Here is a 55,389-nt window from a genome sequence, read left to right as displayed (position 1 = left end):
CGCCGCCGCGAGACGGCGAGCGCGGGAGCATGGTTCTCGGGCGACCGGACGCTGCTGCGGCTCGACGGCTTGTACCGCCATTGCTATGACGAGGCGCAGCGCGACCAGCGCGAACGCCTCGAAGAGACCTACGCGCGCAGCCTGTTCGTCGATGGTTCGGACCGCGCGCGCCACGGCTTCTATCTATGGCTGGCGATGACGGTCGCGCTGGTCGGCCTGGGGATCGTGCGGGTCGGCACCTTGCGTTCGTGGGAGGCCTGGAGCCTGCTGTTGCCGCTGCCGGCCGTGCCCGCGCTGTTTGCCCTGTATGCGCAATGGCGCGCAGGCGCGACGAGCCTGGCCAGCCGCGCCGTCCTGGGCGTGCTGGCGCTGGCCTGCCTGGCGGGAGGGGTGTGGGGCGTGGTCACGCATGTGGCGCCGCTGCCGCTGCTGGCGGCGAGCCTGGCGCCGCTGGCCTTGCTGGCGATGGTCTGCGCCGCCTTCCTGTTCCTGCGGGGCTATACGCGGCAAGGGGCGGCGCTGCGGGCCCAGGTCGATGCCTTTCGCCGCTTCCTGGCGCGTCCCGAGCCCGCCGCGGGCCCCGAAGCCGGCCTGGCGCGCTACGAGCGCTACCTGCCTTATGCGCTCGCGCTCGGGACGGAGCGCAAGTGGTCGGCCGCGCATGCGGGCTGGCGCGCCGGCGCGGCCGGCGCCCTGGCGGACATGCGCGCGCGCTATGGCGGCGTCTACGATCCGCTGGCCCAGGCGCGTGCCGTCATGCGCAGCCTGGACCGATGGTCCGCGACGGCAGCCCGGGCACGTCCCGCGCGAAGCGGCGAAGAGACAGGCGTGGGCCCGGGTTAGAATCGGATCAACACGGAGTTTCCCGAATGGCAATCACCATCAAGTCCCCGCAAGAAGTCGAAGCGATGCGCATTGCGGGCGGCATGGCGGCCGAGGTCCTGGAAATGATCGGCGAGTACGTCCAGCCGGGCGTTTCGACCGAAGAACTGGACCGCCGCTGCTACGAATACATCACCAAGGTCCAGAAGGCCATTCCCGCCAACGTGGGCTACCACGGCTTTCCCAAGACGCTGTGCACCTCCATCAACGGCGTGGTCTGCCACGGCATTCCCAAGCCCGAAGACGTGCTGGCCGAAGGCGACATCGTCAATATCGACGTCACGGTCATCAAGGACGGCTGGCACGGCGACACCAGCCGCATGTACTACGCCGGCACGCCGTCGGCACAGGCCCGGCGCCTGGCGGAAGCGACGCTGGAAAGCATGCTGCGCGGCATCGCCGCGGTACGTCCCGGCGCCACCCTGGGCGACGTGGGCGCGGCCATCCAGGCCTATGCCGAAGGGCAGGGCTACGCGGTGGTGCGCGATTATTGCGGCCACGGCATCGGCCGCAAGTACCATGAGGCCCCGCAGGTGCTGCACTACGGCAAGCCCGGCACCGGCCTGCGCCTGAAGACCGGCATGGTGTTCACGATCGAACCCATGCTCAACGCCGGCCATCACGAGGTGCGCGTGCTGGACGACGACTGGACGGTGGTGACTGCCGACGGCTCGCTGTCCGCCCAATGGGAGCACATGGTGGCGGTGACCGAGGATGGCTACGACATCCTCACCGCCTGGCCCAAGGGCTGATCCCCCGGCTTTCTCTTTTTCTTTTCCTGTCGCGTTTTTCCACGGCCCGTCCATGTCGTCTTCCGTCCCCGTTTTCCGACCCGATCCGCATAGCCCGCTGGCGCAGTGGCTGGCCTACCTGGAGTCCATCCACAGCCGTCCCATCGACCTGGGCCTGGAGCGGGTGCGCGAGGTGGCGCGGCGGCTGGCGCTGGACCTGGATGCGGTCACCATCGTCGTCGGCGGCACCAACGGCAAGGGCTCGACCTGCGCCATGCTCGAATCCATCCTGCTGTGCGCGGGCTACCGGGTCGGCCTGTATACCTCGCCGCACCTGCTGGATTTCAACGAGCGCGCCCGCGTCAACGGCGAGCCGGCCAGCGATGCGGCGCTGACCGAGCAGTTCGCCGCGGTGGATGCGGCGCGCGGCGACGTCTCGCTGACCTATTTCGAGCTGACCACGCTCGCCATCCTGCGGCTGTTCGCGCAGTCCGGGCTGGACGTGGCGATACTCGAGGTGGGGCTGGGCGGGCGGCTGGACGCGGTCAATATCGTGGACGCCGACTGCGCCGTCATCACCAGCGTGGACCTGGACCACGTGGAATGGCTGGGCGACGACCGCGAAAAGATCGGCTGGGAGAAGGCCCACATCTACCGCGGCGGCAAGCCGGCGATCTGCGCCGATCCGGTGCCGCCGCAGTCGCTGGTGGAGTATGCGCAAAGCATAGGCGCCGACCTCTGGCGCTTCGGCCACGACTACAACTATTCCGGCGACAAGCAGCAGTGGAACTACGGCGGCCGCGGCATGCGCCGCAACGCCATGGCCTATCCGGCGCTGCGCGGCGCCAATCAACTGCTCAATGCCTCGGCCGCGCTGGCCGCGCTGGAGTCGCTGCGCGACCGCCTGCACGTGCCGCAGCAGGCCGTGCGGCTCGGACTGCTGCAGGTGCAGTTGCCGGGGCGCTTCCAGATACTGCCCGGCCGGCCGGCGGTGATTCTCGACGTGGCGCACAATCCCCACGCCGCTGCGGTGCTCGCGGACAACCTCGACAACATGGGCTTTTATCCCTACACCTATGCGGTGTTCGGCATGTTGAACGACAAAGACGTGGACGGCGTGATCGCCAGGCTGGGCGAGCGCGTGGATCACTGGTACTGCGTCGGCCTGGAGGGACCGCGCGGGCTGAGCGGCGAGGCGCTTGTCGAGCGGCTCGAGGCGCTCGGGGCCGGGCGCGGCAAAGACGCTTCGATCGAGGCCTTCGCCGATCCGGCCGCGGCATTTGCCGCAGCGCAGGAAAGAGCAGGCGAGGGTGATAGAATTGTGGTCTTCGGATCTTTCCTAACCGTGGCGGGCGTGTTGGCCTCCATGCGTGCGGCCAAGGCCGCCCGCGCGGGTTGAGCCGGGCCTGCGCCCGCCGACGACCGCCGCGTGCTTCAGCCGGACGTATCAATGGGATTGCTCGAGCGCAAGAAGAAGGCGGCCGCCACGACGGCCAAATCCAACCGCGCCGGCTATGCAGCCGGCAGCGACCCGCAGGATCCCGCACAGGAAGCGCGCCGCCGCGCGCGGCGCCGGCTGGTCGGCGCGATCGCCCTGGTACTGGCGGCGATTGTCGTGCTGCCCATGGTGCTCGATTCCGAGCCGCCGCTGCTGCCTGACGACATCCCCATCCAGATCCCCGACCGCAATACCGCAGAACCCCTGGCCAGGGCGCCTGAGGCCGAAGCGCCTACGCGTCCGGCCGAGCCCGGCGTGAGTGCGCCCGCCGCTGCGCCGGTGCCCGCGCGCCCGGAGCCTCCCAAGCCCGAGGCTGCACAGCCCCAACCGCCTGCCAGGTCCGCACCCGCTGCCGAGGCGCCTGCGCGTCCGGCGCCCGAGGACACGGCCCGGGCCGATGCCGCCCGTGCGGAAGCGGCCAAGGCGGAAGCCGCCCGGGCCCAGGCTGCGCGGACCGAGGCGGCGCGCGCTCGGGCCCTGCTGGAGGGCAATGCGGCGGCGGCTTCGCAGCCCAAGCCGGACAAGCCCGAAAGCAAAGGCAGTTTCGCGGTGCAGATCGCGGCGTTTTCCACCGAGGACCGCGCCAATGACATGCGCGACCGGCTGAGCGCGGCGGGCATCAAGAGCTTCACCGAGCGCGTCAAGACGGGCAAGGGCGACGTCTTCCGCGTCCGGGTCGGTCCGTTCGCTTCGCGCGAGGCGGCCGACGCGGCCCGCGCGCGCATCACCTCGGCAGGCTTTGGCAGCTCCATCGTTCCGCTGTGACCCATTTCGACTACGGCGTCTTGCTGATTCTGGGGGCGTCGGTGGTCATAGGCCTGTTCAGGGGGCTCGTCAAGGAAGTCCTGTCGCTGGTCGCCTACGTGGCTGCCTTCACGGGCGCCATACGGTACGGACCGCATGCGTACGACATGCTGGCGCCGTACATCGAGAATTCCGGCCTGCGCGCGGTGGTTGCGTACGCGGGTGTGTTCATCGCGGTGCTGATCGCAGTGGGTATCGTCAACCTTGCCCTGGGCATGGTGATGAAGGCCACCGGCCTGTCGCTGGCGGACCGTGGCCTGGGCGCGCTGTTCGGCCTGGCGCGCGGCGTGCTGATCGTGCTGGTTCTGGTGGTGGCGGCCGGGTTCACGCCGCTGCCCAAGGAACCGTGGTGGACCGAGGCGGTCTTGTCTCCCTATGCCGAAGCAGGCGTCCGGGCGGTCAGGCCGTACTTGCCGGAACAGTTTGCGGATTGGATCCGTTATTAGTATGACTACCCCCAGCGCGCCGATGCGCGCCCAGGTTCGAACGGCTGCGCCGTCCTGTATGGATGGCGGGCAGCGGTATGGATAACTGAAGAGAGGCTCTCATGTGTGGAATCGTCGGTGTCGTCTCGCACGCGCCGGTCAATCAGTTGCTCTACGACAGCCTGCTGCTGTTGCAGCATCGCGGTCAGGACGCGGCGGGCATCGCCACGTCGCAGGGCAACGCGTTCAATATGTTCAAGGCGCATGGCCTGGTGCGCGACGTCTTCCGGACGCGCAACATGCGGTCGCTGCCCGGGAACTCCGGCATCGGCCAGGTGCGCTATCCCACCGCCGGTTCCAGCTCGAGCGAAGAAGAGGCCCAGCCTTTCTACGTGAATGCGCCGTTTGGCATCACCTTCGCCCACAACGGCAACCTGACCAATTGGGAAGCACTGCGGGAAGAGATGTTCCGCATCGATCGCCGCCACATCAACACGAATTCCGATTCGGAAGTACTGCTCAATGTGCTGGCGCATGAGCTGCAGCGTTCGTCGAGCGGCGTGTCGCTGGACGAAGACGCGATCTTCCGCGCGGTGTCCTCGGTGCACCGGCGCGTACGCGGCGCCTATGCCGTGGTGGCCGAGATCGCCGGCTACGGCATGCTCGCCTTCCGCGATCCGCACGGCATCCGGCCGCTCTGTCTGGGCAAGGCCGAGTCCGACGCGGGCGTCGAATGGATGGTCGCTTCGGAGTCGGTCACGCTGGAAGGCATGGGCTTCAGGCTCGAGCGCGACGTCGCCCCGGGCGAAGCCATCTTCATCGACCTGGACGGCCGCATCAGCGCGCGCCAGTGCGCCGACAACCCGGTGCTCAGCCCCTGCATCTTCGAGTACGTCTACTTCGCCCGACCCGATTCGCTGATGGACGGCGTCTCGGTCTATGGCTCGCGCCTGCGCATGGGCGAGTACCTGGCCGACAAGGTGGCGCGCAACCTGCGCCTGGGCGACGTCGACGTTGTCATGCCGATTCCCGATTCGGCCCGGCCCGCGGCCATGCAGCTGGCGGCCAAGCTGAACCTGAATTATCGCGAAGGCTTCATCAAGAACCGCTACGTGGGCCGCACCTTCATCATGCCCGGCCAGGCGGTGCGCAAGAAGTCGGTGCGCCAGAAGCTCAACGCGATGAGCGAGGAGTTCAAAGGCAAGAACGTACTGATCGTGGACGATTCCATCGTGCGCGGCACCACCAGCGGCGAGATCGTCGACATGGCCCGGGCGGCGGGCGCGAACAAGGTGTATTTCGCCTCGGCCGCGCCTCCGGTGCGCTTCCCCAATGTCTACGGCATCGACATGCCTACGCGCAGCGAACTGATCGCCCACGGCCGCACGGACGAGGAAATCGCCCGCGTGATCGGCGCCGACGCGCTGGTCTACCAGGATCTCGACGCCATGCGCCAGGCGGTCAGCGACATGAACCCCAGCCTTACGCAGTTCGAGTCTTCGTGTTTCGACGGCCACTATGTGACCGGAGACGTGACGCCGGAATATCTGGACCACATCGAGCGCCGTCGCAACAACAGCAGCAACGAAGCCAACCCGGCGGGCGGCCTGAGGGTAAGCATGGGAGTGTAGGGAGGCCGGGCCCGCCCCGGGCGGGCCGGCGAAGCCGGATCCGCGGTGCCCTGGGACAGGCGGGCTTCATATAGCTTTCTTGTATATGCACATGACGAACCGGTCGTTTTATTCATATACCGGTCTTTGTAAGCTGCGGGTTTGGGCGAATTCCGCCATTTGCTTGCCCTATCCGCAGAGGCTTGTTGCATGTACCAGTACCAACCCGTCGATCAATTGCTGGTCGATCAACGCGTCGCGCAGTTCCGGGACCAGACCCGGCGCTTCCTGAACGGGCAGCTGACCGAGGACGATTTCCGCACGCTGCGCCTGCAGAACGGTCTGTATATCCAGCGTCACGCGCCCATGCTGCGCGTGGCCGTTCCCTACGGCATGCTGGCGTCGCGCCAGCTGCGCACGCTGGCGCATATCGCGCGCAAGTGGGATCGCGGCTACGGGCATTTCAGCACCCGGCAGAACATACAGTTCAACTGGCCGAACCTCGAGGACGTGCCCGACATTCTGGCCGAATTGGCCAAGGTGCAGATGCACGCGATCCAGACCAGCGGCAACGACATCCGCAACACGACCACCGACCAATTCGCCGGCATCGCGCCCGATGAAATCGTCAATCCGCTGGTCTGGTGCGAACTGATCCGGCAGTGGTCCACCTTCCACCCCGAATTCGCCTTCCTGCCGCGCAAGTTCAAGATCGCGGTCAGCGGCGCCGTGGCCGACCGCGCGGCGGTCGGCGTGCACGACATCGGCCTGCAGGCCGTCGAGCGGGACGGCGAGATCGGCTTCCGGGTGTGGGTCGGCGGCGGCCTCGGCCGCACGCCCCTGGTGGGCCAGTTGATCAATCCCTTCGTGCCCTGGCAGCACCTGCTGACCTATCTGCAGGCCGTCCTGCGGGTCTACAACCTGCACGGCCGGCGCGACAACAAGTACAAGGCCCGCATCAAGATCCTGGTCAAGGAATTGACCCCGCAGGTTTTCGCCGAGGAAGTCGAGCGGGAGTGGCAGCACAACAAGGGCGGCCGGGAGACCCTGACGGACGAACAGGTGCGCGCCATCGCCGACCGTTTCCCGGCCACGCCGTACGCGGCCGACCCGGGGGCCGATACGTCCGCCGGGCATGCGAGCGCCGATCCGCGCTTCGCCCGCTGGCTGCAGCGCAATACGCATCCCCACAAGGTGGCCGGCTACGCCGCCGTGACCTTGTCGCTCAAGCGCACCGGCGTGCCGCCGGGAGACATCACGGCCGACCAGATGGACGCCGTGGCCGACCTGGCCGACCGCTACAGCTTCGGCGAGATGCGCGTCACGCACGAACAGAACGTGGTGTTCGCCGACGTGCCGCGCAGCCAGCTCCACGCGCTGTGGAAGGCACTCGACGAACTGGGCCTGGCTACTCCCAACGTCGGCCTCCTGACCAACATCATCGCCTGCCCGGGCGGGGATTTCTGCGCGCTGGCCAATGCGGTGTCCATTCCCGTGGCCGAGGCCATCCAGCGCCGTTTCGACGACCTGGACTACCTGTACGAGATCGGAGAACTCGACTTGAACATCTCGGGCTGCATCAACTCCTGTGGCCATCATCACGTCGGTCACATCGGCATCCTGGGCGTGGACAAGGCGGGCGAGGAGTGGTACCAGGTTACGCTGGGCGGGCGCCAGAACGGCGGCGCCAAGCCGCTGCCCGACATCGCGTCCACGCGCGGGGGCGGGGCGGCGATCGGCCGCATCATCGGCCCGTCCTTCGCCCGGGGCGAGGTGGCCGACGTCGTCGCCAACCTGGTGGAGACCTACCTCGATCTGCGCGACAGCGACGCCGAACGCTTCATCGATGTCGTCGAACGCGTCGGCATCGAGCCATTCAAGACCCGGGTCTACGCAGAACGCAAGCAGGCCAAGGCCGCCGTCGCGGAGGCCGCCCATGTCTGAGTTGCAGCAAGCCGCCACGCTCGTACGGCCGCATGGACTGGAAGCGGACACCTGGCAGCGTTTCGAACCCACCGAGGCGCAAGCCCTGCCGCCCGACGACGGCGACTGGCTCGTGCCGCTGGCGGTCTGGCGCGCGGCGCATGCGGAGCTGCGCGGGCGCCGCAGGCCGGTGGGCGTCCTGTTGGCCCCGGCGGACGATCCCCTCGAACTGGCCGAAGCGGGCCGGATCGACGAGCAGGGCCTGGCGCTGATCGCCGTCGATTTCCCCGTTTATACGGATGGCCGCGGCTATTCCATCGCCTACATGCTGCGCACGCGGCTGGGTTGGCAAGGGGAGCTGCGGGCGGTGGGCGATGTCCTGATCGATACCATCCACTACCAGGCGCGCGCGGGCTTCGACAGCTTCGCGGTCAAGCCCGGCCACGATCCGGAGCAAGCGCTCAAGGCTTTCGGCACCTTCACCGCGGCCTACCAGCGCAGCTATTCGACGCCCGCGGCCCGGGCCGGCGAGTCGGCGCGCGAGGAAGAAGCGGCGGCGATGCCCGCCGTCCGGCCCACCCATCGGCCGCCGCAGGGCGCCGCCGGCTGGCAGGGCTGAATCATGGGCAAAGTGTATCTGGTCGGAGCGGGGCCCGGAACCGTGGATCTGCTGACGCTGCGGGCGGCGCGCCTGCTCGCGCGGGCCGACGTGGTGTTCCACGACGCGCTGGTCGACGACGAGGTGCTGGCCCTGGCGCCCCAGGCCAGGAAGGTGGCGGTGGGCAAGCGTTGCGGCCGGTTGTCCACCGCGCAGCAGTTCATCAACCGCCAACTGGTCGATGCGGCGCAGCGCCACGCCTGTGTCGTACGGCTGAAGGGCGGCGATCCGATGCTGTTCGGGCGGGCGCAGGAAGAGATCGCGGCGCTGTCCGGCGCAGGCATCGAGGTAGAGGTGGTGCCGGGCATCAGCGCGGCATTCGGCGCAAGCGCCGCGCTGGGGCAATCGCTGACGCGCCGGGGCGTCAGCCGCAGCGTCGCGTTCCTGACGCCGGCGGTCGGGCAGGGCGAGCAGCCGCACGCCTGGGCCGATGCCGCGCGCGGCGCCGATACCGTGGTGCTTTACATGGCCAGCCGCCAGGCCCAGGCCATTGCCGACGGGCTGGTGGCGGCGGGGCTGCCCGCGTCGCGCCCCGCTGTGCTGGTGGAGAACGCCAGCCGCCCCGACCAGCGCGTGCTGCCCACCACGGTGGCGGGCCTGCCCGCCGCCGCCGGGGAACTGGGCGACGGCCCGGCGCTGATCCTGGTGGGCGAGGTCTACGCCGAACTGGTTCAGGACGCCTGTCGCGTTGCGTTGCAAGATAGAGGGCTCCGGGCCGCTGCGGCTTGACGCCGTTTCTCTTACACTTCGGTCATGCTGATCGAAGTGTACGGGCTGGCGCTGGGCAAGAGCCTGCTGTTCTCCCTGGCCGCGCTGCTGCCGATTTTGAACCCTACGGCGACCGCGCCGATCTTCCTGTCCCTGACCGAAGGCGCTTCCAATAGCACTCGGGAAGTGCTGGCGGGCAAGATCGCGCGCAATGTGTTCCTGCTGCTGTTCGCCGCCATGCTGATCGGCTCGGTCGTGCTCGATTTTTTCGGCATTTCGCTGTCCATCGTCCGGGTGGGCGGGGGCTTGCTGGTGGTGTCCAGCGCCTGGCGCCTGCTCAACTCCAACGATGGCGGCGCCGAGCGCTCGGCGCGGCTGGCCGAGGGCTTCACCCCCGAGATGGTCAATCGCACGGCCTTTTATCCGCTGACTTTCCCGATCGCCTGCGGCCCGGGTTCGATCGCGGCTGCCATTACCGTGGGCGCGAGCCTGCACGACCAGACGTCGCTGGTCATCAGCATCACGCGGATTTCCGGCGCGGTGGCGGGTCTGGCCGTGGTGGCGGCTTCGGTGCTGCTGTGCTTTCGCTACGCGCAGCAATTGCTGCGATTGCTGGGCGATACGGGAACTGTGGTCTTCCTGCGCCTGTCTGCTTTCATCCTGCTGTGCCTGGGAGTCCAGATCGTCTGGGATGGGGCTTCCGAACTGCTGACGACCGTGCTGCGCGATGCGCAGTTGCCTCCCACTCACTGAATCCGCGTGTTTTCCATGAGAACCCTTCTTGCCGACCGTCTGCTCGCCCTCGTCGCCATCCTCAGCCTGGGCGCCATCGGCGTCGCCCTGGTCTCGCAGTACGCGTTCGACATGCAGCCTTGCGCATGGTGCGTCCTGCAGCGCCTGATCTATCTGGCGATCGCCGTCGCCGCCATCCTGGGCCTGTTGCTGCGCCGCGCTGCCGTGGCGCAGCGCGTCCTGTCCGCGTTGGCGGCGCTGCTGGCGGCGGGGGGCGTCGCCGCAGCCGCCTACCAGCACAATGTCGCCTCGCAAATGATGAGCTGCGCGCAGACCTTCGCCGACCGCTTCATGACCTCGAGCGGACTGGACGAGGTGGTGCCGCAGGTATTCGGCATCTACGCGACCTGCGCCGACGCGGCGGTGGATTTGCTGGGCGTGCGCTACGAGATCTGGAGCCTGCTGCTGTTCGTATTGCTCGGCGCGGCCGCGCTGGGCGCGCTGCTGGTGCGGCGCGAGCGCTCGCTGTTCGGCGGCGCGAACTGATCGATTTTTCCGGAGTTCCCGGCCATGACCACCGCTGCCGCGCCTGTCCTGTTCGATGAACTTGCCGCCGGCGGCGGTTTCCGCCTGGGCATGGCCAGCCTGAACGCGCCGGCCACGCTCAATGCCTTGTCGCTGGATATGGCCGAACTGCTGGCCGGGAGGCTGCAGGCCTGGGCCGCGGATCCGGCGATCGCCGCGGTGGTGCTGCAGGCCGAGGGAACGCGCGCGCTGTGCGCCGGCGGCGACCTGCAGGGCGTCTACCGCGCCATGGCCGGCCATGCGGGCCAGACCGGCCTGGCGCCGGGGATCCCGGCATTCTTCGAGCGCGAGTATGCGCTGGACTATCTGATCCACACCTATCCCAAGCCCTTGCTGTGCTGGGGCCATGGCATCGTCATGGGCGGGGGCATGGGCCTGCTGATCGGCGCCAGCCATCGCGTCGTGACCGAGGCGTCGCGGCTGGCCATGCCCGAAGTGTCCATCGGCCTGTTTCCCGATGTGGGGATGATCTGGACGATGAACCGCATGCCGGGCAAGTCGGGCCTGTTCCTGGCCTTGACCGGCGCGGCGATCGAGGCCGACGACGCGCTGTTCGTGGGCTGGGCCGACTATCGCCTGGCCGAGGCCGAGCGCGGCGCGGCGATCGATGCGCTGGCCGCGCAAAACTGGACGGGCGATAGGCGCGACGACGACTTGCTGATGCATGGCGTATTGGCGGCGCGCCGGCAGCCGAGCGGGCAGGGGCCGCTGCGGCGCCATCTCGACACGCTCGGCGCCTGGTGTGCGGCGCCGGGATACACGCCGGTGGTCGAGGCCATTCTTGCGGCCGAGCCGGAAGATCCCTGGCTGCAGGCGGCCCAGCGCGGCCTGCGCGCCGGTGCGCCCAGTACCGCGCGGCTGGGCTGGGAGTTGCTGCGCCGCATGCGCCACGCCAGCCTCGCCGACGTGCTGCGCCTGGATTACCAGGTGGCCTTGTGGTGCTGCGAGCACGGCGATTTCCGCGAAGGCATTCGCGCGCTGCTGATCGACAAGGACAAGCGTCCGGCCTGGCGGCACGGCCCGGACGAGGTCGCCGGTCCCGACTGGGCCGGCCGCACGTTCGGGCAGATCTCGGCGTACCGCCTGCCGCCCAGGCTGGCCGGCCTGTGACGGCGGCGGGCCCGGATCCCCTGCATCCACGCATCGAGCGATAGACACGCGGCGCCGCCGGGCGGCGGCCGCGCGGGCCATGCCTATGCCGCAGCCAAAAAATAAAGTTGTTTTATATAAAGTAAGTTTATATAGTATCGGCATCCATCCCAACAACGAGGAGACATGCCATGTCCGCCCATCCCGCCGAGCAGGCCGCCGAACAACCCCCCGTCCTGGTCCAGATCGAAGACGGCATCGCCTGGGTCACGCTGAACCGGCCCGCGAAACGCAACGCCATCAACCCCGGCATCGTCTACAACATGGTCCGCATCATGGAGGAACTGGAGGCGAACGACGATTGCAAGATCATGGTCCTGACCGGCGCGGGCGACGCGTTCTCGGCCGGCATGGACTTGCGCGAGTACTTCCGCGCCACCGATGACGATCCCAAGGAACGCACCCGCCTGTTCCGCGCCAACGGCCAGTGGCAATGGCGCTGGCTGCGCTATTACTCCAAGCCCACCATCGCGATGGTCAACGGCTGGTGCTTCGGCGGCGCCTTCACGCCGCTGGTGTGCTGCGACCTCGCCATCGCCGCCGAGGAGGCCACGTTCGGACTGTCGGAGATCAACTGGGGCATCATCCCCGCAGGCGTGGTCAGCCGCGCGCTGGCCAGCCTGGTGCGCGAGCGCGAGGCCATGTACTACGTGATGACCGGCGAGACCTTCAACGGCCGCCGCGCCGCCGAGATCGGCCTGGTCAACGAGGCCGTGCCGCGCGAACGCCTGCGCGAGCGCACCCGCGAGCTGGCCAAGGTGCTGATGGAAAAAAATCCGACCGTGCTGCGCCAGGCCAAGATCGCCCACCGCATGGCCGCCGAGATGAGCTGGGACCAGGCCGCCGACTACCTGATGGCCAAGGTCGACCAGGGCACCTTCCACGATCCGGAGCGGGGCCGCGATACCGCCATGAAGCAATTCCTCGACGACAAGGCTTTCAAGCCGGGCCTGGGCGCCTACCAGCGCTGAACCGGCGAGGACGACATCATGGCTTCCATCGTGCTGGACCGCCTGCTGCGGCCCAAGTCCATCGCCGTCGTCGGCGCCTCGCCCGAGCCGGGTTCGGTCAGCGGCCTGCTGCTGGCCAACCTGGCGCGTTTCGGCTACCCGGGGCAACTGCACCTGGTCAGCCGCAGCCGCGACGAGGTCAACGGCGTGCGCTGCCTGCGTTCCATCGACGAACTGCCCGACGGCGTGGACGTCGCCGTGCTGGTGGTGCCACAGGCGGCGGTCTGCGAGTCGGTCGAGGCCTGCGGCCGGCGCGGAGTCGGCGCCGCCGTGGTCTTTGCCTCCGGCTTTGCCGAACTGGGCGAGGCGGGGCGCTCGGCGCAGGAGCAGCTTGCCGCGATCGCCCGGCGCTACGGCATCGCGGTGCTGGGCCCCAACTGCCTGGGCTTCCTCAATTTTTCGGACGGCGTGCCGCTGACCTTCGAGCCGGTACAGCCGCCGGCGCCGCGCAGCGGTCCGCGCATCGGCATCGTTGCGCAGAGCGGGGCGATGAGCGGCAATCTGCGCCAGGCTTTCCTGGGTCGCGGCCTGGGCGTGTCGTTTTCCATCTCTACCGGAAACGAGGCCGTGCTGTCGACCGAGGATTTCCTCGGCGCGCTGGTCGAGGCGCCGGACGTGGATGCGTTCGCGGTATTCGTCGAAATGCTGCGCAAGCCTTCGGCCTTCCTGCGCGTGGCGGCCCGGGCGCGCGAACTGCGCAAGCCCATCGTACTGATGCACCCCGGCCGCGGCCAGCGGGCGCGCGAGGCGGCGCGCTCGCATACCGGCGCGCTGGCCGGCGACTACCAGGCCATGCGGACCATGGTGGAGCGCGAGGGCGTGGTGGTGGTCGGCTCCATGGACGAATTGTTCGACGTGACCGCCATCCTGGCGCGCTATCCGCAGCCGGTGGCGCAGGGCAGGGCGGCGGTGGCTTCCAATTCCGGGGCGCTGCGCGGCGTGGCGCTGGATTTCTGCGAAGACGCGGGGCTGGAGCTGGCGCGTTTCGCGCCGGCCACGATGCAGGTCTTGTCGGGCGTCCTGCCCGACTTCATGGCGCCGGACAATCCGCTGGACCTGACCGCGATCGGCATGCAGAAGCCGGAAATCTTCGGCCAGTCCGCGCAGGCGATGCTGGACGATGCGGACGTCGGCAGCCTGGTCATGGCGCTGATGGGCGGCTCGCCGTCTCAGCAGATGGCCAAGGCCACGTCGCTGCTGCCGGTCATGCAGGCTTCGAGCAAGCCGGTCTGCTTCGTCATCATGGGCGACAGCGGACCGCTCGGCCAGGAGTTCCTGGATACCGTGCATGCCAGCGGCATGCCGTTCCTGCGCTCGCCCGATCGCGCCATGCGGGCGATGGCGCACGTGCATCGCTACGGCCGGCTGCATGCCGCAGCGGCCGACCGCGCCGCGGGCGCGGGCATCGAACTGCATGGACCGACGCGGGGGCCGGTGGCCGAGTATCGCGGCAAGCAGTGGCTGCGCGAACTGGGCATCGCCACCCCCCGGGGCGGGCTGGCGCGGACGCTGGACGATGCGCGCCGGATCGCCGCGGACCTCGGCTATCCGGTGGTGCTCAAGGCCCAGGCGGACGCATTGATGCACAAGAGCGACGCCGGCGGGGTGGCCGTGGGGCTGGGCGACGAAGCCGCGCTGGCGGCCGCCTGGACCAGGGTGGAGGCTTCGGTGGCGCGCTACAGCCCGGGGCTGGCGCTGGACGGCATGCTGGTCGAGGCCATGGCGCGTCCGGGCCTGGAACTGGTCGTCGGCGCGCGCCGCGATCCCAACTGGGGCGTGGTGGCGCTGGTCGGCCTGGGCGGCATCTGGATCGAAGCGCTGCATGACGTGCGCTTGCTGGCACCCGACCTGACCGAAGCCCAGATCGCGGCCGAATTGCGCCAGCTCAAGGGGGCGCGGCTATTGTCGGGCCTGCGCGGCAAGCCCGCGGTGGACGTGGCCGCGGTCGCGGCGGCGGTGCGCAGGATCTCGGACCTGATGCTGGCCAATCCCGGCATCGCCGAGATCGACGTCAATCCGCTGATCGCGCTGCCCGAAGGCGAAGGCGTGGTGGCGCTGGATGCCTTGTTCATCGTGGAGTGAGGAGAGAGCATGTCGGCATTCGATCAGGAAACCTTCCCGCAATTGCTGGACGCGGTGGACCGCTTCATCCGCCAGCGCCTGATGCCGCTGGAGCGCCAGGTCGAGGAGCGCGAGGAGGTGCCGCCCGAGGTCATCGCGGAAATGCAGGAAATGGGTCTTTTCGGCCTGGGCATACCCGAAGCGTACGGCGGCTGCGAACTCGACCTGATGCAGGAACTCCAGGTGCAGATGGCCTTCAGCTATACCTCGCCGGCTTTCCGCCTGGTGTTCTGGCCCAACGTAGGCATAGGCAGCAAGGGCATCGTGCTGGCCGGCACCGAGGAGCAGAAGCGCAAGTACCTGCCCGGCCTGGCCACTGGCGAGCTGCGCGCCGCCTTCTGCCTGACCGAGCCCGACGCCGGCTCGGACGCCGCCAGCCTGAAGACGCGCGCCGAGCGCGACGGCGACATGCTGGTGATCAACGGCACCAAGCGCTTCATCACCAACGCCACGCGCGCGCACGTATTCACGGTCATGGCCCGCACCGACCCGGCGCGCAAGGGCGCCGACGGCATCAGCGCCATCGTCGTGGAGCGCGATACGCCGGGCCTGCACATCGGCAAGGCTGAGAAGAAGATGGGCCAGCGGGGCTCGCCCATCGGCGACGTGATCTTCGAGAACGTGCGCGTGCCGGTGAGCAACGTGATCGGCGGCGAAGCCGCGCTCGGCCAGGGCTTCCGGATCGCCATGCAGGTGCTGGACGGCGGACGCATCAGCGTGGCGGCCTCGGCGCTGGGCATGGCGCGGCGCCTGATCGACGAGGCGGCGCGCTATGCCGTGCAGCGCAGGCAGTTCGGCCAGCCCATCGCCCAGTTCCAGCTGATCCAGGCGATGCTGGCCGATTCCGAGACCGAGTACCTGGCCGGCCACGCCCTGGTGATGCAGGCCGCCCAGGCGCTGCAGCGCGGCGAGGACGTCCGCACCCAGGCCGCCGCGGCCAAGTATTTCTGCTCCGAGGCGCTGTCGCGCATCGCCGACCGCGCGCTGCAGATCCATGGCGGCTCCGGCTACGTGGCGGAGCACCACGTCGAGCGGCTCTACCGGGATGCCCGGGCGCTGCGCATCTACGAGGGCACGAGCCAGGTTTTGCAACTGGTGATCGCACGGGCTATGCTCAAGCGCTACGAGGATTGATCACCCGCGCGGGGGACTAATCGAAATCGTTTGTTAGTCCATCGCAAACCCGTGTTTCAGCAGCATCGGCGTTTCTTCTAAAGTAGATGTCTGTTACTGGGGAGGCTTGTCCTCCCCGGCTTTAGAAGACGGAGACATCGTGTATTCCTTGAGCTACGTGCGGCCGGCAACACTGCCGGAGGCGCTCGACTGGCTGGCGCGCGAACCCGAGTCCAGGCCGTTGTCCGGCGGGATGACGCTGATTCCCACGCTCAAGCAAAGGCTGGCCGCGCCCTCGCATCTGGTGGACCTGACCCGCTTGCAGGAGCTGCGGGGCATTGCGCTGGAGGGCGGCGTGCTGAAAGTGGGCGCCGCCACCCGGCATGCCGAGGTCGCATCCTCGGATATCGTGCGCCAGGCGATTCCCGGCCTGGCCGGCCTGGCCGGCCTGATCGCCGATCCCCAGGTGCGCAATCGCGGCACCATGGGCGGCTCGGTCGCCAACAACGATCCGGCCGCGGACTATCCCTCTGCCGTGCTGGGCCTCGGCGCGATCGTGGTCACCAGCCAGCGGCGCATCGCCGCCGACGATTTTTTCACCGGCATGTTCGAGACCGCCCTGGAGCCGGGCGAGATCATCACCGGTTTCGAGTTTCCCATCCCGCGCCGCAGCGCCTACGCCAAGTATCGCCACAAGGCGACCGGCTATGCCGTGGCCGGGGTGTTCATCGCCGTGACGGACGACGGCCCGCGCGTGGCGGTGACCGGAGCAGGCCCCTGTGTGTTCCGCTGGACCGAGGCCGAAGCGGCGCTGGCATCCGGCGATGCGGAGGCGCTGGCCCGGGTGGAGCTGGACGAAAGCGGCCTGAACGAAGATCGGGCCGGCGACCAGGCCTATCGGGCCAATCTGGTCAGGGTAATGGCGCGGCGCGCCTGGAATGGACTTGTTCCGGCCGCCTGAGCGCGGTTCGGAGATAGGCGCCGGCCGGCGCCGAAAGACACCGGAGACATTATGGAATTCAAAGGATCGCATCGGCTGAACGCCCCGCGCGAACTGGTCTGGGAATACTTGAACACCCCCGAGGTGCTGCAGGCTTGCGTGCCGGGCTGCGAATCGTTCAGCGAAACGGCTCCCGACACGTATGCGGCGGTGGTCGTGGCCGCCATCGGGCCGGTCAAGGCCAAGTTCAAGGGCAACCTCACGATCGGCGAACGGCGGGCCCCCGAGGGCTACCAGATCGTCGGCCAGGGCGACGGCGGGATAGCGGGCTTCGGCAAGATGGTCGCCGACGTGGACCTGGCCGAAGACGGCGAGGTCACGGTGCTGACCTACACCGCGCAGGCGCAGGTGGGCGGCAAGCTGGCCCAGATCGGCGCGCGCATGATAGGCGGCGTGGCCAACAAGATGGCCGAGGAATTCTTCAAGCGCTTCAGCGCCAAGGTCGGGGAGAGGGTGCAGATATGACCCGGGTGGAATTGCGCGTCAATGGCGTGGCCGTCAGCCGCGAAGTGGACGACCGCACCCTGCTGGTGGAGTTCCTGCGGCGCGAGCTGGACCTGACCGGCACCCACGTCGGCTGTGATACCAGCCAGTGCGGCGCGTGCACCGTCAAGCTGGACGGGCATGCGGTGAAGTCGTGCACGGTGCTGGCGGCGCAGGCCAGCGGCGGCGAGGTGACCACGGTGGAAGGGCTGGGAACGCCCGAGGCGCTGGGCGAAACGCAGCGGGCCTTCGTGGCCTGTCACGGCCTGCAATGCGGCTTCTGCACGCCGGGCATGATGATGGCGGTGGATTACTACCTGGATGCCAACGGTTCCTGCGACGACGCGCAGATCCACCATGCCCTGGAGGGCAACATCTGCCGCTGCACCGGCTACGTCAATATCATCCGGGCGGTCAAGCACGCGGCGCAGGCGCGCCTCGAGGCCGGCAAGCCCATCGGGACGGTGCGCCATGGATAAGCTGGTCGGCAAGCCGCTGCCTCGCGCGGAGGACATCCGCCTGGTCAGCGGGCGCGGGCGCTATACCGACGACATGAGCCTGCCGGGCCAGGCCTACAGCGCGTTCGTGCGGTCGCCCTATGCCCACGCCGAGATCCGCGGCATGGACCTGGAGGCGGCGCGGCAGGCGCCCGGCGTGATCGCGGTGCTGTGCGGGCAGGACTACCTGGACGACGGTTTCCAGGGCATGGACCACATTCCCAACCCGGCGGATGCCATTGCCTTCAAAGAGCGCGCTTTCCTCCATTCGCACACGGGCAGCGTGTTCAACCAGCGCCACCTGCCGCTGGTCGTGGACCGCGTGCGCCACGTCGGCGAGCCCATCGTGCTGGTGGTGGCGCACACCGTGCGCGAGGCGCGCGACGCCTGCGAACTGGTCGAGATCGACTACGAGCCGCTGCCGACGGTAGTGGACGCCGTTCAGGCCATGGAAGAGGGCGCGCCCCAGCTCTGGGACGGCGCGCCGCGCAACCTGTGCTTCCAGGCCCATGCCGGCAGCGACGAAGCCGCCGTGCTCGAAGCCTTCGCGCGCGCCCACCACGTGGTTCGGCGCGAGTTCCGCAACAGCCGCGTCGTCAATTGCCAGATGGAGCCGCGCTCCGTCATCGGCAGCTACGATGAACGCACCGGCGAATTCCTGCTGCTCGCGGGCAGCCAGGGCGTGACGCGCCAGCAGATGTGCATGGCCGACGCGCTCAGGATTTCTCCGTCGCAGCTGCGTGTCATCGCGCAGGACGTCGGCGGCGGCTTCGGACCGCGCAGCTGCGTGAATCCGGACCAGCTCGCGGTGCTGTGGGCGGCGCGCCGCGCCGGCTGTCCCGTGAAATGGACCAGCGACCGCAACGAGGCTTTCCTGTCCGATTACCAGGGGCGCGACCAGATCATCCGCGCCGCGATGGCCCTGGATGCCGACGGCCGCATCCTGGCCATCGACAACGAAGTCATCGGCAACATCGGCGCTCACACGGTTTCCTACGTGCCGCTGTCCAACGGCTCGCGCATCATGACTACGGTCTACCACGTGCCCGTGGCCATCGCGCGCCTGTCGGCGGTGCTGACCAACACTCCGCCGACCGGGCCGTATCGCGGCGCGGGGCGGCCCGAGGCCACGCACGTGATGGAGCGGATGCTGGACATCGCCGCGCACGAGCTGGGCCTGGACCGCATCGAACTGCGCCGCCGCAACATCATCCAGCCCGCGCAGATGCCTTACCGCAGCCCCATGGGGCTGAACTACGACAGCGGCGCCTTCGCCGCCAACATGGAACGCGCGCTGCAGGTCTCCGAATGGCAGGATGCCGCGTCGCGCAAGCAAGAGGCGCGCAGCCGCGGCAAGCTGCTCGGCATCGGCCTGTCCAACTACGTCGAATCGCCCGTCGGCGCGCCGCGCGAGCGCATCGAGCTGACCATAGGCACCGATGGGCGCGTCGACTTCGTGGCCGGCACGCAAAGCACCGGCCAGGGGCACGAGACGACCTTTCTGCAAGTGCTGGCCGACGAACTCGGCGTGCCTTTCGAGGCGATCACGCTGCGCACCGGCGACTCGGCCTTCGTCAAGGTAGGCGGCGGTTCGCATTCGGATCGTTCCATGCGGCTGGTAGGCCATCTGATTTTCGAAGCGACGGCGCGCCTGCGCGAGATCGGCTCGCAGGTCGCGGCCGCCATGCTGGGCTGCGATCCGGGCCAGGTCACCATCGGGCACGGCAGCTTCACCGATGGCAGCGAGCGTTCGGTCAGCCTGGCCGAGGTGGCTGCGCAGATCGAGCGAGCCGGCCTGCCCGGCCAGCCCGACGAGCGCCGCTTTTTCACCAGCGCAGAATTCAACGGCCGCATTCCCGCGCATCCGACCGGCACCGCGATCTGCGAACTCGAAATCGACCCGGAAACCGGCGACGTCGAGATCGTGCGCTACACCTCCATCGACGACGTGGGCCGGCCGATCAATCCGCAGATCATCGACGGGCAGGTGCATGGCGGCCTGGCACAGGGCATCGGCCAGGCTTTCTTCGAGGACTACTACATCGATCCGGAAAGCGGCCAGGTGTTCAGCGGCTCCTACATGGATTACGGCGTGGCGCGGGCCGGCGCCATTCCCGCCCACCTGAGCATCGAACTCACCGAAGACCGCACGCATGGCAACGCGCTGGGCGTCAAGGGCGGCGGCGAAAGCGGCATCACGCCGGCCACCGCGGCGATCTTCAATGCCCTGACCGATGCGATGGGCGGAGCCCTGGAAGAAGAGATCCCCATGCCGGCCACGCCGTCCGTCCTGTGGAAACTGTTGTCGAACCTACCCGAGTAAGCCCTCCATGACCACACCTGTAGAAGTAACGCGCCGCGATGGCCTGCTGGACATCGTGCTGGCGACGCCTGAGAACGGCAACCTGATGAGCGGCGAAATGGGACGGCTCATCATCGATGCGGTGAGCGCATTGGACGAGGATGTGCGCCTGGTGCGGATTTCGGGCCGGGGCGAAGATTTCTGCGCGGGCCGCGTGTCGCCCATGCCCGCGCCGGGTTCGACGCCGACCGGCGAGATGCTGCGCCGCAAGGTGGCTCTGCCGGCGCTGGAACTGTACGACGCGATCAAGGCGACGGCGGTGCCGGTCCTGGCCGTGGTGCAGGGCCGCGCCTATGGGGTCGGCTGCGCGCTGGCCGGCGTGTGCGACATTACCCTTGCCGCCGACGACGCGAGTTTCCAGATCCCGGAAATGGAACGGGACATTCCTCCCGCGCTGGTCATGTCGGCGCTGATCGGCCGCGTGCCGGTGAAGACGGTATCGCACATGGTGCTGACCCGCGACGTGCTCGACGCCGGCCAGGCCCTGCAAGCGGGGCTGGCGAGCCAGGTGGTCGCGCGCGGCGGATTGCAGGCGCGCGCGGACGAAATCGTTGCGACCATACTCGGCTGCGGTCCGGTCACGGTACGCGCCGTCAAGCAATTTCTGGAGCTGGCGCCGGGGCTCACGCCCTCGGCCTCCAGCAGCCTCGCCGGGCATCTGTCCGGCACCGCGCTGTCCGCCAAGTTCGGGCGCTGACCGCCCGCTGTTTTTCATACCCAAGATAGTCGCGGCCGGGACAGGCCGCGATGCAACCATGAGGAGATTTCATCCATGAAGAAGCGCCTTGCCTGGCTGGGAGCCGCGTTGACCCTGGCGGCCGCCGTACCGGCCGCCGCCGCCGACTATCCGACTCGTCCGGTGCGCATGCTGCTGGGCTATCCGGCCGGCAGCGGCATCGACAACGTGGCGCGCCAGGTTGCAGCCGGACTGGAAAAAGAACTGGGGCAGCCGGTGGTGCTCGAGAACAAGCCTGGCGTGCTGGGCAACCTGGCGGCGGATACCGTGGCCAAGGCCGCGCCGGACGGCTACACCATCTTGTTCACGCCCAACTCCACCCACGCGGCGAACGTGCACCTGTTCAAGAAGCTGCCGTTCGATCCGGTCAAGGACTTCATGCCGGTCGGTACCGTCGCCAGCCTGGGTTTCGTGCTGCTGGTGTCGTCCGAGCACACCAAGATCGATACCGTCGCGCAATTGACGGCGATGCTCAAGCAGCAGCCCGGCAAGTACTCCTGGGGCAGCGGCAACGCGACCGGCCAGGTCGCGGGCGAGCTGTACAAGACGCTGGCCGGCGTCGACACGGTCAACGTCCCGTACAAGGGCGTGCCGCCGGCGATGACGGACCTGATCGGCGGCCGCCTGACGTTCGTGTTCGCCGACGCCACGCTGGCCATTCCGCAACTGAAGGGCGGCCGCGTGAAGGCGCTGGCGGTGACGGGCGCCACTCGTCCGACTTCGCTGCCTGATGTGCCGACGATGGCGGAAGCAGGCGTGAAGGGCTACGATCTGGCCGGCTGGTTCGGCATCTTCCTGCCGGCGAATGCGCCTGCCGACGTGCAGCGCGCTCTCAGCACGGCCTTGCACAAGGTGGTGTCCACGCCTCAGATGGCGCAGTTTCTGCGCACCATCGGCGCCGAGCCGCTGCCCGGCGGGCCCAAGGATCTCGCGCGCGTGGCGGAAGTCGATACGGAGAAGTGGGGCAAGATCATCCGCGCCGCCGGCATGACCGCGGAGTAATACCGCAAGGGCGCCGGGCTCCACGCGCGGCGGACGAGGGGATAAAATACGGGGCCATGAACGTCCCGTTCCCGATCCGCAAAGAATGCCCGCCCGGCGCCTGTGTCTGCGACCGCGAACTGCTGCTGGCCGATCCGCAGGGCGACCTGCGCGTCCTCAGGCTGACCAAGGAAGAAGAAAAACGACTGGTCTCCCGCCTCGAAAGCCTGGCCAGTTTCGAGGATCTCAAGCATATGGAAGGGCGCCTCCAGGCGCAGTTGGGCATCGTGTTGCACATTTCGCCCAGCGCCAATGAAGTGCGCACCGTGCGGGGCCTGAGCATAGAAGTAGAGGCCCGGCCCGGGCTGTGCCGCAAGACGCGCGATGCCATCCCGGCGGCGCTGCGGCGCGCGTTCGAAAACCATCCTCACATCGTCTACGCCTTGCTGGATTCCCACGACCTGCTGGGCGGCGCCTGGCAGGCAGGCGGTTGGTCCCGGCCTGGTTTCTAGGGGGTGGGTGCCGCGGCATGGCGCGCCACGGCGGCCACCGGCATGCCGTCGGCGAGTTTGGTCCGGTTTCTGCCGCGGCTCTTGGCCAGGTAGAGCGCCGTATCGGCGGCCTGCAGGTGCGCGTCCATCCGGCAGGCCGAGCGCGGCATCGTTGCCACGCCTATGCTGCATGTGTAGGCGGGCAGGCCGTTGTCTTCATCGCGCTGCACGGCCAGGCGTACGGCTTCGGCAATTGCGTGGGCGCGGGCGGCGTCGGTGTCGGGCAGCAGGATGACGAACTCTTCGCCGCCGACCCGCGCAAAACACGTGCGCGCACCCACCGCGGCCATGGCGCGGCGGCTGAAGTCCTGCAGTACCGCATCGCCCACGGCGTGGCCATGCAGGTCGTTGATGGCCTTGAAGTGGTCCAGGTCCATCAGCAATAGCGCGATGGGCGCATGCCTTCCGCTGCGCTGGCGGCATGCGCGCTCATAGATCGAAACGAGCGCGCGGCGGTTCAGCAGCCCGGTCAAAGGATCGTGCTCGGCATGGCGGGTCAGTTCGGTGCGCAGGCGATGGGTGGCGACCATGACCAGCCCGACCGTCAGCAGCAGCATCATGAAGTTGTAGGTGACCAGATAGACCACCTGGACGACGTCGTCCGAAAACATGCCGGTGCCTGTGAAGTCCGGCATGAGGCTGGTGACGCAGCGGACCACCAGCACCACGGTCAGTATCAGCATCAGTACCGCGAGGAATCCGGTATCGAAATGCCGCGGCCCATGGCGCACGACGACAATGAACAGGGCACCGTAGAAGACGGACAGAATGGCGGTGAAGCTGGCCAGCCGCATGATGTAGTTGGGGTCGACCAGCAGCCACCAGCAGATGCAGGCGGTGCCTGCCGCGATGCCCGCGGCGGGCCAGAAACGGGCCGGCGGCTGCCCATAGAAGCGCTGCAATCCCGTCAGCCAGCATGCCGTGCCGATCAATAGGCAGACGTTGCCGGCAATGATCGAGAACCAGTCCGGGGCGATGCCGCGCAGGCCGAAGGCCACGGCGGAGACCGAATAAAGAATGGAGCCGCCGGCCCACTGTCCCAGTCCCTTGATGGAGGAGGGGAAGCCGCGATAGACGGAAATGAGCACGATGGACATCAGCACCCCCATGACGGAGGTCAGCAGCGTGACGGTGCGCAGGTCGATGGGCGGCATGGCGGGGCTCGCGGCGGTTCAGTCGCCCATGCCCATGGCGGTGAGTTCGCGCCCGACGGGAGCCAGGCCGCGTATGGCCAGTTCGAGCAGCGCCCGCAGCGTCGCCAGCCCGCCGGCGGGCTTGGGCGCGGCCTGGCTGAGCCAGCGCCTGACCTCGGCCAGGTAGATGGTCACGAACAGCGCGGCGATCAACTCGGGAGAGGCATCGCTGCCGATTTCCCCGCGTTCCTGCTTGCGCCGGACCACTTCGCCCAGCATGGCGTAGATGTTGGCGCGGCGCGCATAGAAGCGCTGGGTTTCCTCGCCCCGGTCGACGCTGGCGGCAAGGAAGTCGGACGTGGCCTGGACCGCCGGCCGCGAGATCTGCGGATGCCTGGCCCAGTACTTGTAGCGCAGGCCGAAGAAGGCCATCAACAGATCGATCAGCGCGCCATCCTGCTGCAGCACCCTCGCGCCTTTGTCGTTGACGGCATCCAGGTCGGCGTTGACGATCATCATGAGCAGGTCGCGCTTGTCTTCGGCGTAGACGAAGACAGTGCCGATGGCGACGTCGGCGCGCTGCGCGATCTCGCGCGTGGTTGCGGCGTCGTAGCCTTTCTCCAGGAAAATCTCGCGCGCGGCCTGTTTGATGCGCCGCAGCTTGTCTTGCTTGCTGCGCTCGCGCAGGCCCAGCTCGGGCGAGGGAGAAGGCTGGGCGCGGGCGGACGAAATCTTCATGGAGACGAGGCAACGGCGGAAGGAGGCGGCGGAATCTGCCGGCTGCAATCATTTTAGAAGAAAAGCGTCGATTCTCAGCGTAAACCTTTCTTGACTAAATAAAGTATCTTTATATAAGGTATCATTATTGTTTGGTTGGTGCCACCGGGAGACGAACGTGCGGGCGACGGTCGACGATGTGCAGGCGCAGGCAGCGGCGGCGGACACCGCCATCGACGGCGGCCGGATGAGCTGGCGTATCTGGGGCAAGGGGCCGCCGGTGGTGCTGGTCCATGGCAATGGCGGTTCCTGGACGCACTGGCTGCGCAATGTGCTGCCGCTGTCGCGCCATTTCACGCTGCTGCTGCCCGATCTCCCCGGCCATGGCGATTCCGACCTGCCGGCCGGAGAGGCATCGTGCGCGGCATTCGCCGCGATGCTATGGCAGGGGCTGGACCAATTGCTCGGCCCGCAGGCCAGTCCCGCGTTGGCGGGGTTCTCGTTGGGCTCGGTGCTGGTCGAGAGCATGGCGATGCAGCGTCCCGCGCAGGTGCCGCAGGTCGTGCTGCTCCGCGGCGGCTTCCGGCTCGCGGTTCCGCCCCAGCCGGAACTGCTGCGCTGGCGCGGCGTAGAAGATCCGGCCGAGCGGGCGCGCATCCACCGGCACAACCTGGCGGTCCTGATGTTCGGCGACGCCAGCCGGATCGACGACGAGGCCGTTGCGGTGCACGCCGCCAATCTCGAACGGTGCCGCCTGGACGTGCGCCCGCTGCTGGCAAGCCGCCAGGTTCAGGCCTATACCGGTTTGCGCTGCGGGGTGCATGGCATCGCCGGCGAACGCGATGTCTACGGCGGCGGCGAAGCGTCTGCGCAGGAGCGGGCGCTGAAAGACACCTTGCCGCAGGCGACTTTCGACCTGGTGCCGGGCGCGGGCCACTGGGCCGCCTACGAGGCCGCGGAGCAGGTCAATTCCATGATGGCGCATGCCCTGATGCGCGGCGTGCGCACTTGAGAGATTATTGAGTTTGATCAATTTTGAACTTGATCATTAAAAGGCGGCCGCATCGGGCGGCGCGGACAAGCCAGAAAGACAAAGGAGACCAAGGTGAAAAAACAGTTCCTCGCGGCCATCGCCGTCGCAACCGTATCGGCGGCGCCGGCGGCCCATGCCCAGCATGATTTCCCCAGCCGGCCGCTGCGGCTGATCGTGGCCTTTCCTCCGGGCGGCAGCACCGACCTGATCGCGCGGGTCATGGCGCCGGCCATGTCCAAGAGCCTGGGCCAGCAGGTCATTGTCGAGAACAAAGGCGGCGCGGGCGGCAATATCGGCGTGGAAGCGGTAGTGCGCGCGGCGCCCGACGGCTATACGATGGTGCTGAGCGGCGCGGGCGCCCTGGGCATCAACAGCGTGCTGTACCGTTCCATGCCCTTCGATCCGGTCAAGGACCTGGCGCCGGTCAGCCTGGTGGCGACCTCGCCCTTCGTCCTGGTCGGCCCCGTCAACTCGCCCTACAAGGACGTCAAGGCGATGCTGGCGGCGGCGCGCGCCGAGCCCGGCAAGCTGTCGCTGGGCCATGGCGGACAAGGCACGGTCATGCACCTGGCGAGCGAACTGCTCAACCAGCTGGCCGACGTCAAAATGGTGCTCGTGCCCTACAAGGGCACGGGGCCCGCCACGACCGACGCGATGGCCGGGCAGATTCCGCTGGCCATGAGCGACACCCCCAGCGCCGTGCCGGCCATCAAAGAAGGGCGGCTCAAGGCCTATGCGGTCACCACCAGCGAGCGCTCTTTCTCGCTGCCCGAAGTGCCCACGCTCGAAGAGGCAGGGATCAAGGGCTACGAGGCCATGGGCTGGTTCGGCATCGCCGTGCCGGCCAGCACGCCCGCGCCGGTGGTCACGCGCCTGAATGAAGCGATCACGGCCGCGCTCAAGGATCCGGACGTCATCGAACGCGTGCGCGCGGTGGGCGCCGACCCCAAACCCACCTCGCCCGATGGGCTGCGCAAGCTGGTGGCGACCGATATCGCCAAGTGGGGCGACATCGTCAAGCGGACCGGGCTGCGCTTGGATTAGGTCCCCCCCCTACGCGCTTCGCGCGCCCCCCAGGGGGCGGCACTGGCGGACCGGCGGAGCCGGATCCGCGGTGCCCGTCGTCCAACATGCGCTTGCGTGAGGTCGAGGCAAAAGAGCGAGCTGCCACAGACCAAGATACATTCCCTCGACCCGGGAGGCGGTGGATCCGGCTCTGCCGGTCCACGCGCCTCGCCCCCTGGGGGGCGCGCGAAGCGCGTAGGGGGGAGCTTATAATCAGCGCATGAACATCTCCTTGCGCCAGTTGCGTGCCTTTCTCGGCGTTGCCGCATCGGGCAACTTCACCCGCACCGCCCAGCGCCTGCATTTGAGCCAGGCGGGGCTTAGCGCGACGATCCGGGAACTCGAGTCGCAACTCAATGTGAGGTTGTTCGAGCGGACGACCCGCGCGGTGGTGCTTACCGAGGCGGGGCGGTCTTTTCTGCCTTCGGCCGAGCTGGCCGAGCGCGAGCTGACTTCCGCCGCGGCTCGCCTGCGGGAGATGGGCCGCCAGGAAGGCGCCGCGCTCAAGCTGGCGTTCACGCCGCTGATGGCGGCCAACGTCGTTCCGGAGACCTTGCGGCGTTTCCGGCACCGGCATCCGAACGTGGAAGTCGAGATCATTGCCGGCGGTCCGATGGAGATCCAGCAACTGGCGGAAGCCGGCGAGGTGGATGCCGCCTTCGGCGCGTTCTTTACCAAGGTGTCGGGGCTGGTGCGCAAGCCCATCGAGTCGTCGGGGCTGCTGGCGGTCTATTCGCCCGGCCGCTACCAGCCGGTGCCGTCGGCGCCGGGGCGCGAGGACACCACCTGGGAGATGCTGCGCGGCCAGCCGTATATCGCGCTGACCGAAGACAGCCCGGTCCAGCAGGTGAGCGAAGATGCCTTGTTCCGCCAGGGCATAGACATTGCCCAGCGGATGACCGTCCAGCACCTGGATACCGCGCTGGGCATGGCCGAGCAGGGATTCGGCATCGCCGTCATCCCGGCATTCGCCCAGCATGCCTGCGTGCGCTACCAACTTGCGTTCAGTCCGATCAGCCCGACGACGTCTTTCGATTTCAGCTATGTCATGCGCACGGGCGCGCCGCTGCACGAAACGCTGGCCGATTTCGCGGAGCTGTTCAAGCAGGTGATGGCGCGGGATTGACCCCGCGCCAGGCCGGCTTCAGATCGGCACGGTCTCGACGTCATAGGTGAACAGCCACTCGTAGCGCTCTTTGATGCGCTCTTCCTGCCATTCGCGGTTGACGTAGGCCTCGGCGCCTTCGGGGTGCGCGAGTTCGCGGTTGTGGAAGCGCTTGGCATTGGCATTGGAGCCGTTCACCACCCCAGCGGTGCGGTCCTTGCGCGCCTCTTCGTAGCGCAGCAGGGCCTGTTCCGGCGCATCGGCGTGGTCGCGCAGGGCGCGCGCCAGGATGTAGCCGTCTTCCAGCGCCATGCCGGCGCCTTGCGCCAGGAAAGGCAGGGTCGGATGGCAGGCGTCGCCCAGCAGCGACACGCGGCCGTCGCTCCAGCGTTCCATGGGATCGCGCACCATCAGCGCCCACTTGTACGGAACGTCGGTGGCCCGCACCAGCGTATGGACGTCTTCATGCCAGCCCTTGAGGTCGGTCAGGCATTCTTCGACGGTGCCGCGCTCGGTCCAGGATTCGACCTGCCAGTCCGAGCGCTCCACCGCCGCCACGAAATTGACCAGCTTGAAGGCGCGCAGCGGGTAGTGGATGACGTGGGCGCCGGGGCCGACCCAGTTCACGCCATAGGGATGGCGCAGGTGTTCCGGCAGCTTGTCGGCTTCGATCACGCCGCGCCAAGCCACCAGGCCGGAGAACCGCGGGCTGTCGGAGCCGAACAGTTGCGAGCGGACCTGCGAATGCACGCCGTCGGCGCCGATCAGGATGTCGCCTTCGAAGCAGCGGCCGTCGGCAGTATGGACGGACACGCCGTTGCCGTGCTGTTCATAGCGGACGAACTTGGCGCCCAGCACCAGCGCCTGCGGGTCTTCGCGCAGCACGCCGGCGGCGATGGCTTCGTGCAGGTCGGCGCGGTGCACCGTCAGGTAGGGGTAGCCGTACAGCTCGCGCGAGACGTCGCCGAGGTTGAACAGGTTCCAGGTCTGTCCGGTATTCCAGAGCCGCACGATCTTGGCCGACGGCTCGCAGGCCTTGGCGTTGAGGTCGTCTTGCAAACCCAGGGCATAGAGGACGTGGACGGCATTGGGGCCGAGCTGGATGCCGGCGCCCACTTCCTTGAGCACGGTCGCTTGTTCCAGGATGCGGACCTGGAAGCCTTGTTTGAGCAGCGCGAGACCGGCGGTGAGACCGCCCAGGCCGGCGCCGGCGATGATGATACGCATGGAGATCAGTCCAGAGTGGTTTTGGTGCGTTGGATCAGGGCCGACCAACGTTGCGTGTCGGCAGTGACGAATTTCTTGAATTCGGCGGGCGAGGTCTTGATCACGTCCTGGCCGCCGGCTTTCATTTGCGCCAGCAGTTCGGGATCGTCCTGCGCGGTGCGCAGCGCGTTGTTGAGCTTGCTGACCACGGCCGCGGGCGTGCCCGCGGGGGCGACCAGGCCGGTCCACGAATAGGATTCGAAATCGTTGCCGTAGATCTCTTTCACGGTGGGCACTTGCGGCATGTCCGGCGAACGCGTCGCGCCGCCCGTGGCCAGCACCTTGGCGCGGCCGGTCTCCAGATAGGGGCGGACCACCGTAATGGTTTCCAGCGTCATTTCGATCTGGCCGCCCAGCATGTCGGCCAGGGCCGGCGCGCCGCCCTTGTAGGGCACGTGCATCAGGTTCGCGCCCGAGACTTCCTTGAGCCATTCGCCGGTGAGGTGGTTGATCGAGCCGTTGCCGGCCGAGCCGTAGGACACACGGTTGTTGGCCGAATATGCGGTGAGCGCCTGCAGCGTATCGATGTTGAGCGAGGAGCGCACCACCAGCAGAATGGGGCTGCGGCCCACCAGGCCCACGTGCTCGAACGAATTGACGGGGGAGTAGGCCAGGTTCTTGTACAGGCCGGGCGCCACGCCTAGGCTGCTGGTGCTGGCCCACAGCAAGGTGTAGCCATCCGGCTTGGCGCGCGCCACGTAGGTCGAGCCTACGGTGCCGCCCGCGCCGGCGCGGTTTTCCACCACGACGGGCTGGCCCAGTTGCTTGGAGAGGGTCTTGCCCACGAGGCGGGCGGTGGTGTCGGTCGGTCCGCCCGGCGGGAAGGGAACCACGATGGTGATGGGCGACTCGGGAAAACCGGCGGCGTGGGCCATGGCGCCGGCGCCTGCCAGCGCGGCGGCCAGGATGCTCAGGCAGGCGCGGCGCGTCTGCCGGCCCGCTGCACGCAAGGATTCATTCATGTTCGTCCCCTGTGTAAGGTATGGATATGCGGGGACTATATGACGGAGCGGCCTGGCTGTTGAATCACATATTAATTATCGATTCACAACGGATTTCGATAGACGCCTGCAGGCGGCGGGCGTCTCAGCTCGCGCCCATCCTGCGCTGGCGCAAATCGTCGACCAGGGTGCGCAGCAGGCCGCGCAGGGTCTTCAATTCCTTGGCGCTGAGGCTGCTGAAGGCTTCTTCCTCGAGCCTGGCCATGTCGCGCGTGCCGGCCTCGACCACCTTGCAGCCCGCGGCAGTCAGGCCGATGCGCAGGATGCGCCGGTTGTTCGCGTCTTCCTTGCGTTCGAGCAGGCCGCGCTCTTCCAGCGTGGAGAGCAATTGGCCCATGGACTGCGGGGTGACATAGAAGCGGCGCGACAGATCGGCGGAAGACAGGCCGTTGCGGTGCGCGACCACGGATAATACGGTGAACTGGATCCCCGTGACGCCGTAGGGCTTGAGCAGGGCGTCGCTGATGTTGCGCAGCGGGTGGTGGACCTGGGAGACCAGGTAAGTGGTGCTGGGACCGTCGAAGGGCTCTGCGGTGGGATCGGTCGGCAAGAATCGGCTCCGGGGGCTGGGATTCCTGTGAGTGTAAGGCAGGCTGATCTTTTGGGCTTGGCGGGGGCATCGAAGCCGGCCGGCTTCGATGCACATGCGGTGCGCCGGATTACTTGGCGTCCACGGCGTCCTTCAGGACCTTGGCCGCGCTGAAGGCGGGGGCCTTGCGGGCGGCGATCTGGATGGCTTCGCCGGTGCGCGGGTTGCGGCCGGTCTTGGCCGCCTTCGCCTTCACCGAGAACTTGCCGACGCCGGGCAGCACGACCTCGTCGCCCTTGGCCAGCGATTCGCGCAGGGCATCGCCCAGGGCGTCGACGAAGGCTTCGGTGACGTTCTTCGGTTGTTGGGTGAGCTCGGCCAGAGCGTCGATCAGTTCTTTTTTGGTGCGCATGCGTACTCCTTGAAAAAATGGGCAGCTCGCCGACGCGGCGTTCTGCCTTTGCACAGGCCGGCATTCAAACAATCTTGGCGAAGAATTGCAAGTCGGCTCCCGGCGTGGCGGGAACCTCGCGTCGGCCGCGTGGGGACTGGCCAAACACGGGCCCGCCGGGCGCCGCAGCGGAAAATTGCAACAGGCGTAGGCGGCATCTTGCTGCCGAGTTTTTTTAAAATCGCGAAGATGGCTGCAAATTCGCAGATTTTTATATGAAAAAACGGAGCTTTGCCGTTTGATCGGACAGGCTTGCTTGCTTACCATAGCGACGCGCAGGCGCCGCGGGCGCAGCGATCCGTTATCAAGGAGTTTTCATGCACGCCGATTCCACCCTCGCCAGCGCTTCCGTTCCGGTTACATCTCGCCGCAATTGCACGCCCTGGAAGGTGGCCGACGTGGCGGCGCTGTTCGAACTGCCCTTCGCCGACCTGATGTACCGCGCGCAGCAGACGCACCGCCGTTTCTTCGACGCGAGCGCCATCCAGCTCTCGACCCTGTTGTCGATCAAGACCGGCGGCTGTCCGGAAGATTGTTCGTACTGCCCGCAATCGGCCCGCTACGATACCGGCGTGGAGACCGAGAAGCTCCTCCCGCTGGACGAGGTCCTGGATGCGGCGCGCGCGGCGCGGGACAACGGCGCCACGCGCTTCTGCATGGGCGCGGCCTGGCGCAGCCCCAAGCCGCACCAGGTCGACGCCGTGGCCGAGATGGTGAGCGCGGTCAAGGGCCTGGGCCTGGAAACCTGCGTGACCCTGGGCATGCTGCGCGACGGCCAGGCCGAGCAGTTGCGCGAGGCGGGGCTGGACTACTACAACCACAATCTCGATACCGCTCCCGAGTTCTACGGACAGATCATCACGACGCGCACCTACCAGGACCGGCTCGATACGCTCGATCGCGTGCGCGACGCGGGCATCAAGGTATGCTGCGGCGGCATCGTGGGGCTGGGCGAATCGCGCCGCGAGCGCGCGGGGCTGATCGCGCAGCTGGCCAACATGGACCCCTATCCGGAATCGGTGCCGATCAACAACCTGGTGCGCGTCGAAGGAACGCCGCTGGCGGACAACGCGGCGCTGGACCCGTTCGAATTCGTCCGCACCATCGCGGTGGCCCGCATTGCCATGCCGCAGGCCGTGGTGCGCCTGTCGGCCGGCCGCGAGCAGATGGACGAAGCGCTGCAGGCCCTGTGCTTCCTGGCCGGCGCCAATTCGATGTTCTATGGCGATCGCCTGCTGACCACCGACAACCCGCAGGCGGAAGCCGACCGCGCGCTGCTGCGCCGGCTGGGCATGCGGGTGGAGGCGGGCGCGGCATGAACATCCTGCCCATCGCCCACGGGGTCGCCATCGGCGAGGACGAGATCGTCCTGACCATGATGCGCGCCCAAGGGGCGGGCGGCCAGAACGTCAACAAGGTTTCCAGCGCCGTCCACCTGCGCTTCGACATCGCGGCTTCGTCGCTGCCGCAGGCCTGGAAAGAGGCCTTGATGCAGAAGCACGACCGGCGCATTTCCAGCGCCGGCGTGGTGGTCATCAAGGCGCAGTCGTTCCGCAGCCAGGACAAGAACCGTGCCGATGCGCTCGAACGCCTGCGCGTGCTGCTGGCGTCGGTGGCCGAACCGCCCAAGCCGCGCAAGCCGACCCGCCCCACGGCGGGCTCGCGCCAGCGGCGGCTGCAGCGCAAGGTGCGCCACGGCGAGATCAAGCGCCTGCGCGGGCGGGTAGGCGAAGAATAGGGCGCTTATTCGCCCGGCGGGATTCCCAGCTTCTGCCAGCCTTCGTGGCCGAGCGCGCGCAGCGTCTCGATGTTGCGCTCGTAGATCTGCTCGGCTTCAGGAAAGGCTTCGACCGCGCGGTCCACGCTGGCTTCGCGCAGCAGGTGCAGGGTGGGGTAAGGCGAGCGGTTGCTGTAGTTCTCGACGTCGTCGGGCTCGGTGTCCGCGAACTGGTAGTCGGGATGGAAGCTGGCGACCTGGATCTCGCCCAGCAGGCCCAGCGCCTCGACGGCCGCGTCGGCTTCATCCAGGAAATCGTTGTAGAGATAGAAGTCGTCCAGCGCCCAGGGATGGATCAGCAGCAGCGTGTCGATGCGCTCCGGATCGGCCTCGGCGAGCGTGCGCAGGGACTGGGCCAGGTGTTCGAGCAGCGTGCCGGGATCGCGCGCATCGCTGACGACGTAGGCGATCTGGTCCTTGATGTGCACGGCCTTGGCGAATGGACAGAGGTTCAGGCCGATGACGGCTTTTTCCAGCCAGGCCTTGGTGGCGTCGATGACGGTGTCGTGCTGCAGGGAATCTAGCGGAGGATGGTACATGGCGGCAAAGAATGGAAATCAGGCGATTCGGACCTCGGGGGCGGCGACGGCCTCCCCTTCGGGTTCCAGGTGGATGAGGACGGTACTGCCGTCGATGTAGGCGTGCAGCGCGGCTTCCAGGCGGTCGCAAATGGCATGGGCCTGCGCGACCGGCATGGCGCCGGGAACGACGAGGTTGAATTCGATGAAGACGCGGGCGCCCGCCCGCCGCGAGCGCAAATCGTAGGCCTGCAGTGCGCCGTCTCCGGTCTCCTGGATGAGGCGGCGCAGGCCGGCGATGGTCTCGTCGGGCAAGGCGCGGTCCATGAGCCCGCCGATCGAGTCGCGCATCAGGATCCAGCCCGACCAGAGTATGTGGACGGCCACGAGCGCGGCAATGAGCGCATCCAGCCGCTGCCAGCCGGACAGCGCCGCCAGCGCGACCCCGGCCGCCACGCCCAGCGACGAGACGACGTCCGTCCAGAGATGGCGGCCGTCGGCCACCAGGGCCGGGGAGTGCCAGCGCCGCCCGTACCGGACCAGGATCGCGCCCCATGCCGCGTTGATCGCCGTTGCGCCGAGATTGAAGGCGATGCCCAGCGCCGGCGCGGCCAGCGGCCGAGGGTGCAGGAAACCCATATAGGCTTCGCGCAGGATGGCCAGCGCCGCGATCACGATCAGCGTGCTTTCGAGCACTGCCGATAGATACTCCGCTTTGTTGTGGCCATAGGGGTGGTTGGCGTCGGCAGGAATCGCGCTGACGGCGACCGCCACCACCGTGATCAAGGCCGTTGCCACATTGATGATACTTTCCAGCGCATCGGAATAGAGGGCCACGCTGCCGGTCAGCAGGTAGCCGATGTACTTCAGGCCCAGTACCAGGACGCCGACGGCGATGCTGGCCAGCCCGAGCCGTGTGCTGCGGTTCATGCGTGTCTGTTTTCCTAGCGGCTGCCGCCGATGCCGGGCAGCAGGCCGCGCAGGTCGGGGATCTGGAAGGATCCGCCAGGCAGTTCGAAGCGTGAGGCCTGCGGCGCGCGGCGGTCGAGGGACTCCACGCGGAAGCGGTTGCCGAAGCGCAGCAAGCCCAGTCCTTCGCGCTGCAGGCGGCCGGCGAGGTCGTCGGCGCCGGCGGGCAATTGCGTGCCGGACAGGCCCGCCAGGCTGCGGCCCAGGCGCAGCGCGGCGGCGGTCAGTTCGCTGGCGGCCGGGTCCGGCGTCAGCACCAGCTCCTCGGTGCGGCGCTGGCGGCGGCCGTCCTGATACGCCAGGACGTAGACCGTGCCGTCCAGGCCGGCCACGGTTTCCCGCCGGTTGGTCGATTGCAGCGACTCGATGGCGCTGACCTGTTCGAGCACCGCGGTCGGGCTCGGCATCATGCCGCCCGCCATGCGCATCAGGTCGCCGGCCTCCATCGCAATCGGCTGGCCATTGACGCGGCCCACGCCGTAGATCTTCTCGCCGCGGGCGAGCAGGTAATAGTTGGGCGTCTGGGGCGATGCCGCGCGCAGGCTGGCGCCTGCGTATTCCACCGACGCGGAGAACGGCTGGCCGCGGTCGTCCACGCCCGCCAGCGTGGCGGTGCCCGCCGCATGCGCGAACAACGGCAGGGACAGGGCGGCGGCAAGGACAAGGCGTCGCATCATGGTTCGGGCTCCGTGGGCGAAAATCATGGGACCGCGGCTGCCCGGCGAGGTTGCGTAAAAGTTGTTGCCGGGCGCCGGCTCAGCTCAGCACGAAGCCGTCTTCCGGAACAGGATGGAATTCGCCGGTGGCGGGGTCGCGCACCAGCAGAACGCCGGTGGCCACGCCGAAGTAGGCGCCGTGCAGCTGGAGCTGGCCGCGTTCGACCAGGATGCGCACACACGGGAAGCTCATCAGGTTCGCGAGACTGTGCGCCACCGTCGCCAGTTCGAGCTGGCGGATGTACATGCCGGGGTTCTCTCCGGGCGGAACGATACTGTCGACCACCGGCGAGATCTGCTGCATCCACTTGCCGATGAAGTCGCCGGGAGAAAGCGGGTCGGCGCTGTTGGCAAAAGCCGAGACGCCGCCGCACAGCGCATGGCCCATCACCACGATGTGCTTGACGCGTAGCGATTGCACCGCGAATTCGAGCGCGGCGCTGGTGCCGTGGTAGTTCTGGGTGCCGCCCTCGTAGGGCGGGACGAGGTTGGCGACGTTGCGCACGACGAAGATTTCGCCCGGCCCCGCATCGAAGATCACTTCGGGGGCGACGCGGGAGTCGCAACAGCCTATCACCATAATTTCCGGTTTCTGGCCTTTTTCCGCGAGCGTTTTATAACGGGCGCGCTCGTCGTTGAAGCGGCCGCCGAGAAACGAACGGTAGCCATCCGTGAGTCGTGCTGGGAACATGTTCCACCTATGGAGGGCCCGCTGCGAAGCGGGAAAGAAACATGATACCAGCCGGCCTTGGCGCGACCTGTTCAGCGCGTGCGGGCCTGAGCCGCGCGTAGGCGCAGCACGGCTTGCGACAGCAGGTGCAGCGGGTCTTCGGAATCGACCACGGGCGCGTCGTTCAGCGTCAGCACCAGCACGCCGCCGGGCAGCTCGGTCAGCTTCAGCGCGCCGGGAGGAATGACCACGCCGGCTTTGGGGGCGATGACCTTGAGCGTAGTGAGCAGAGCCGCGGTTTCGTCGGCGTCGTAAATGGGATGCCACTGTGCCAGCCGGTCCGTGACTTCGTCCAGCAGGGCGGAGCTCGAGCCTTGCAGGGCCTGTTCCACCCCGAAGATCTGTGCGCTCCAGAGGCCGCGCTCGTCGTTGTCTATGGTGACGGCCCGGGCAGGAATGTCGGGCCGCCACCGATGTACCGCTGCACGTAGATCGGCTTCGGCGGCGTAGCGTGTCTCGTGCGAAGAAGGAGGAGTGCGCATGGGATTCGTCCACCGGTCCGCTGTTCGGCTGGTTTCCAGCTTAGCGGCTGCGCGTCTCGGCAGGGGTTACCGTGCCGTTGCGGTCTTTTCCGGGTTTAACAGCTGGTCTCCGTGCTGCGGTTTATCCCGGAAGCACGGATATAGCGCTGAAATTGTGGAGTTCGAGACCGGGCTTCGCTATGCTTGTGCCTTCTTCGGCCCGGACTTTTTACAAAACGGCGGTTTTCATGAGAATCATGCTCGCGGCGTGTGCGATCGCCGTGGCGGCGGAGTGTGCCGCGCAGGTCCCGGCTGGTGCGGGCGAGGCGATGCGCGAAGATGAATGCGCCACGAACCGGGACGTGGGCCTGATCGTGGTCCGCCTCCGGGAGCAGGGCTGGACCGCCCAGCGCACCGTGGAAACGGTGCTGACCAGCGCGAGGATGAACGACCCCGAAACCCGCAAGTGGTTCATCGATCTGGTCGCGGGCGTTCATCGTCGGCATGCCACGCCGGACGATCTCGAGGCCGACTATGGCGTGTGCATGAAAGAAAACGCCATCCCCGCGCCCGGGCGGGCGCCCGTCCGCCAGGAGGAAGCGGTGCGGGGGTGAGGGGCCGCTCCCGGGACTACCCTGCAGCGGCTGCCGCAGCGCTGTCCTGGCCCGGAGCCGATGGCCGCGCTGATGCGGCGGGACGAGGCGGCGCTGCGGCAGGCGCGCGCAGCGGGATCTCCATCCGGACGCGCGTTCCTCCCGGGTGCGATTCCAACTGCATGGCGCCGCCGAGCTCTTCCAGTCTGCTGCGGATGTTGCGCAGGCCGTGCCCGGACGGATCGGACTCGGCCGCGAAGCCCCGGCCATCGTCGCGCATATCGACAACGAGGCGGCCGGCGTCCAGCCGCATGGAGACGTCGACCACGGTGGCCATGGCGTGGCGGATGACATTGGCGGTCAGTTCGCGTACGGCCGACAGCGCGTTCTTGTAGACCGCGTAGTCGACTTGCGTGATCCTGGCCAGCGCCGGGTCGCAGCCTTGCCACGATAGCGCGATGCCGGCGGCTTCCAGGCGTTCGCCGGTTTCGTGGCGCAGATCGGCTTCCAGCGCATCGAGCGGATGCTGTTCGCCGATCAGGCCGTGGATGATGGTGCGCATTTCGCCTATGGCCTGCGCCATGCTCTCGCGGGCGCTTTCGAGGTCGGGTTGATGCAGGCCGCACAGCAGGCGCGAGCCGATGTCGTCATGCAGGTCGCGGGCGATGCGGCTGCGTTCCTCGCGCGCGCCCTGGGCATAGGATTCGCGGCTTTCCTCCGCATAGGCCAGCATTTCTACCAGTTGCCCGGCAAGACGCACGTCGGCGGGCGTGAAGAGACGCCGCCCCGCGCCTGGATAGCGCAGTGTCAAGGCCGGCGAGGCGCCGGCGCCGGGCAGCGTCATCGCGATGCCGTCGCTGTCCACCTGGATGTCCTGGACGGGGTCGGCCCAGGCGATCTCCAGGGGCGAGAACAACTGCTGCTGCAAGGCCTGCCAGCGCTCTAGGCGGCCCGCCTGGGTGGGCGCGAGCGCGACGTGCAGAACGTGGCGAAACACGTCGTTGGCGGCCGGCGGACGCCGCATGGTGCGGTCCCACAGCCAGTTGCGGAAGGGTAGCCACAGCAGCGCGCAGGCGAGCAGCGAGAGGCTCAGCGACCAGCTTGCCGAGAATTGCATGCCGAACAGGAAGAGCAGGTCCAGCGTGATCAGGGCGATGGCCCCGCCTATCCAGGCCAGGGTGCGAAACCACCATATGCCTAGGTCGAAAAGCCGGAACCGGATGATGCCGAAGGCGATTCCCACGTAGAGCAGCAGGAACAGGATGAAGCTGTAGCCCTGGATGGCGCCCGTCTGCACGCCCAGGAACTGGGGCACCATGGTCAGCGCCACGAACAGGCTGATGCACAGCACCCAGGAAAGCAGGAACCACTGCATGGCCGCGCGAGCGACCGGATCGCGCCGGGTGCCCAGCCATTGCGCCACCGCCATGCCTACCATCGCGGCGAGCGCCACCAGCACCGGGATGCGCCGCCCCACGAGCATGGAATCGAAGATGCCGAAGGCCTGCGCGATGAACCAGGCCGCCATGGCGGCGATCGCCACGGAACCCAGTCCGCGCGGCCCCATCCGGCGCGGGTAGTTGAGCATCAGCGCGACCATGCTGCCGCAGAACAGCAGGCCGCCGCCGAAGTTCATGGTCTTGAGCAGCAGCATTTCGGCCAGCGGCATCCCGAATTCGCGCGTGGTGTAGACCGCGGCGCCGGGCGAGAACATCAAGGTGGTCCAGCCGTTGAACAGCAGGAAGCGCGCGCTGGTTTCGCGCGGCCGGAAGGCCCAGACCGCCGCGGCGATCATCCACGCGAAGAATCCCACCATGACCTGGATCCAGAAGTCAGCGGGCAGGGTGGATAAGGGCCGGTGCGCCGCCGGCGCGACGGTATGGCTGCGTCCGTCGGTGTCGAGGAAGACCAGCGAAGGTTCGGCCTGGATCGATGCCAGCCGGTCCTGGCTGGCGAGGAACTCGCGGTATTCGGTGTATGTGGCCAGATTGCCGTCGGGCTCGATGGTGGAGTCCAGCGCCGAGAAAACGTGGGCGGGGCCGCCGGCCGAGACGCTGACCAGGCGGGTGCCGGCCGGAATGGACCCGGCGGGGCCCGTGCTGGCCGCGACGAGGGCCGTCCCGCTGGACGCGTCCCAGGCCAGGGCCAGCCCCAGCCAAGGGCGTGACGCGGCCATTGCGATGACCAGGCCGACCACGATCAGGCCGAATGCCGTGGACGCCGCCAGGCGGGTGCCCGGAGCGATGGCTGGAATCTTCATGCGTGCAAATCCTTCGCCGGACGTGGATGGGTCAGTCTGGCGGAGCGCCGGGCGGGGCCCATCTCATCGGAAAATTGTAAAAGTTTTTAACAGGACTTCAACTGGGGACATACCCGGGATCCGGGTGCCGCCGGACGGCGCCCATTCCTTTGTTACCTTCGTGACCTCTTGGTGCAGGCGCGGTCTCCGACTGTCGTAGCCTGGGGCCTGATATCCGGCATACCGGGCATGGGAGCAAGCATGTGGGCGCAAATGGGTAGCGTGGTGGCGGAAGAGTTCGCGGATCTGTCGGATGCGGGGGAGTTCGCCCGCGTGTTCGTGCGCCTGGTCGTGGCGATGGCGCTGGGCGGCCTGCTGGGCCTGGAGCGCGAGATGCGCGGCACCTCGGCGGGGCTGCGCACCCACATGCTGGTGGCCCTGGGCGCGGCGCTGTTCGTACTGGTGCCTTTGCAGGGCGGCATGGAAGTGGCGGACATGAGCCGGGTGCTGCAAGGCGTGATCTCGGGCATAGGTTTTCTGGGGGCCGGGGCGATTCTCAAGGCGCACGACCGCGAGATCCATGGACTGACCACGGCTGCCAGCATCTGGCTGACCGCGGCCATAGGCATCGCGGCCGGGATGGGGCGCGAGATGACGGCCATCCTCAGCACCGTGTTCGCGTTGGTGATCCTGGCGCTGGTGCGCAGGATCACCCATGCGCGGCAGGCCGGAACGACGCGCCGCCGGGTCATCGTGCCGGACCGGAGCGGCCCGGGCGAACGGCCGCGGGAGGATTGAACAGGCCCTAGTGGAAGTTGCGGCTCGAGACGACCAGGCTGCCCAGCAGCGGCGTGAGGTCCACCAGCCGCTTGGCCAGCAGATGGCGCACGCCTTCATGCGATTGCCAGGTGCCGTAGACGCCCAGCAGCGGCGCTCCGACCAGTTCCCGGCGCTGGCGCTCGACCAGCGCGGGCCAGACGATGACGTTGACCTGGCCGGTCTCGTCTTCCAGCGTGACGAACACGGCGCCCTTGGCGGTGCCCGGACGCTGGCGCACGGTGACGATGCCGCAGGCGCGCGCCAGCCGGCGATCGGGATAGCCGTGCAGCACCTGCGCGGGCAGGAAGCCGCGCTGGGCCAGGCGCTCGCGCAACAGCGCCACCGGGTGGCGCCTGAGGGTGAGCTTCAGCGCTTCGTAGTCGGCGCGGATGTCGTCGGCCTCGCCGGGGGCGGCGAGCCGGGGCGCCGGTTCATGGACCATGGCATCGCGCAGCAGGCCGCGCGCAGGCACGCTGTCCAGGGCATCCCAGAGCGCCGCGCGCCGGTGGCCGGACAAGGGGCGCAGCGCGTCGGCGGCAGCCAGCGCCTGCAGCGCGTGGCGGTCGAGTTCGGCGCGCCGGCCCAGGTCGGCCGCGTCGCGGTAAGGGCCCTGGGCGCGCGCGGCTTCGATGCGCCGGCCGGCGGCTTCCGGCAGGCCTTGCACCTGGTTCAGTCCCAGCCTGACCGCGGGACGCTCGCCGGCGGGTTCGAGCGTGGCTTCCCAGTGGCTGGCGCAGACATCGGCAGGAAGCACCCGGACGCCGTGCCGCTGGGCATCCTGTATGAGCTGGTAGGGCGAGTAGAAGCCCATGGGCTGGCTGTTGAGCAGCGCTGCCAGGAAGGCTTCGGGCTCGTGGCGCTTGAGCCAGGAGCTGGCATAGGCGAGCAGCGCGAAACTGGCCGCGTGCGATTCCGGGAAACCGTATTCGCCGAAGCCCTGGATCTGCCGGCAGATGGCTTCGGCGAACGAGCGTTCGTAGCCGTTCGCCAACATGCCGTCGATGATGCGCTCGTAGTGCCGGACGAGGTCGCCCTTGCGCCGCCAGGCGGCCATCGAACGCCGCAGCTCGTCGGCCTCGCCTTCGCGGTAGCCGGCCGCCACCATGGCGATCTGCATGACCTGTTCCTGGAAGATAGGGACGCCGCAGGTGCGTTCGAGCACCTTTTTTATTTTCTGGCTGGGATAGGTGATGGTGTCCGGGTGGCGCCTGCCCTTGAGGTAGGGGTGCACCATGTCGCCCTGGATCGGGCCGGGCCGCACGATGGCGACCTGGATAGTGAGGTCGTAGAGCGTGCGCGGCCGCAGCCGCGGCAGCATGCTCATCTGCGCGCGCGATTCGATCTGGAAGACGCCCAGGGTGTCGGCTTCGCAGATCATGTCGTAGGTGGCGTCGTCGCCGGACGGGATGTTGTAGAGGCGAAGTTCGCGCTGCTGGCGCTGGTTGGCGAATTCCAGCGCGCGCCGCAGCGCCGTCAGCATGCCCAGGGCCAGCACGTCCACCTTGAGCAGGCCGACCGCGTCCAGGTCGTCCTTGTCCCATTGCACGACGCTGCGTTCGGGCATGGCGGCGTTTTCGATGGGCACCATGCGCGAGAGCGGGCCGCGCGACATGACGAAGCCCCCCGGATGCTGGGACAGGTGGCGCGGAAAACCCAGCAGCCGTTCGGCCAGCCTGGCCCAGAGCTGCGCGCCGTGCGAGGCCGGGTCCAGTCCGCATTCCTGGAAGCGGTCGAGGATGGCGTTGCGGCCGTCCCACCATTGGTGCGCCTTGGCGACCCGGTCGACCAGGGCGGCGTCCATGCCGAGAGCGCGTCCCACGTCGCGCAGCACGCTGCGCGATCGGTAAGTGATGACCACGGCGGTGAGCGCGGCGCGGCGGCGGCCGTATTTGCCGTAGATGTACTGGATCACTTCCTCGCGGCGCTGGTGCTCGAAATCCACGTCGATGTCGGGCGGTTCGTTGCGCTCCTTGCTGATGAAACGGCCGAACAAGGTGTTGTCGCCGGGTTGCACGGCGGTGATGCCCAGACAGAAGCAGACGGCGGAGTTGGCCGCCGAGCCGCGCCCCTGGCACAGGATGCCGCGCGATTCGGCAAACCGTACGAGGTCGTAGACGGTCAGGAAGTAGGCCTCGTACGCCAGATCGGCAATGAGCCCGAGTTCTTTCTCGAGCAGTTGCTCGATCGGCGCCGGGATGCCATGAGGGTAGCGCTTGCGCGCGCCGGCATAGGTGGCGGCGCGCAGGTAGGTGGCCGGCGTATGGCCGGACGGCACCAGTTCCTCGGGGTATTCGTATTTCAGTTCGTCCAGGCTGAAGGTGCATAGGGCGGCGATGCGGAGACTCTCGCGCAGGGTCTCGGGCGGGTAGATCTTGGCCAGGCGCACGCGCGCGCGCAAGTGCTGTTCGGCATTGGGCGCCAGCGCATAGCCGCATTCGGCGACGGTCTGCCGCCTGCGGATCGCGCACAGCGTGTCGTGCAGCGCCTTGCGCGAGCGCAAATGCATTTCGATGCGGCCGGTGGCCACGGCGGGCAGCCCGTGCGCGCGCGCCACGCGCATGACGGTGTCGCGGTGGCGGGCATCGCCGGCCTGGCTGGACAGGTTCAGCGCGATCCATCCGCGGTCGGGAAACGTGGCTGCCAGCCATGCCGCCTGCGCCGCCAGCGCGGCGGAGTCTAGGCCATGGGCGGGCGCGAGAATGGCCAGGCAGTCGGGCAGGCCGCGCAGATGCGCATGCGCCGCTTCCGGACAGGCAAGATCGTCCGTTTCCAGCACGTAGCTGCCCTTGGCGGCGCGCGAGCGGGCGAGCGTGATCAGTTCGGCCAGGTTGCCATAGCCTTGCTTGTTCGTTGCCAGCAGGACCAGTTCCATGGGAACGCCGCCGGGACCGTCCTGCAGGTGGAATTGGCTGCCCAGGACCAGCGGCAGCTTGTGCTTGGCGGCCTCGACGTGGGCCCGGACCGCGCCGGCCAGGGAGCATTCGTCGGTCATGGCCAGCGCGGCGTAGCCGAGCGCTGCGGCGCGCTCGACCAGTTCCTCCGGCCAGGAGGCGCCGCGCAGGAAGCTGAAGTTGCTCAGGCATTGCAGTTCGGCATAGTCCGGCAGGGAGCCGGAAGAGGGCGAGGACGGATCCATGGGCGCTCAGGCGTAGAGGCCGTGGAGAAACCAGCGCGGCTCGTCCAGCGCCTGGTCCAGGTAGATCCAGTAGCGGATGGCGGTCTCGCTTTCGGCCACGAAGTAATCGCGGGCGATGGGAGCGCCGTCCCACCAGCCGTTCTCGATGCGCTCGGGGCCGCGCAGCAGGCGCAGCGGCGTGCCGTAACAGGGGCGTTCTTGGCGCATGGACAGGGGGAGGGGGCTGGGCAGCAGCCAGAGCGGGCGGTCGAGCGCCTCGGGGGCGTCAGCGCCGGCCGCAGGCGGATCGAGCGCCGGCTGCCAGCGATTGGCCGCTTCGGGACGATGATCGGCTTGCGGCGCCGCGCCCAGGACGCGGCCGGCGCCCAGCCGCGCGGCCAGCAATTCCAGCAGGCGGCCGCGGTCGGCCGGGGTGCCGCCGGGATCGGCGAAGAGCCGTGTGGACGGGACCTCGCGCGGGGCGATGCCGCCGGCCCGCAGCGCGACGGCAATGACCGGCGCCGGCAGGACCAGCCGCTCCAGGTGCTCCTTGAGCAGGCGCAGCAGGCGGTCGGCATGCCAGCCCGGACTGGCCAGCGCGATGCACAGCGGCGTGGGCGGCCGGGCATGGCGGCCGCGTTCATGCTCCAGCTCCAGCGTGACGGCGGTGACCGAGGCATGGACCGCCTCCAGCCAGCCGGCCAATTGCTGGACCAGGCGCCGGGCGACGAGCAGCACCAGCGGGGCATGGTCGATACGGGCGAGCAATTCGAGGCGGGCGGAGAAATCGAGCGGAGGCCGGACCCACTCGTACAGTTCCGGAGCTTGGCCGCGCGCGTGGTCCAGCGCCTGGAGCAGCGCTGCGCCGCAGCGGCGCTGCAGGCCGGCGCGCGGCAGCCGCATCAGGTCGGCCAGCGTGCGGCAGCCTATGCCGTCCAGCCAGACCAGATGGGCGCGCGCCGGCGGCAGCAGTTGGCAGGGCAGTCCGGCCCAGCGGCGCGCCAGCGCGGCCGGACGCAGCACGCGGCGTGGTCCTGGCGCGGGGCGGGCCGCGAGCAGCCAGGCGCCCAGCGCCGTGGGCGCCATGCCCAGGCGGGCCTGGCAGCCGAGCTGGGCGATGGTGCGGCGGATGCGGCGGGACAGCGTCAACGGGCCGCCGAAAGCCCGCAGGCTGGCTCCCACGCCGAGCAGCAGGCTGGCATCGGGGCCCAGGGCGAGCTCGGGGGTGTACTGGAACATGGCCAGCGCCGCGGCGTCGAGCAGTTGGCGTTCGCGGGCGGCATCGCGCTGCACGAACAGGGTTTGCGGCGCAATGGCACCTGCGCCTTTCTTGCGCATGCCCGGCCGTACGCCGAGCCGCCGCGCCGCGGAAGAAACCGCCAGCACGGTCTCGCGTTCGAGCACCGCCAGCGGGGCGGCGGCCTCATCCTGCCAGGACGGACTCAAGGCGTCGAGGCTGGGTTGCGTCAGGTAGACGCTGATCCACAGTTGCATGGCGAGCTTGGGAGGGCATGGCCGCGCGGGCTGGCGCGGAGGAGATCAGGGGCAGCAGCAGCGAGGTGCCCGGGAGCGGGCCGCGGCGCTTGAGGATGTCCACTCGCAGGCGATCGCCGGCAGGGCGCAGCTGCAGCCGTAGCGGCGCGGGCGAAGCGCTGTGCGCCGCCTGCGTGGGCCGGAACATGAAGAACGCGGTGTCGCCGGATTGGGCGGCCAGGTGCAGCCGCCGCAGGGCGGCGGCTGGCGCCGAGGCGGACCAGCACAGCAGGGCGCCGCAGTGACCGTGCTTGAGTATCTGCTCGGCGGCCCACAAAGTATCGGCCGGCTGTTCGGGAGCGATCCAGAGCAGTTGGGACGGCGCGATGCGATGTGCCGTCCAGGCCTGTAGACAGGGGGCATGAGGCGGGTGCAGCAGAGCGATGCTGCGGTGGGCGGGCAGGCGCGCCAGCGCAGGCATCAGCAGGCGCAATTCGCCTATGCCGGCCTGGTCCAGCAGCAGTTCGGTCAGGCTGCCCAGCGGCCAGCCTTGTCCGGGCAGGCATCGGGACAGGTCGGCATGGCCGGTCTCGAGCCCGGGCCGGCTCGTACGGGCGAGCTGGTTCGCCTTCCAGAGCAGCGGATGGATGGGAGCCGGCGGGCAGGAATGGATCGAAGCGGACATGGGACCAGCAGACATGAACAGATCATATACTGTATAAATATACAGTATCGACGTCAAGCCGTGGCGGGGCCGTGTCAGGTCTGTTCGGCGCTGAAGCGGTACTGGTTCTTGCCGGCGCGCTTGGCTTCGTACATGGCCATGTCGGCGTTGCGCAGCAGGTCGACAGGGTTCATGTCCGATCCGGACCGGTAGAACGCGATGCCGATGCTGGTCTGTATCTGCACCTGGTGCTCGCCCAGGCGGACAGGCGCGGAGATGCCGGCCACCACTTGCCGGGCGAGCCGATCGATGCGGGAATGCGTGCCGTCGTCCCGGACGATGACGACGAATTCGTCGCCGGACAGCCGCGCCACCAGATCGGCCTGGGGCAGCAGGGCGACCAGCCGCCGCGCGACCTCCTTGAGCAGCTGGTCGCCATGGTTATGGCCCAGCGTGTCGTTGACGGCCTTGAAACCGTCCAGGTCCAGAAACAGCACGTCCAGCATGCCGCCGTGCTCGTCGACCTGGGCCATGGCCTTGGGCAGGAACTCCTGTACGGCGCGGCGGTTGGGCAGGTTGGTCAGGGTGTCGCGCCGCGCCTCCAGCTCGGTCTGCCGCTCGCGCTTGTGGATCTCGGTAATGTCGTGGACGATGCTGTGAAAGCCCACCAGCCTGCCCCCGGTGATGTCGGGGATCAGCGTGACCGCGCCGTAATGGCGGTTGCCGTTGGGAAGATCGAGCGAGGTCTCGAAGGCGACGCGCTTGCCGGTGTGGCGGGCCTGCGCCACATAGGGGACGATTTCCTGTGCCTTGGCCTCGCCCAGTACCTGGGCGAGCGTCAGTCCGAGCAGCTCGTGCGTCGATTTGCCCAGGGCCAGTTCGTAGGTCGCGTTGACGAAGCGAAAGCGCAGTTCCAGGTCGAAGGAGGCGATCATGGCCGGCAGGTTGTCGGTCAGGATCTGCAACTGCTCATGGGCATGCTGCAATTGGCGCGTGCGCTGCTCGACCTGCTGCTCGAGCGTCTGCTGCAAGGCCTGCAATTCGGCCTGGGCGCGCTTGCGTTCGTCGATGTTTTCGACGATGGCGATGTAATAGAGAAGCTTGCCTGCATGGTCCTGGCGCGCCGCCACGGTCAGGTTGATCCACACCAGCGTGCCGCAGCGGGTGATGCAGCGGGTTTCGAGCGAGTATTGCGGGCGCTGCGCCGCCGCCAGTTCCTGGCGCAGGCGTTGGTAGGCGTCCCGGTCGGGAGGGTCGAGCAGATCGGGCAGCACCAGCCCCTGCAGTTCGTCCGGGGGATAGCCGGCGATGCGGCCCAGGGCCTGGTTGCCTTCGACCAGCCGGCCATCGGGTGCGACCACGGCAATGCCCACGCCGGCCCCCTCGAACACCGCGCGAAAGCGCATTTCGCTGTCGAGCCCCGCCTGCAGCGAGGATTCGCTGGTCCGGCGCACCAGCAGCGTGGCTTCACGCCGGGCGATCTCGCGGTCGATCAACTGCGCGGCATAGCGCAGCAAGTCGATCTGGTTGGCCGTCAACTGGCGCGGCGCCGTATCCAGCACGCACAGGCTGCCCAGCGCCAGCCCTTCCTGGCTGCGCAACGGGATGCCGGCGTAGAAGCGTATGCCCAGCGGGCCTGCGACCAGCGGATTGTCGAAGAAGCGTTCGTCCTGCAGGGCATCGGGCACGAGCAGGATCTGGTCGCGCAGAATGCAATGGGCGCAGAAGGCGTATTCGCGGGGCGTTTCCGCGACGTCCAGGCCGACCCGGGACTTGAACCATTGCCGATGCCGGTCGATCAGCGAGACCAGGGCGATGGGCGCGCCGATCGCGCCGGCGACCATTTTCGTGATCAGATCGAAGGCCGGCTCCGGCGGCGTATCGAGCAAATCCAGAGCATGAAGCAGGGCCAGCCTTTTTTCTTCGTTTGGAGCCAACGGTGCTATTTGCATGGCGGGATCGCGGTGGGCTTTACGCGAGAAGAATAGTCCATGCAGCCTGGTTTTGTGGCGTTATGCGCAGGCGCGCATCAATGCGTGTCGAGTATGCGGACGACCGCTTCGCTCGCGCCCGTGCGCCGGGCATGCTCCAGCCCTTCGTTGGCCAGCGCGTCGGCCCGTTCGTTGCCGCTGTGCCCGTTGTGCCCGCGCACCCAGCGGAAGGTGGCGCGATGGCGCTCGGCTTCGGCGATCAGCGTCTTCCAGAGCTCGACGTTCTTGACGTCTTTCCAGTTCTTGCGCACCCAGCCATGGCGCCATTGCATCATGCCGTTGACTACGTATTGCGAATCGGTGTGCACGACGACTTCGCAGGACACCGGCAGCCAGCGCAGCGCCTCGATGGCGGCGGTCAGCTCCATGCGGTTGTTGGTGGTGTCGGGCGAACCGCCGAAAATCTCCACGGAGGAGGAGGGCGTGCGTATCCACGCGCCCCAGCCGCCGGGACCGCCCGGATTGCCGCGGCAGGCGCCGTCGCAGTACACCACCGCGCCATCGGGCGGCGGCGCATCGTCCGCGGCGACGGGTTCGGCCGACTGGCCGGCGGGGGCCACGGCCCCCCCGGCGGGCAGCCAGCGCTGGAACGGCGCCGGATCGGCGCCCTCCTTGACGTACCACTTCTTCTGCACGGGGGACCACCTGGCTCCCAGCGCCTTGGCTTCGTCTTTTTCGGCAAAGGGCACTTTGAGCCAGACAACCATGGAATCACCTGCAGGATAAGAGGGGCGTGACCTTAATGGGACGCACGCGCCGTTGTCAAGCCGCCTGGCCGGACTTCACGCGCCGGCCAGGCGATAGACCGCGCGCGGCGCGGCCAGGTACAGGGTGAGCCCGCGCAGGGCGTTGAAGGCCAGGAACGACAGCCATAGCCCGTGATTGCCCAGCACCGGCAGCAGGCCGAGCGACATGGCCAGAAACGCCGCGCCGCATGCCATCATGGAAAGCATCAGCGGCCGGGTCCGGGTCGCGCCGATGAAGACGCCGTCGTACAGGTAGGCGCAGACCGACGCGATCGGGGCCAATGCCATCCAGGGCAGGAAGCGCCGCGCGGTCTCGCGCAGCGCGGCCTGGTCGGTCAGCAGGTCGACGATGGCGCCGCCGATCGACAGATAGACCAGCGCGTACGCCACGGCGCCGGCGCAGGCCCAGCCCATGCACAGGCGCACGGCGCGCCGCAGCGCGGGACCGTTGCCGGCGCCCACCGCGGCGCCGACCAGCGTTTCCGCGGCATGGGCGAAGCCGTCCAGGCCGAAGGCCATGAAAGTCAGGAAATTCAGCAGCAGGGCGTTGGCGGCCAGCACGGCATCGCCCTGCGCGGCGCCCAGGTGGGCGAACCAGCCCATGCTGCCGACCAGACAGGCGGTGCGGACGAAAATGTGGAAGTTGATGCTCACCAGGCGGCGCAGTGCCGCGCCATTGCACAGCTGTGCGAGCCGCAGGCGCATCCAGGCCTGGCGATGGGCACGCCAGAGCAGGAACAGCCCGGCCAGCGTGCCCGCGCCGTCGGCAACCGCGGTGGCGGCGCCTATGCCGGCCACGCCCATGTCCAGGCCGTGGACGAAGGCCAGCACGGTAGCCAGGTTGACCGCATTGATCAGTATCTGCAGGGCGAGCGCCATGCGCACCCGCTGGCATCCCAGCAGCCAGCCCAGGATTGCATAGTTGGCCAGGGCCAGCGGCGCGGCCCAGATCCTGCCCGCGCAATACGCGGCGGCCTGGCGCGTGGCATCGGCGCTGCCGCCCAGCAGCGCCAGCCCCATTGCAATCAAGGGACGCTGCAGGATCAGCAGCACGGCGCCGATCGCGGCAGCCAGCAGCAGGGCCCGGCCCACGCTGGCTGCCAGCGCATGTTCGTCGCGCTTGCCCCAGGCCTGGGCGACCAGTCCGGTGGTCCCCATGCGCAGGAAGCCGAAGCCCCAGAACAAGAAACTGAAGAGCAAACCGCCGAGCGCGACGCCTGCCAGGTATTCCGGCCCCGGCAGATGGCCTGCCACGGCCGTGTCGACAGCCGACATCAAGGGCTGGGTCAGGTTGGCAAGCACGATGGGCAGCGCCATCGCCAGTACGCGCCGGTGTGTAAGCATGGGTGGGACAAGGCGAAAAGAGCGTGCAGGCGGGTCAGCCCGGCTCGCCAAAGCAAAACGGACGCGCGAGGCGTCCGTTCTGGGTTTGATTCCTTGGCTCCCCGAACTGGGTTCGAACCAGTGACCTGCGGATTAACAGTCCGTCGCTCTACCGACTGAGCTATCGGGGAATCGAGCCAATAACTATAGCAGAAAAAGGCGTTGCGTCAAAGAGAAGGGCGCGCCACGGTAAACTCTCCCCATGAGTTCCCTGTTCACGCTAGAGGCGCCTTGCACCTATCGCGAGGAAGTCCGCAAAAGCCGTTTCGTCGCCCATGCGGCGCCGGCGTCGAGCCCCGATGCGGCGCTGGCTTTCTTCGCGCAGCATGCGGACGCCACGGCCACGCACAATTGCTGGGCCTACCGGATAGGCGCGCAGTATCGTTTCAACGATGACGGCGAACCCGGCGGCACCGCGGGCCGCCCCATCCTGCAGGCCATCGATGGCCAAGCCTGCGACCGCGTGGCGGTGCTGGTGGTGCGCTGGTTCGGCGGGACGCTGCTGGGCGCGGGTGGGCTGGCGCGGGCCTATGGCGGATGCGCCGCCAATTGCCTGCGGCTGGGCCGGCGCGTACCCGTGCTCGATCTGGCCGAGGCGGCGCTCGATTGTTCGTTCGCCGAACTGGCTCTGTTCAAGGCGCGCTTGCGCGAGGCCGGCGTCGAGGTGGCCCAGGAGCATTTCGGCGCCCGGGGCGTGCGCCTGGACGTGCTCGTGCCGCGCCAGGAGGTGGATCAATTGCGGCGCATGCTGGCCGACCTGAGCCGGGGGCAGGTGGTGCTGGAAGTGAAGGGCGAGCCGCGCTAACAGGCCTCGGCGTGCAGGCCGGCTGGTTTCAGAGCCCTGCCAGCCGACAGGCGTGCTGGGTCAGGATGCCGTCGGGCGAAGCCAGTTCTTCCAAGATGGTGAAGTGGTTGCGGTCGGGCACGCGCAGCAGCGTACCGGGCAGTCCGGCGCGTACGGCGGCATAGGCCTCGGATTGGCGCTGCCATTCCGGCAGTTCGTCGCCGCCGCAGGCGAGCACCAGTTCGCGCTTGCTGGCCGGCCGGTGTATGGGGCTGAGCCGGCGCACGTCGGGCGGGCACAGGCACAGCTTTTCATTCAGGTAGCTCAGCCTGATAGGTTCCAGGTCGTAGATGCCGCTGATGGCCAGGGCGCCCAGCACGCCGGGAGCATCCATGAGCAGCGTCGCCAGATGGGCGCCCGCGGACCAGCCGCTCAGGACGATGCGCTGCGGATCGGTGCCCCATCGCGAGGCATGCTGTCCCAGCCAGGCCAGGGCCGCGCGAAGCTCTCCGAGTATGCCGTCCAGCGAGCGTTCCGGCGCCAGCGTATATCCCACCATCGCGACGTGCAGGCCGTGGTCGAGCGGTCCGTTGGCCAGGAAGCTGAAGTTCTCCTTGGCGCGCGCCTGCCAGTAGCCGCCATGGATGAAGACCAGCAGCGGGCCTGGGCGCGAGGCGGGAAAGTAGTCGATCCGGTTGCGCGGCGCAGGGCCATAGCGCAGGTCGAGATAGTGGGGATAGGCACTGCGCAGTTTCTGGCTGCGTTCGTCGAACTCGGCCATCAGGACGGCGCTGTTCAGGACGGCGGCGCTGTTGTTGTAGGCGGCGTCGATCGCCTCGCGGGTCATGCCCCGGTACAGCCCGCCCGCTGCCTGGAGGCAGGGGCCTCCGCTTTCGGATTGTCGCGTGGAGGCGTGCGGAGGCGCGTCTTTTGGTCGTTGCGCCGCATCCCCCTCATGGGAGGATGCGGCACCTGCTGGTGGTTGTGTGGCGCTCATGCAGCAATTCCTGCCGGGTTGATGGGGCCGGGCGTCATGGTTGGTACTCGCGGGAGGGATCATCCGGAACAGGCATGTCCGCGTTCCCCCGCCGGTATGGAAGACGCATGCCGGCCGGCTGCTGCATCAGTCTAACGCGTTACGTCAATGGGCGTGGCCGCCGTGGCCGGACATGCCGTGCCCGCCCGCGGCAGCGCCGGCGGCCTCGACCTTGAAGTCCACCTTGACTTCGCCGGCCTTGCGGAAGACCAGCGTGGCGGGAAAGCTCGTGCCCGCTTTCAGCGGCGCCTTCAACTGCATGAACATGATGTGGTAGCCACCCGGCTTGAGTTCGACGGTCTGCCCGGCTGGGACCGGGATTTCATCGACCTGGCGCATGCGCATGATATCGCCATCCATCTTCATGGTGTGCAATTCCGCGCGCGCGGACACCTCGCTGCGCACGGCCAGCAGCGTGTCGCCGCCGCCGCCGGCGGTGAGTTTCAGGAAGCCTCCGCCGGCCGGCTGGCCGGCCACCGTGGCGCGTGCCCAGGGGTGGCCGATGGCGATGTCGCCGGCCGTGTAGCCGTGCGACCAGGCCGGGCTGGCGGCCAGGAGGGAGAACAGGGTGGAAAGCAAAGCATGGCGTATCTGCATGGAAATCTCGTCGTCAAGTGGCCGGCTGCGCCGGCATGTCACGCGGCAGGGGCACGAGTCCCCCGCGTTCGGAATAGAGGGAATGAGCTCCCCGCGGCGGGGCTCGGGACGAGAAATACAGATAGGGCACCGCGCCCCCGACGGGAAGGCGGGACGCGGCGCGCTGCGCGTATTGCACATAAGGAGTGGGGGCGACCGCGCAGAACGAGGGCCCGGAGAGGGCCAGATGGGCGCCCGCCAGGCAGAGCAGGCAGGGCGGCGTGGCCGGCAGCGAGTCGCCGTCATGGGGCGCATCGGTTTGCTGCGAGCAGAGCTGCCCCAGTTGCAGCGCCAGTGTGCGCTGCATGGAATCGGGCGGTGCGATGGCGTGCACGGACGGCATTGCCGCGTGCAGCAATGTGCACAGCAGTGCCAGCCAAGCCAAGCGGGAAATTGCGTGGGCGCCCATGGGGCGAAATCATACAGAAAAGCCGCTGCGCAAACGGCCCGCAGCCCGCACGCGCTCGCCCTCCTGTCGCGCACCAAAGCAAAACGGACGCGCGAGGCGTCCGTTTTGGGTTTGATTCCTTGGCTCCCCGAACTGGGTTCGAACCAGTGACCTGCGGATTAACAGTCCGTCGCTCTACCGACTGAGCTATCGGGGAATCGAGCCTGTAACTATAGCATGGATGGCGAAGAGTTCAAAACCGCAAACTGCCATCTCCTGCACCGCCCCGGCAGGTTTGCCCGGTTTATGCGAGGACCGCGGCGATGCCGTCCGCCACAGCGTCGATGTTGCGCGAGTTCAGCGCCGCCACGCAGATGCGTCCGGTGGAAATGGCATAGACGCCATGTTCTTCGCGCAGGCGGTCGACCTGGGCCGCGGTCAGGCCCGAATACGAGAACATGCCGCGCTGCTTGAGCACGAAGCTGAAATCGCGCGCGACGCCGCGCGCCTTGAGTTTCTCGACCAGCGCGCCGCGCATGGCGCGGATGCGGTCGCGCATCTCGCCCAGCTCGCTTTCCCACTCGGCGCGCAGTTCGGGCGAGGTCAGCACCGTGGCGACCACCGTGCCGCCATGGGTGGGCGGGTTGGAATAATTGGTGCGGATCACGCGCTTCAACTGGCTCAGCACGCGGGCGCTTTCGTCCTTGTCGGCGGCAACCAGCGAGAGGGCGCCGACGCGCTCGCCGTACAGCGAGAACGACTTGGAGAACGAGGAGCTGACGAGGAAATCCAGGCCGGCGTCGGCGAATTGGCGCACCGCGGTGGCATCGGCGTCGATGCCGTCGCCGAATCCCTGGTAGGCGATGTCCAGGAAGGGCACCAGGCCGCGGGCCTTGACCACTTCCACGACCTTGGCCCATTGCTCGCCGGACAGGTCCACGCCCGTCGGGTTGTGGCAGCACGCGTGCAGCACCACGACGGTGCCTGCCGGATAGCTTTCCAGCGCCGCCAGCATGCCCGCGAAGTTCACGCCATGGGTGGCGGCATCGTAATAGGGATAGTTGACGACTTCGTAGCCGGCGTATTCGAACAGGGCGCGGTGGTTTTCCCAGCTCGGATCGCTGATGGCGACCTTGGCGCTGGGAGCCAGGCGCTTGAGGAAATCGGCGCCGATCTTCAGCGCGCCGGTGCCGCCCAGCGCCTGGGTGGTCAGCACGCGGCCCTGGGCGATCAGGGGCGAACCGGCGCCCAGCAGCAGTTCCTGCACCGCGCGGTTGTAGCCGGCCAGGCCCTCGATCGGCAGGTAGCCGCGGGCGGCGGCGGCTTCGATGCGAGCCAGCTCCGCCTTGCGGACGGCCTTGAGAAGCGGGATCCTGCCCTCATCGTTGTAGTACACGCCCACGCCCAGGTTGACCTTGTTGCTGCGGGTATCGGCGTTGAATTGTTCGGTGAGCCCCAGGATGGGGTCACGAGGGGCCAGTTCTACGGCTGCGAAGAGCGAAGTCATGTAAAGCGTCCGTTAAGCGCGCGGGGTTGTAGGAATATGAAGTGCGGGGAATAATGCCGGGTTGTTTTTTGCAATGCGAAATCCTGCTGTGGGATGAATCCCGCCGGAGGAGCGCACCGCGCAATGTCTTTTTTCGGTCGACGAAGCCGTCGTGGGACGGTGCGACGGCAGAGACCGAGGAAGACTCGGTGGAGGCCTGCCGGAACCTTGGCGCCGTTTCGCTGCCGAAGTTTTCCTGATGAAACAAGAGTCTAGCATGCAGACGACGCCTTCCGAAGGCTTGCGCGCCACACCGGAGCAGGCTGCGATACCGGGTTTCGAACCCCGTTTCGTGACCTACGAAGGAAGCCCGTTCCAGCTCTACCAGCCCTATCCGCCGGCGGGCGACCAGCCCGCGGCCATCGCGCAGCTCTGCGAAGGCATCCAGGACGGTCTGATGTACCAGACGCTGCTGGGCGTCACCGGCTCGGGCAAGACCTACACCATGGCCAACATGATCGCCCGGCTCGGCCGGCCGGCCCTGGTGCTGGCGCCCAACAAGACGCTGGCGGCGCAGCTCTATGCCGAGATGCGCGAGTTTTTCCCGCGCAACGCGGTCGAGTATTTCGTCTCTTATTACGATTACTACCAGCCGGAAGCCTACGTTCCTACGCGCGACCTGTTCATCGAGAAGGATTCGTCGATCAACGAGCACATCGAACAGATGCGGCTGTCGGCCACCAAGAGCCTGTTGGAACGGCGCGACACGGTCATCGTGGCCAGCGTCTCGTGCATCTACGGCATCGGCAATCCGGACGATTATCACAATATGGTGATGATGCTGCGCACCGGCGACAAGGTGGGGCAGCGCGACGTCATCGCGCGTCTGGTGGCCATGCAGTACACGCGCAACGACACGGAGTTCATTCGCGGCACCTTCCGCGTGCGCGGCGAGCTGATCGACGTGTTCCCGGCCGAGCACGCCGAACTGGCGCTGCGCATCACGCTGTTCGACGACGAGGTCGATACGCTGGAGCTGTTCGACCCGCTCACGGGCAAGGTGCGCCAGAAGATCCTGCGCTTCGCGGTCTACCCCGGGTCGCACTACGTGACGCCGCGCGCGACCGTGCTGCGCGCCATCGAGACCATCAAGGCCGAGCTGCGCGAGCGCACCGGCCACTTCGTGAACAACGGCCAGCTGGTGGAGGCGCAGCGCATCGAGCAGCGCACCCGCTTCGACCTCGAAATGCTGCAGGAGCTGGGCTTCTGCAAGGGCATCGAGAACTACTCGCGGCATCTTTCCGGCGCGCGGCCGGGCGATCCGCCGCCCACGCTGGTCGATTACCTGCCGCCCGACGCGCTGATGATCATCGACGAGAGCCACGTCACGATCGGGCAGGTCGGGGCGATGTACAAGGGCGACCGTTCGCGCAAGGAAACTCTGGTCAACTACGGCTTCCGCCTGCCGTCGGCGCTGGACAACCGGCCGCTGAAGTTCGAGGAGTTCGAGGCCAAGAGGCGCCAGACGATCTTCGTCTCGGCGACACCGGCCAATTATGAGAAGGAACATGCCGACGCGGTGGTCGAACAGGTGGTGCGGCCTACCGGGCTGGTCGATCCGGTGGTGGAGGTGCGGCCCGCGCTCAACCAGGTGGACGACGTGCTCGGCGAGATCAACCTGCGCGTGGCGCAGGGCGACCGCGTGCTGATCACCACGCTGACCAAGCGCATGGCCGAAGACCTCACCGACTTCCTGGCCGACCATGGGGTGAAGGTGCGCTACCTGCATTCGGACATCGATACGGTCGAACGCGTCGAGATCCTGCGCGACCTGCGCCTGGGCACCTTCGACGTGCTGGTCGGCATCAACCTGCTGCGCGAGGGACTCGACATCCCGGAAGTGTCGCTGGTCGCCATCCTCGATGCCGACAAGGAAGGCTTCCTGCGATCCGAGCGCAGCCTGATCCAGACCATCGGCCGGGCGGCGCGCAACCTCAACGGCAGGG

The 55,389-nt window shown here is 68.0% G+C and carries 53 protein-coding genes, 2 tRNA genes and 1 pseudogene (2 of these 56 cut by a window edge); 31 read left to right on the top strand and 25 right to left on the bottom strand.

Features of this window, described 5'->3' with window-relative positions; translation table 11 throughout:
• The 22 genes from PIGHUM_RS12360 to PIGHUM_RS12255 form a co-directional block, all read left to right on the top strand.
• Positions 1-843, top strand: partial view of a DUF2207 domain-containing protein gene (locus tag PIGHUM_RS12360; protein ID WP_124079900.1) — the end only. The gene continues 1,179 nt to the left of window position 1, outside the view; only the last 843 of its 2,022 coding nucleotides appear in the window; its start codon lies beyond the left edge, outside the window; it ends in the stop codon at positions 841-843.
• Between the two features lie 26 nt (positions 844-869).
• On the top strand, positions 870-1,634 hold the full coding sequence (gene map, locus PIGHUM_RS12355; protein WP_124079899.1) for a type I methionyl aminopeptidase: 765 nt from the start codon (positions 870-872) through the stop codon (positions 1,632-1,634).
• Between the two features lie 52 nt (positions 1,635-1,686).
• Positions 1,687-3,012: a bifunctional tetrahydrofolate synthase/dihydrofolate synthase gene (gene folC, locus PIGHUM_RS12350; protein ID WP_124079898.1), complete on the top strand. Its 1,326-nt coding sequence runs from the start codon at positions 1,687-1,689 to the stop codon at positions 3,010-3,012.
• Between the two features lie 51 nt (positions 3,013-3,063).
• Positions 3,064-3,876, top strand: a complete 813-nt coding sequence (locus PIGHUM_RS12345) for an SPOR domain-containing protein (RefSeq protein WP_124079897.1) — start codon at positions 3,064-3,066, stop codon at positions 3,874-3,876.
• Positions 3,873-4,361, top strand: coding sequence for a CvpA family protein (locus PIGHUM_RS12340; protein WP_124079896.1), 489 nt, complete (start codon positions 3,873-3,875; stop codon positions 4,359-4,361). Before PIGHUM_RS12345 ends, PIGHUM_RS12340 begins: the two co-directional genes overlap by 4 nt.
• 101 nt (positions 4,362-4,462) lie before the next feature.
• The gene (purF, locus tag PIGHUM_RS12335; protein WP_124079895.1) at positions 4,463-5,971 is read left to right on the top strand and encodes an amidophosphoribosyltransferase; all 1,509 of its coding nucleotides are present in this window, start codon (positions 4,463-4,465) and stop codon (positions 5,969-5,971) included.
• Between the two features lie 189 nt (positions 5,972-6,160).
• Positions 6,161-7,894 (top strand): nitrite/sulfite reductase, encoded by a 1,734-nt coding sequence (locus PIGHUM_RS12330; protein WP_124079894.1) that lies wholly within the window; start codon positions 6,161-6,163, stop codon positions 7,892-7,894.
• Positions 7,887-8,492, top strand: coding sequence for a DUF934 domain-containing protein (locus tag PIGHUM_RS12325; RefSeq protein WP_124079893.1), 606 nt, complete (start codon positions 7,887-7,889; stop codon positions 8,490-8,492). The genes PIGHUM_RS12330 and PIGHUM_RS12325 overlap by 8 nt, the downstream gene beginning before the upstream one ends.
• 3 nt (positions 8,493-8,495) lie before the next feature.
• A complete protein-coding gene (gene cobA, locus PIGHUM_RS12320) occupies positions 8,496-9,260 on the top strand; it encodes a uroporphyrinogen-III C-methyltransferase (RefSeq protein WP_124079892.1) in 765 nt (254 codons plus the stop codon).
• A 24-nt stretch (positions 9,261-9,284) separates the two neighbouring features.
• Positions 9,285-9,992, top strand: a complete 708-nt coding sequence (locus PIGHUM_RS12315) for a MarC family protein (protein WP_124079891.1) — start codon at positions 9,285-9,287, stop codon at positions 9,990-9,992.
• 15 nt (positions 9,993-10,007) lie between these two features.
• Complete coding sequence (locus PIGHUM_RS12310; protein ID WP_124079890.1) at positions 10,008-10,517, top strand: disulfide bond formation protein B; 510 nt, start codon at positions 10,008-10,010, stop codon at positions 10,515-10,517.
• A 24-nt stretch (positions 10,518-10,541) separates the two neighbouring features.
• Complete coding sequence (locus tag PIGHUM_RS12305; protein ID WP_124079889.1) at positions 10,542-11,666, top strand: enoyl-CoA hydratase/isomerase family protein; 1,125 nt, start codon at positions 10,542-10,544, stop codon at positions 11,664-11,666.
• 170 nt (positions 11,667-11,836) lie between these two features.
• Positions 11,837-12,676, top strand: coding sequence for a p-hydroxycinnamoyl CoA hydratase/lyase (locus PIGHUM_RS12300; RefSeq protein WP_124079888.1), 840 nt, complete (start codon positions 11,837-11,839; stop codon positions 12,674-12,676).
• Between the two features lie 18 nt (positions 12,677-12,694).
• Positions 12,695-14,797, top strand: a complete 2,103-nt coding sequence (locus PIGHUM_RS12295) for an acetate--CoA ligase family protein (protein WP_124079887.1) — start codon at positions 12,695-12,697, stop codon at positions 14,795-14,797.
• Positions 14,798-14,806: 9 nt separating this feature from the next.
• Positions 14,807-15,970, top strand: coding sequence for an acyl-CoA dehydrogenase family protein (locus tag PIGHUM_RS12290; protein ID WP_124079886.1), 1,164 nt, complete (start codon positions 14,807-14,809; stop codon positions 15,968-15,970).
• 139 nt (positions 15,971-16,109) lie between these two features.
• Positions 16,110-16,910, top strand: a complete 801-nt coding sequence (locus PIGHUM_RS12285) for an FAD binding domain-containing protein (protein WP_124079885.1) — start codon at positions 16,110-16,112, stop codon at positions 16,908-16,910.
• A 51-nt stretch (positions 16,911-16,961) separates the two neighbouring features.
• Positions 16,962-17,414, top strand: coding sequence for an SRPBCC family protein (locus PIGHUM_RS12280; RefSeq protein ID WP_124079884.1), 453 nt, complete (start codon positions 16,962-16,964; stop codon positions 17,412-17,414).
• Positions 17,411-17,911, top strand: a complete 501-nt coding sequence (locus PIGHUM_RS12275; RefSeq protein WP_124079883.1) for a (2Fe-2S)-binding protein — start codon at positions 17,411-17,413, stop codon at positions 17,909-17,911. Before PIGHUM_RS12280 ends, PIGHUM_RS12275 begins: the two co-directional genes overlap by 4 nt.
• A complete protein-coding gene (locus tag PIGHUM_RS12270; protein WP_246013140.1) occupies positions 17,904-20,252 on the top strand; it encodes a xanthine dehydrogenase family protein molybdopterin-binding subunit in 2,349 nt (782 codons plus the stop codon). The genes PIGHUM_RS12275 and PIGHUM_RS12270 overlap by 8 nt, the downstream gene beginning before the upstream one ends.
• A gap of 7 nt (positions 20,253-20,259) precedes the next feature.
• Entirely contained in the window at positions 20,260-20,988 is a 729-nt protein-coding gene (locus tag PIGHUM_RS12265) for an enoyl-CoA hydratase/isomerase family protein (RefSeq protein WP_124079882.1), read from the top strand.
• Positions 20,989-21,063: 75 nt separating this feature from the next.
• A complete protein-coding gene (locus PIGHUM_RS12260) occupies positions 21,064-22,029 on the top strand; it encodes a Bug family tripartite tricarboxylate transporter substrate binding protein (protein WP_124079881.1) in 966 nt (321 codons plus the stop codon).
• Between the two features lie 56 nt (positions 22,030-22,085).
• Positions 22,086-22,520, top strand: coding sequence for a hypothetical protein (locus tag PIGHUM_RS12255; RefSeq protein WP_124079880.1), 435 nt, complete (start codon positions 22,086-22,088; stop codon positions 22,518-22,520).
• Here PIGHUM_RS12255 and PIGHUM_RS12250 read toward each other — a convergent pair.
• Positions 22,517-23,713 (bottom strand): GGDEF domain-containing protein, encoded by a 1,197-nt coding sequence (locus tag PIGHUM_RS12250; protein ID WP_124079879.1) that lies wholly within the window; start codon positions 23,711-23,713, stop codon positions 22,517-22,519. The genes PIGHUM_RS12255 and PIGHUM_RS12250 overlap by 4 nt on opposite strands.
• Positions 23,714-23,731: 18 nt before the next feature.
• Positions 23,732-24,430, bottom strand: a complete 699-nt coding sequence (locus tag PIGHUM_RS12245; protein WP_124079878.1) for a TetR/AcrR family transcriptional regulator — start codon at positions 24,428-24,430, stop codon at positions 23,732-23,734.
• Between the two features lie 157 nt (positions 24,431-24,587).
• Between PIGHUM_RS12245 and PIGHUM_RS12240 the strand changes: the two genes are divergently transcribed.
• The 3 genes from PIGHUM_RS12240 (at position 24,588) to PIGHUM_RS12230 (ending at position 27,633) form a co-directional block, all read left to right on the top strand.
• Positions 24,588-25,421, top strand: coding sequence for an alpha/beta fold hydrolase (locus PIGHUM_RS12240; RefSeq protein ID WP_124079877.1), 834 nt, complete (start codon positions 24,588-24,590; stop codon positions 25,419-25,421).
• 93 nt (positions 25,422-25,514) lie between these two features.
• Positions 25,515-26,486: a Bug family tripartite tricarboxylate transporter substrate binding protein gene (locus tag PIGHUM_RS12235; RefSeq protein WP_124079876.1), complete on the top strand. Its 972-nt coding sequence runs from the start codon at positions 25,515-25,517 to the stop codon at positions 26,484-26,486.
• A 241-nt stretch (positions 26,487-26,727) separates the two neighbouring features.
• Positions 26,728-27,633, top strand: coding sequence for a LysR family transcriptional regulator (locus PIGHUM_RS12230; RefSeq protein WP_124079875.1), 906 nt, complete (start codon positions 26,728-26,730; stop codon positions 27,631-27,633).
• 18 nt (positions 27,634-27,651) lie between these two features.
• Here PIGHUM_RS12230 and PIGHUM_RS12225 read toward each other — a convergent pair whose 3' ends face one another.
• From PIGHUM_RS12225 to PIGHUM_RS12210, 4 genes are all read right to left on the bottom strand, one after another.
• Positions 27,652-28,839, bottom strand: coding sequence for an FAD-dependent monooxygenase (locus PIGHUM_RS12225; protein ID WP_124079874.1), 1,188 nt, complete (start codon positions 28,837-28,839; stop codon positions 27,652-27,654).
• Between the two features lie 5 nt (positions 28,840-28,844).
• Positions 28,845-29,840 (bottom strand): Bug family tripartite tricarboxylate transporter substrate binding protein, encoded by a 996-nt coding sequence (locus PIGHUM_RS12220; RefSeq protein ID WP_124079873.1) that lies wholly within the window; start codon positions 29,838-29,840, stop codon positions 28,845-28,847.
• A 124-nt stretch (positions 29,841-29,964) separates the two neighbouring features.
• Entirely contained in the window at positions 29,965-30,429 is a 465-nt protein-coding gene (locus tag PIGHUM_RS12215) for a MarR family winged helix-turn-helix transcriptional regulator (protein WP_160142245.1), read from the bottom strand.
• A gap of 109 nt (positions 30,430-30,538) precedes the next feature.
• Positions 30,539-30,820, bottom strand: coding sequence for an HU family DNA-binding protein (locus tag PIGHUM_RS12210; RefSeq protein WP_124079871.1), 282 nt, complete (start codon positions 30,818-30,820; stop codon positions 30,539-30,541).
• A gap of 356 nt (positions 30,821-31,176) precedes the next feature.
• Here PIGHUM_RS12210 and bioB point away from each other — a divergent pair, with 356 nt between their 5' ends.
• Together bioB and arfB are read left to right on the top strand one after the other, a co-directional pair.
• Positions 31,177-32,178, top strand: a complete 1,002-nt coding sequence (bioB, locus tag PIGHUM_RS12205; protein WP_124079870.1) for a biotin synthase BioB — start codon at positions 31,177-31,179, stop codon at positions 32,176-32,178.
• Positions 32,175-32,597 carry an alternative ribosome rescue aminoacyl-tRNA hydrolase ArfB gene (gene arfB / locus PIGHUM_RS12200; RefSeq protein WP_124079869.1) on the top strand — a complete coding sequence of 141 codons (423 nt, stop codon included), beginning with the start codon at positions 32,175-32,177 and terminating at the stop codon, positions 32,595-32,597. Before bioB ends, arfB begins: the two co-directional genes overlap by 4 nt.
• A 5-nt stretch (positions 32,598-32,602) precedes the next feature.
• Here the strand turns inward: arfB and PIGHUM_RS12195 are convergent, their stop codons facing one another.
• From PIGHUM_RS12195 to PIGHUM_RS12175, 5 genes are all read right to left on the bottom strand, one after another.
• Positions 32,603-33,175, bottom strand: coding sequence for a DUF1415 domain-containing protein (locus PIGHUM_RS12195; RefSeq protein ID WP_124079868.1), 573 nt, complete (start codon positions 33,173-33,175; stop codon positions 32,603-32,605).
• Between the two features lie 18 nt (positions 33,176-33,193).
• Positions 33,194-34,084 carry a cation diffusion facilitator family transporter gene (locus PIGHUM_RS12190; RefSeq protein WP_124079867.1) on the bottom strand — a complete coding sequence of 297 codons (891 nt, stop codon included), beginning with the start codon at positions 34,082-34,084 and terminating at the stop codon, positions 33,194-33,196.
• A gap of 14 nt (positions 34,085-34,098) precedes the next feature.
• Positions 34,099-34,800 carry a hypothetical protein gene (locus PIGHUM_RS12185; protein ID WP_124079866.1) on the bottom strand — a complete coding sequence of 234 codons (702 nt, stop codon included), beginning with the start codon at positions 34,798-34,800 and terminating at the stop codon, positions 34,099-34,101.
• Positions 34,801-34,879: 79 nt separating this feature from the next.
• Positions 34,880-35,530, bottom strand: coding sequence for a carbonic anhydrase (locus PIGHUM_RS12180; RefSeq protein WP_124079865.1), 651 nt, complete (start codon positions 35,528-35,530; stop codon positions 34,880-34,882).
• Positions 35,531-35,601: 71 nt separating this feature from the next.
• Entirely contained in the window at positions 35,602-36,051 is a 450-nt protein-coding gene (locus PIGHUM_RS12175; RefSeq protein ID WP_124079864.1) for a hypothetical protein, read from the bottom strand.
• A gap of 227 nt (positions 36,052-36,278) precedes the next feature.
• Between PIGHUM_RS12175 and PIGHUM_RS12170 the strand changes: the two genes are divergently transcribed.
• Entirely contained in the window at positions 36,279-36,644 is a 366-nt protein-coding gene (locus PIGHUM_RS12170) for a hypothetical protein (RefSeq protein WP_124079863.1), read from the top strand.
• Between the two features lie 16 nt (positions 36,645-36,660).
• Here the strand turns inward: PIGHUM_RS12170 and PIGHUM_RS12165 are convergent, their stop codons facing one another.
• Positions 36,661-38,883, bottom strand: coding sequence for a sensor histidine kinase (locus PIGHUM_RS12165; RefSeq protein WP_124079862.1), 2,223 nt, complete (start codon positions 38,881-38,883; stop codon positions 36,661-36,663).
• A 228-nt stretch (positions 38,884-39,111) separates the two neighbouring features.
• Between PIGHUM_RS12165 and PIGHUM_RS12160 the strand changes: the two genes are divergently transcribed.
• Positions 39,112-39,660: an MgtC/SapB family protein gene (locus PIGHUM_RS12160; protein ID WP_124079861.1), complete on the top strand. Its 549-nt coding sequence runs from the start codon at positions 39,112-39,114 to the stop codon at positions 39,658-39,660.
• Positions 39,661-39,667: 7 nt separating this feature from the next.
• Here PIGHUM_RS12160 and PIGHUM_RS12155 read toward each other — a convergent pair whose 3' ends face one another.
• The 8 genes and pseudogenes from PIGHUM_RS12155 to PIGHUM_RS12125 all read right to left on the bottom strand — a co-directional run bounded on the left by PIGHUM_RS12155 (position 39,668) and on the right by PIGHUM_RS12125 (position 49,184).
• On the bottom strand, positions 39,668-42,817 hold the full coding sequence (locus PIGHUM_RS12155; protein ID WP_124079860.1) for an error-prone DNA polymerase: 3,150 nt from the start codon (positions 42,815-42,817) through the stop codon (positions 39,668-39,670).
• A gap of 6 nt (positions 42,818-42,823) precedes the next feature.
• On the bottom strand, positions 42,824-44,290 hold the full coding sequence (locus tag PIGHUM_RS12150; RefSeq protein WP_124079859.1) for a Y-family DNA polymerase: 1,467 nt from the start codon (positions 44,288-44,290) through the stop codon (positions 42,824-42,826).
• Positions 44,220-44,969, bottom strand: a complete 750-nt coding sequence (imuA, locus tag PIGHUM_RS12145; RefSeq protein WP_246013138.1) for a translesion DNA synthesis-associated protein ImuA — start codon at positions 44,967-44,969, stop codon at positions 44,220-44,222. The genes PIGHUM_RS12150 and imuA overlap by 71 nt, the downstream gene beginning before the upstream one ends.
• Positions 44,970-45,028: 59 nt before the next feature.
• Positions 45,029-46,885, bottom strand: coding sequence for a sensor domain-containing diguanylate cyclase (locus PIGHUM_RS12140; protein ID WP_124079858.1), 1,857 nt, complete (start codon positions 46,883-46,885; stop codon positions 45,029-45,031).
• A 77-nt stretch (positions 46,886-46,962) separates the two neighbouring features.
• Positions 46,963-47,418, bottom strand: coding sequence for a ribonuclease HI (gene rnhA / locus PIGHUM_RS12135; RefSeq protein WP_246013153.1), 456 nt, complete (start codon positions 47,416-47,418; stop codon positions 46,963-46,965).
• A gap of 90 nt (positions 47,419-47,508) precedes the next feature.
• Positions 47,509-47,631: pseudogene (locus tag PIGHUM_RS24425) on the bottom strand (DUF5710 domain-containing protein); the annotation flags it as partial.
• 75 nt (positions 47,632-47,706) lie between these two features.
• On the bottom strand, positions 47,707-49,014 hold the full coding sequence (locus PIGHUM_RS12130) for an MATE family efflux transporter (RefSeq protein ID WP_124079856.1): 1,308 nt from the start codon (positions 49,012-49,014) through the stop codon (positions 47,707-47,709).
• A gap of 94 nt (positions 49,015-49,108) precedes the next feature.
• Positions 49,109-49,184: transfer RNA gene (locus tag PIGHUM_RS12125), tRNA-Asn, on the bottom strand.
• A 71-nt stretch (positions 49,185-49,255) separates the two neighbouring features.
• On the opposite strand from PIGHUM_RS12125, the gene PIGHUM_RS12120 reads away from it, so the two are divergent.
• Entirely contained in the window at positions 49,256-49,858 is a 603-nt protein-coding gene (locus PIGHUM_RS12120; protein WP_124079855.1) for an IMPACT family protein, read from the top strand.
• A 28-nt stretch (positions 49,859-49,886) separates the two neighbouring features.
• On the opposite strand, the gene PIGHUM_RS12115 is transcribed toward PIGHUM_RS12120, so the two are convergent.
• The 5 genes from PIGHUM_RS12115 to PIGHUM_RS12095 form a co-directional block, all read right to left on the bottom strand.
• Positions 49,887-50,684 carry an alpha/beta hydrolase gene (locus PIGHUM_RS12115; protein WP_124079854.1) on the bottom strand — a complete coding sequence of 266 codons (798 nt, stop codon included), beginning with the start codon at positions 50,682-50,684 and terminating at the stop codon, positions 49,887-49,889.
• Between the two features lie 294 nt (positions 50,685-50,978).
• Positions 50,979-51,470, bottom strand: a complete 492-nt coding sequence (locus PIGHUM_RS12110; protein WP_124079853.1) for a copper chaperone PCu(A)C — start codon at positions 51,468-51,470, stop codon at positions 50,979-50,981.
• Positions 51,471-51,483: 13 nt separating this feature from the next.
• Positions 51,484-51,918 (bottom strand): hypothetical protein, encoded by a 435-nt coding sequence (locus PIGHUM_RS12105; RefSeq protein ID WP_124079852.1) that lies wholly within the window; start codon positions 51,916-51,918, stop codon positions 51,484-51,486.
• A gap of 120 nt (positions 51,919-52,038) precedes the next feature.
• A tRNA-Asn gene (locus PIGHUM_RS12100) sits at positions 52,039-52,114 on the bottom strand.
• Between the two features lie 87 nt (positions 52,115-52,201).
• Complete coding sequence (locus tag PIGHUM_RS12095) at positions 52,202-53,404, bottom strand: amino acid aminotransferase (RefSeq protein ID WP_124079851.1); 1,203 nt, start codon at positions 53,402-53,404, stop codon at positions 52,202-52,204.
• Between the two features lie 256 nt (positions 53,405-53,660).
• Here PIGHUM_RS12095 and uvrB point away from each other — a divergent pair, with 256 nt between their 5' ends.
• Positions 53,661-55,389, top strand: the 5' portion of a protein-coding gene (gene uvrB / locus PIGHUM_RS12090; RefSeq protein WP_124079850.1) for an excinuclease ABC subunit UvrB. It continues 401 nt past the right edge of the window; 1,729 of the gene's 2,130 nt are visible here — the first part of the coding sequence; the start codon lies at positions 53,661-53,663; its stop codon lies off the right edge, out of view.

The organism is Pigmentiphaga humi (genome assembly GCF_900606115.1).
GTDB classification, from domain to species: domain Bacteria; phylum Pseudomonadota; class Gammaproteobacteria; order Burkholderiales; family Burkholderiaceae_B; genus Pigmentiphaga; species Pigmentiphaga humi.
The sequence above is the reverse complement of the archived record's forward strand: the minus strand, read 5'-3'. Positions and strand labels throughout refer to the sequence as shown.

Excerpts from the sequence above, each read along its gene's own strand:
- map (WP_124079899.1), top strand. The coding sequence starts at position 870 with ATGGCAATCACCATCAAGTCCCCGCAAGAAGTCGAAGCGATGCGCATT.
- folC (WP_124079898.1), top strand. The coding sequence starts at position 1,687 with ATGTCGTCTTCCGTCCCCGTTTTCCGACCCGATCCGCATAGCCCGCTG.
- PIGHUM_RS12345 (WP_124079897.1), top strand. The coding sequence starts at position 3,064 with ATGGGATTGCTCGAGCGCAAGAAGAAGGCGGCCGCCACGACGGCCAAA.
- purF (WP_124079895.1), top strand. The coding sequence starts at position 4,463 with ATGTGTGGAATCGTCGGTGTCGTCTCGCACGCGCCGGTCAATCAGTTG.
- PIGHUM_RS12330 (WP_124079894.1), top strand. The coding sequence starts at position 6,161 with ATGTACCAGTACCAACCCGTCGATCAATTGCTGGTCGATCAACGCGTC.
- PIGHUM_RS12325 (WP_124079893.1), top strand. The coding sequence starts at position 7,887 with ATGTCTGAGTTGCAGCAAGCCGCCACGCTCGTACGGCCGCATGGACTG.
- cobA (WP_124079892.1), top strand. The coding sequence starts at position 8,496 with ATGGGCAAAGTGTATCTGGTCGGAGCGGGGCCCGGAACCGTGGATCTG.
- PIGHUM_RS12315 (WP_124079891.1), top strand. The coding sequence starts at position 9,285 with ATGCTGATCGAAGTGTACGGGCTGGCGCTGGGCAAGAGCCTGCTGTTC.
- PIGHUM_RS12310 (WP_124079890.1), top strand. The coding sequence starts at position 10,008 with ATGAGAACCCTTCTTGCCGACCGTCTGCTCGCCCTCGTCGCCATCCTC.
- PIGHUM_RS12305 (WP_124079889.1), top strand. The coding sequence starts at position 10,542 with ATGACCACCGCTGCCGCGCCTGTCCTGTTCGATGAACTTGCCGCCGGC.
- PIGHUM_RS12300 (WP_124079888.1), top strand. The coding sequence starts at position 11,837 with ATGTCCGCCCATCCCGCCGAGCAGGCCGCCGAACAACCCCCCGTCCTG.
- PIGHUM_RS12295 (WP_124079887.1), top strand. The coding sequence starts at position 12,695 with ATGGCTTCCATCGTGCTGGACCGCCTGCTGCGGCCCAAGTCCATCGCC.
- PIGHUM_RS12290 (WP_124079886.1), top strand. The coding sequence starts at position 14,807 with ATGTCGGCATTCGATCAGGAAACCTTCCCGCAATTGCTGGACGCGGTG.
- PIGHUM_RS12280 (WP_124079884.1), top strand. The coding sequence starts at position 16,962 with ATGGAATTCAAAGGATCGCATCGGCTGAACGCCCCGCGCGAACTGGTC.
- PIGHUM_RS12275 (WP_124079883.1), top strand. The coding sequence starts at position 17,411 with ATGACCCGGGTGGAATTGCGCGTCAATGGCGTGGCCGTCAGCCGCGAA.
- PIGHUM_RS12270 (WP_246013140.1), top strand. The coding sequence starts at position 17,904 with ATGGATAAGCTGGTCGGCAAGCCGCTGCCTCGCGCGGAGGACATCCGC.
- PIGHUM_RS12265 (WP_124079882.1), top strand. The coding sequence starts at position 20,260 with ATGACCACACCTGTAGAAGTAACGCGCCGCGATGGCCTGCTGGACATC.
- PIGHUM_RS12260 (WP_124079881.1), top strand. The coding sequence starts at position 21,064 with ATGAAGAAGCGCCTTGCCTGGCTGGGAGCCGCGTTGACCCTGGCGGCC.
- PIGHUM_RS12255 (WP_124079880.1), top strand. The coding sequence starts at position 22,086 with ATGAACGTCCCGTTCCCGATCCGCAAAGAATGCCCGCCCGGCGCCTGT.
- PIGHUM_RS12250 (WP_124079879.1), bottom strand. The coding sequence starts at position 23,713 with ATGCCGCCCATCGACCTGCGCACCGTCACGCTGCTGACCTCCGTCATG.
- PIGHUM_RS12245 (WP_124079878.1), bottom strand. The coding sequence starts at position 24,430 with ATGAAGATTTCGTCCGCCCGCGCCCAGCCTTCTCCCTCGCCCGAGCTG.
- PIGHUM_RS12230 (WP_124079875.1), top strand. The coding sequence starts at position 26,728 with ATGAACATCTCCTTGCGCCAGTTGCGTGCCTTTCTCGGCGTTGCCGCA.
- PIGHUM_RS12225 (WP_124079874.1), bottom strand. The coding sequence starts at position 28,839 with ATGCGTATCATCATCGCCGGCGCCGGCCTGGGCGGTCTCACCGCCGGT.
- PIGHUM_RS12220 (WP_124079873.1), bottom strand. The coding sequence starts at position 29,840 with ATGAATGAATCCTTGCGTGCAGCGGGCCGGCAGACGCGCCGCGCCTGC.
- PIGHUM_RS12210 (WP_124079871.1), bottom strand. The coding sequence starts at position 30,820 with ATGCGCACCAAAAAAGAACTGATCGACGCTCTGGCCGAGCTCACCCAA.
- bioB (WP_124079870.1), top strand. The coding sequence starts at position 31,177 with ATGCACGCCGATTCCACCCTCGCCAGCGCTTCCGTTCCGGTTACATCT.
- arfB (WP_124079869.1), top strand. The coding sequence starts at position 32,175 with ATGAACATCCTGCCCATCGCCCACGGGGTCGCCATCGGCGAGGACGAG.
- PIGHUM_RS12195 (WP_124079868.1), bottom strand. The coding sequence starts at position 33,175 with ATGTACCATCCTCCGCTAGATTCCCTGCAGCACGACACCGTCATCGAC.
- PIGHUM_RS12190 (WP_124079867.1), bottom strand. The coding sequence starts at position 34,084 with ATGAACCGCAGCACACGGCTCGGGCTGGCCAGCATCGCCGTCGGCGTC.
- PIGHUM_RS12185 (WP_124079866.1), bottom strand. The coding sequence starts at position 34,800 with ATGATGCGACGCCTTGTCCTTGCCGCCGCCCTGTCCCTGCCGTTGTTC.
- PIGHUM_RS12180 (WP_124079865.1), bottom strand. The coding sequence starts at position 35,530 with ATGTTCCCAGCACGACTCACGGATGGCTACCGTTCGTTTCTCGGCGGC.
- PIGHUM_RS12175 (WP_124079864.1), bottom strand. The coding sequence starts at position 36,051 with ATGCGCACTCCTCCTTCTTCGCACGAGACACGCTACGCCGCCGAAGCC.
- PIGHUM_RS12170 (WP_124079863.1), top strand. The coding sequence starts at position 36,279 with ATGAGAATCATGCTCGCGGCGTGTGCGATCGCCGTGGCGGCGGAGTGT.
- PIGHUM_RS12165 (WP_124079862.1), bottom strand. The coding sequence starts at position 38,883 with ATGAAGATTCCAGCCATCGCTCCGGGCACCCGCCTGGCGGCGTCCACG.
- PIGHUM_RS12160 (WP_124079861.1), top strand. The coding sequence starts at position 39,112 with ATGGGAGCAAGCATGTGGGCGCAAATGGGTAGCGTGGTGGCGGAAGAG.
- PIGHUM_RS12155 (WP_124079860.1), bottom strand. The coding sequence starts at position 42,817 with ATGGATCCGTCCTCGCCCTCTTCCGGCTCCCTGCCGGACTATGCCGAA.
- PIGHUM_RS12150 (WP_124079859.1), bottom strand. The coding sequence starts at position 44,290 with ATGCAACTGTGGATCAGCGTCTACCTGACGCAACCCAGCCTCGACGCC.
- imuA (WP_246013138.1), bottom strand. The coding sequence starts at position 44,969 with ATGTCTGCTGGTCCCATGTCCGCTTCGATCCATTCCTGCCCGCCGGCT.
- PIGHUM_RS12140 (WP_124079858.1), bottom strand. The coding sequence starts at position 46,885 with ATGCAAATAGCACCGTTGGCTCCAAACGAAGAAAAAAGGCTGGCCCTG.
- PIGHUM_RS12130 (WP_124079856.1), bottom strand. The coding sequence starts at position 49,014 with ATGCTTACACACCGGCGCGTACTGGCGATGGCGCTGCCCATCGTGCTT.
- PIGHUM_RS12120 (WP_124079855.1), top strand. The coding sequence starts at position 49,256 with ATGAGTTCCCTGTTCACGCTAGAGGCGCCTTGCACCTATCGCGAGGAA.
- PIGHUM_RS12115 (WP_124079854.1), bottom strand. The coding sequence starts at position 50,684 with ATGACCCGCGAGGCGATCGACGCCGCCTACAACAACAGCGCCGCCGTC.
- PIGHUM_RS12110 (WP_124079853.1), bottom strand. The coding sequence starts at position 51,470 with ATGCAGATACGCCATGCTTTGCTTTCCACCCTGTTCTCCCTCCTGGCC.
- PIGHUM_RS12105 (WP_124079852.1), bottom strand. The coding sequence starts at position 51,918 with ATGGGCGCCCACGCAATTTCCCGCTTGGCTTGGCTGGCACTGCTGTGC.
- PIGHUM_RS12095 (WP_124079851.1), bottom strand. The coding sequence starts at position 53,404 with ATGACTTCGCTCTTCGCAGCCGTAGAACTGGCCCCTCGTGACCCCATC.